This is a genomic window from Novipirellula artificiosorum (genome assembly GCF_007860135.1).
In the GTDB taxonomy this organism is placed as follows: domain Bacteria; phylum Planctomycetota; class Planctomycetia; order Pirellulales; family Pirellulaceae; genus Novipirellula_A; species Novipirellula_A artificiosorum.
Map to the genome: position 1 here is coordinate 209,055 of NZ_SJPV01000002.1, position 57,671 is coordinate 266,725.

The 57,671-nt window shown below is 55.9% G+C and carries 40 protein-coding genes; 9 read left to right on the top strand and 31 right to left on the bottom strand.

Annotated features, from left to right (window positions below):
* Window positions 1-83: 83 nt before the first annotated feature.
* Complete coding sequence (locus tag Poly41_RS06590; RefSeq protein ID WP_146525144.1) at window positions 84-590, bottom strand: hypothetical protein; 507 nt, start codon at window positions 588-590, stop codon at window positions 84-86.
* 663 nt (window positions 591-1,253) lie between these two features.
* On the opposite strand from Poly41_RS06590, the gene Poly41_RS06595 reads away from it, so the two are divergent.
* The 3 genes from Poly41_RS06595 (at window position 1,254) to Poly41_RS06605 (ending at window position 4,516) form a co-directional block, all read left to right on the top strand.
* Window positions 1,254-2,930 (top strand): integron integrase, encoded by a 1,677-nt coding sequence (locus tag Poly41_RS06595; RefSeq protein ID WP_197231120.1) that lies wholly within the window; start codon window positions 1,254-1,256, stop codon window positions 2,928-2,930.
* A 51-nt stretch (window positions 2,931-2,981) separates the two neighbouring features.
* Entirely contained in the window at window positions 2,982-3,971 is a 990-nt protein-coding gene (locus Poly41_RS06600; RefSeq protein ID WP_146525145.1) for an RHS repeat domain-containing protein, read from the top strand.
* Window positions 3,972-4,063: 92 nt separating this feature from the next.
* Window positions 4,064-4,516 carry an SEL1-like repeat protein gene (locus tag Poly41_RS06605; RefSeq protein WP_146525146.1) on the top strand — a complete coding sequence of 151 codons (453 nt, stop codon included), beginning with the start codon at window positions 4,064-4,066 and terminating at the stop codon, window positions 4,514-4,516.
* Window positions 4,517-4,809: 293 nt separating this feature from the next.
* Here Poly41_RS06605 and Poly41_RS06610 read toward each other — a convergent pair whose 3' ends face one another.
* Both Poly41_RS06610 and Poly41_RS06615 read right to left on the bottom strand, forming a co-directional pair.
* The gene (locus Poly41_RS06610; protein WP_146525147.1) at window positions 4,810-4,995 is read right to left on the bottom strand and encodes a hypothetical protein; all 186 of its coding nucleotides are present in this window, start codon (window positions 4,993-4,995) and stop codon (window positions 4,810-4,812) included.
* A 441-nt stretch (window positions 4,996-5,436) separates the two neighbouring features.
* Window positions 5,437-6,702, bottom strand: a complete 1,266-nt coding sequence (locus Poly41_RS06615; RefSeq protein ID WP_146525148.1) for an esterase-like activity of phytase family protein — start codon at window positions 6,700-6,702, stop codon at window positions 5,437-5,439.
* 250 nt (window positions 6,703-6,952) lie between these two features.
* Here Poly41_RS06615 and Poly41_RS06620 point away from each other — a divergent pair, with 250 nt between their 5' ends.
* Window positions 6,953-7,759 (top strand): phosphatidylinositol-specific phospholipase C/glycerophosphodiester phosphodiesterase family protein, encoded by an 807-nt coding sequence (locus Poly41_RS06620; protein ID WP_146525149.1) that lies wholly within the window; start codon window positions 6,953-6,955, stop codon window positions 7,757-7,759.
* A gap of 3 nt (window positions 7,760-7,762) precedes the next feature.
* On the opposite strand, the gene Poly41_RS06625 is transcribed toward Poly41_RS06620, so the two are convergent.
* The 3 genes from Poly41_RS06625 to Poly41_RS06635 are packed head-to-tail and all read right to left on the bottom strand — an operon-like array spanning window position 7,763 to window position 11,064.
* Window positions 7,763-8,452 carry a hypothetical protein gene (locus Poly41_RS06625; RefSeq protein WP_146525150.1) on the bottom strand — a complete coding sequence of 230 codons (690 nt, stop codon included), beginning with the start codon at window positions 8,450-8,452 and terminating at the stop codon, window positions 7,763-7,765.
* Between the two features lie 3 nt (window positions 8,453-8,455).
* Entirely contained in the window at window positions 8,456-9,820 is a 1,365-nt protein-coding gene (locus Poly41_RS06630) for an agmatine deiminase family protein (protein WP_231615468.1), read from the bottom strand.
* 41 nt (window positions 9,821-9,861) lie between these two features.
* Window positions 9,862-11,064 carry a glycosyltransferase family protein gene (locus Poly41_RS06635; RefSeq protein WP_146525151.1) on the bottom strand — a complete coding sequence of 401 codons (1,203 nt, stop codon included), beginning with the start codon at window positions 11,062-11,064 and terminating at the stop codon, window positions 9,862-9,864.
* Between the two features lie 187 nt (window positions 11,065-11,251).
* Here Poly41_RS06635 and Poly41_RS06640 point away from each other — a divergent pair, with 187 nt between their 5' ends.
* A complete protein-coding gene (locus tag Poly41_RS06640; protein ID WP_146525152.1) occupies window positions 11,252-12,781 on the top strand; it encodes an ASKHA domain-containing protein in 1,530 nt (509 codons plus the stop codon).
* Window positions 12,782-12,810: 29 nt separating this feature from the next.
* On the opposite strand, the gene Poly41_RS06645 is transcribed toward Poly41_RS06640, so the two are convergent.
* The 4 genes from Poly41_RS06645 to Poly41_RS06660 all read right to left on the bottom strand — a co-directional run bounded on the left by Poly41_RS06645 (window position 12,811) and on the right by Poly41_RS06660 (window position 20,992).
* Window positions 12,811-14,106 (bottom strand): BBP7 family outer membrane beta-barrel protein, encoded by a 1,296-nt coding sequence (locus Poly41_RS06645; RefSeq protein ID WP_146525153.1) that lies wholly within the window; start codon window positions 14,104-14,106, stop codon window positions 12,811-12,813.
* A gap of 209 nt (window positions 14,107-14,315) precedes the next feature.
* Window positions 14,316-18,449 carry a M56 family metallopeptidase gene (locus Poly41_RS06650; protein ID WP_146525154.1) on the bottom strand — a complete coding sequence of 1,378 codons (4,134 nt, stop codon included), beginning with the start codon at window positions 18,447-18,449 and terminating at the stop codon, window positions 14,316-14,318.
* Entirely contained in the window at window positions 18,446-18,829 is a 384-nt protein-coding gene (locus tag Poly41_RS06655) for a BlaI/MecI/CopY family transcriptional regulator (RefSeq protein WP_146525155.1), read from the bottom strand. Before Poly41_RS06655 ends, Poly41_RS06650 begins: the two co-directional genes overlap by 4 nt.
* 153 nt (window positions 18,830-18,982) lie before the next feature.
* Window positions 18,983-20,992 carry a glycoside hydrolase family 32 protein gene (locus Poly41_RS06660; protein WP_146525156.1) on the bottom strand — a complete coding sequence of 670 codons (2,010 nt, stop codon included), beginning with the start codon at window positions 20,990-20,992 and terminating at the stop codon, window positions 18,983-18,985.
* 468 nt (window positions 20,993-21,460) lie between these two features.
* Here Poly41_RS06660 and Poly41_RS06665 point away from each other — a divergent pair, with 468 nt between their 5' ends.
* A complete protein-coding gene (locus Poly41_RS06665) occupies window positions 21,461-22,864 on the top strand; it encodes an ammonium transporter (protein ID WP_390621410.1) in 1,404 nt (467 codons plus the stop codon).
* A gap of 271 nt (window positions 22,865-23,135) precedes the next feature.
* Window positions 23,136-24,503: a trypsin-like peptidase domain-containing protein gene (locus Poly41_RS06670; RefSeq protein ID WP_231615470.1), complete on the top strand. Its 1,368-nt coding sequence runs from the start codon at window positions 23,136-23,138 to the stop codon at window positions 24,501-24,503.
* 109 nt (window positions 24,504-24,612) lie between these two features.
* Here the strand turns inward: Poly41_RS06670 and Poly41_RS06675 are convergent, their stop codons facing one another.
* From Poly41_RS06675 to Poly41_RS34790, 7 genes are all read right to left on the bottom strand, one after another.
* A complete protein-coding gene (locus Poly41_RS06675; RefSeq protein WP_146525159.1) occupies window positions 24,613-26,406 on the bottom strand; it encodes an AAA family ATPase in 1,794 nt (597 codons plus the stop codon).
* An 86-nt stretch (window positions 26,407-26,492) separates the two neighbouring features.
* Window positions 26,493-28,190: a cation:proton antiporter domain-containing protein gene (locus Poly41_RS06680; RefSeq protein WP_146525160.1), complete on the bottom strand. Its 1,698-nt coding sequence runs from the start codon at window positions 28,188-28,190 to the stop codon at window positions 26,493-26,495.
* Window positions 28,191-28,328: 138 nt separating this feature from the next.
* On the bottom strand, window positions 28,329-28,844 hold the full coding sequence (locus Poly41_RS06685) for a hypothetical protein (protein ID WP_146525161.1): 516 nt from the start codon (window positions 28,842-28,844) through the stop codon (window positions 28,329-28,331).
* On the bottom strand, window positions 28,813-29,052 hold the full coding sequence (locus Poly41_RS06690; protein WP_146525162.1) for a DUF937 domain-containing protein: 240 nt from the start codon (window positions 29,050-29,052) through the stop codon (window positions 28,813-28,815). Before Poly41_RS06690 ends, Poly41_RS06685 begins: the two co-directional genes overlap by 32 nt.
* Window positions 29,053-29,354: 302 nt before the next feature.
* On the bottom strand, window positions 29,355-29,810 hold the full coding sequence (locus tag Poly41_RS06695; protein ID WP_146525163.1) for an NINE protein: 456 nt from the start codon (window positions 29,808-29,810) through the stop codon (window positions 29,355-29,357).
* Between the two features lie 145 nt (window positions 29,811-29,955).
* Window positions 29,956-31,137: an OmpP1/FadL family transporter gene (locus Poly41_RS06700; protein ID WP_231615539.1), complete on the bottom strand. Its 1,182-nt coding sequence runs from the start codon at window positions 31,135-31,137 to the stop codon at window positions 29,956-29,958.
* Window positions 31,025-31,669 (bottom strand): ATP-binding protein, encoded by a 645-nt coding sequence (locus Poly41_RS34790; RefSeq protein ID WP_261344885.1) that lies wholly within the window; start codon window positions 31,667-31,669, stop codon window positions 31,025-31,027. The genes Poly41_RS06700 and Poly41_RS34790 overlap by 113 nt, the downstream gene beginning before the upstream one ends.
* Window positions 31,670-31,692: 23 nt before the next feature.
* On the opposite strand from Poly41_RS34790, the gene Poly41_RS06710 reads away from it, so the two are divergent.
* Entirely contained in the window at window positions 31,693-32,280 is a 588-nt protein-coding gene (locus Poly41_RS06710; protein ID WP_146525165.1) for a hypothetical protein, read from the top strand.
* Between the two features lie 251 nt (window positions 32,281-32,531).
* Here Poly41_RS06710 and Poly41_RS06715 read toward each other — a convergent pair whose 3' ends face one another.
* From Poly41_RS06715 to Poly41_RS06780, 14 genes are all read right to left on the bottom strand, one after another.
* Window positions 32,532-34,073 (bottom strand): YifB family Mg chelatase-like AAA ATPase, encoded by a 1,542-nt coding sequence (locus tag Poly41_RS06715; RefSeq protein WP_146525166.1) that lies wholly within the window; start codon window positions 34,071-34,073, stop codon window positions 32,532-32,534.
* Between the two features lie 299 nt (window positions 34,074-34,372).
* Window positions 34,373-35,398, bottom strand: a complete 1,026-nt coding sequence (locus Poly41_RS06720; protein ID WP_146525167.1) for a J domain-containing protein — start codon at window positions 35,396-35,398, stop codon at window positions 34,373-34,375.
* Between the two features lie 228 nt (window positions 35,399-35,626).
* Window positions 35,627-35,959 carry a thioredoxin domain-containing protein gene (locus Poly41_RS06725; protein ID WP_231615471.1) on the bottom strand — a complete coding sequence of 111 codons (333 nt, stop codon included), beginning with the start codon at window positions 35,957-35,959 and terminating at the stop codon, window positions 35,627-35,629.
* Window positions 35,960-36,596: 637 nt separating this feature from the next.
* Window positions 36,597-37,874, bottom strand: coding sequence for a polysaccharide pyruvyl transferase family protein (locus tag Poly41_RS06730; protein ID WP_146525168.1), 1,278 nt, complete (start codon window positions 37,872-37,874; stop codon window positions 36,597-36,599).
* A gap of 665 nt (window positions 37,875-38,539) precedes the next feature.
* Window positions 38,540-40,270 (bottom strand): sulfatase, encoded by a 1,731-nt coding sequence (locus tag Poly41_RS06735; protein WP_146525169.1) that lies wholly within the window; start codon window positions 40,268-40,270, stop codon window positions 38,540-38,542.
* Between the two features lie 64 nt (window positions 40,271-40,334).
* On the bottom strand, window positions 40,335-42,815 hold the full coding sequence (locus tag Poly41_RS06740) for a glycoside hydrolase family 127 protein (protein WP_197231122.1): 2,481 nt from the start codon (window positions 42,813-42,815) through the stop codon (window positions 40,335-40,337).
* 76 nt (window positions 42,816-42,891) lie between these two features.
* Complete coding sequence (locus Poly41_RS06745) at window positions 42,892-44,094, bottom strand: enolase C-terminal domain-like protein (RefSeq protein WP_146525170.1); 1,203 nt, start codon at window positions 44,092-44,094, stop codon at window positions 42,892-42,894.
* Between the two features lie 17 nt (window positions 44,095-44,111).
* A complete protein-coding gene (locus Poly41_RS06750; protein WP_146525171.1) occupies window positions 44,112-46,379 on the bottom strand; it encodes a sulfatase-like hydrolase/transferase in 2,268 nt (755 codons plus the stop codon).
* A 30-nt stretch (window positions 46,380-46,409) separates the two neighbouring features.
* Complete coding sequence (locus Poly41_RS06755) at window positions 46,410-47,747, bottom strand: DUF1501 domain-containing protein (RefSeq protein WP_146525172.1); 1,338 nt, start codon at window positions 47,745-47,747, stop codon at window positions 46,410-46,412.
* Between the two features lie 87 nt (window positions 47,748-47,834).
* Complete coding sequence (locus Poly41_RS06760) at window positions 47,835-50,909, bottom strand: PSD1 and planctomycete cytochrome C domain-containing protein (RefSeq protein ID WP_146525173.1); 3,075 nt, start codon at window positions 50,907-50,909, stop codon at window positions 47,835-47,837.
* A gap of 103 nt (window positions 50,910-51,012) precedes the next feature.
* The gene (locus Poly41_RS06765) at window positions 51,013-52,365 is read right to left on the bottom strand and encodes a hypothetical protein (protein WP_197231123.1); all 1,353 of its coding nucleotides are present in this window, start codon (window positions 52,363-52,365) and stop codon (window positions 51,013-51,015) included.
* Between the two features lie 217 nt (window positions 52,366-52,582).
* A complete protein-coding gene (locus Poly41_RS06770) occupies window positions 52,583-54,556 on the bottom strand; it encodes a sulfatase-like hydrolase/transferase (protein ID WP_146525175.1) in 1,974 nt (657 codons plus the stop codon).
* A gap of 31 nt (window positions 54,557-54,587) precedes the next feature.
* On the bottom strand, window positions 54,588-55,949 hold the full coding sequence (locus Poly41_RS06775) for a FecR family protein (RefSeq protein WP_146525176.1): 1,362 nt from the start codon (window positions 55,947-55,949) through the stop codon (window positions 54,588-54,590).
* On the bottom strand, window positions 55,946-56,500 hold the full coding sequence (locus Poly41_RS06780) for a sigma-70 family RNA polymerase sigma factor (RefSeq protein WP_197231124.1): 555 nt from the start codon (window positions 56,498-56,500) through the stop codon (window positions 55,946-55,948). The genes Poly41_RS06775 and Poly41_RS06780 overlap by 4 nt, the downstream gene beginning before the upstream one ends.
* A gap of 42 nt (window positions 56,501-56,542) precedes the next feature.
* On the opposite strand from Poly41_RS06780, the gene Poly41_RS33860 reads away from it, so the two are divergent.
* The gene (locus Poly41_RS33860; RefSeq protein WP_197231125.1) at window positions 56,543-56,809 is read left to right on the top strand and encodes a hypothetical protein; all 267 of its coding nucleotides are present in this window, start codon (window positions 56,543-56,545) and stop codon (window positions 56,807-56,809) included.
* Window positions 56,810-57,671: the final 862 nt, after the last annotated feature.

A 57,671-nucleotide genomic window follows, 5' to 3' on the forward strand; every position in this document is an offset into this window, starting at 1 on the left:
AACGGTAAATCACTGCAACTCGATGCACCAGTGTTTTCAAAATGAAACAACAAGCGGAAATATCCATCGCGAAAAGCAATCACTCACCCTTCCGATGCGGGGTCGGTGAGAGGTGTTCCTGGAGATCGCATTCCGTGATTCGGGACATTCATCCGGTGCCTGACCATCCAGTTAAATACCAAGCCCGGCGTTGTTACTATAACGAACATCACAAGTACAGCGAAGAACTCAATTGGAGGCAGCGCGGGTTGGTGGTATATCTCCCAGGCAGCGCCAAGGTAGGTGAGAAACGGCAAAGCAACCGCGAAGTACCGCCAGAATGTGTCAAGCTTGGGCATGCGCCACCGTCGAATTGCTAGCGCGAAAACGCCGTAGGTTGTCAGAACGCTCATCGCAATCCAGAAGACGGTCTCAATAATCGGCTCGCGGCTCCAAATGTCGTCGATGGTTCCGGCGATACAAAACAACCCGAATAGAACACCGTAAATCAAGACGCAAACACGTCCGATCGCTTTCCAAACCCCTGAGCTGTATCGGGAGTCATCAACGGTTGACGGAGGCTGATACGGATTCGATTTCGATTCAGACATGAAGTTGGCCATCAGCACACAGTCGCATCAGTGCGATAACTTGTATATCAGCTGAAGGACCGGTGATATTCCCTGAGGGGAGACCATTCTCACCGGATTCACCTTCGGTGCCGTGGGTGGCACTCACGTATTCTCGCCGGTCGACTGCGTATTCTCGCCGGGGAGGTGAGATCGCCTCTTTCAGTATTCTCACTGGTTCCAACGCTGGTGTCAATTCACATTCGGGTGTGATTGGAATTGCCAACATAAGGGCGTCTGTTTGTGGTAAGGACGATTACATGACACGTCTAAAGAGGGGAGAGGCAAACTGCCGCAGCTGCCGCCGGGGCAACGAGCTGTTCACTCAAGTGTCCAATCACACACTGGCACGCAGCCTTGATGGCGGATTCCGCAAAGCGAGAACATGTCGGAACAAAACACTGGGTTTTAGCCTGCTCTGCGCTGTAGCGATCACGCTTGAACCAAACCGAACTGAACTCGCACCCCCCCTTCAGCAATGCTGGAAGAGATATAGTTGCATATGGGAGAGGGCGGACCTTCGTATCGGAAGTCCGACCGATTGAGGAGGAGTTTCCATCAAATTGACCGTCATCGCCTGTGCGGATTACGCGACTGGCTGGTCCGTTGACGCTCGCAGATGACGTTTCGGTGGCGAGGTGCGTCATGGCTGTGTTTGAGCGATCCTGCCGTGAAGAGCGGGAACTGAAATGGGCAAAGATCTGGTTCTCGCATCTCGCCTCGTTCCATCGGCAATCGGGACAAGGCGATTGGCAATTCACTGTGGATGACGTGATTGCTTTCTCGCGGGCAAAGCTGCGCAGCGGTGCTCCGGCCTGGAAACGACTGATGATGGTAAGGGGCCTGATGGACTACCGACGACTGGTGCAGAAGCGCCCGCTGGATGACTTGATTCCGGTCCGTGAAAAGCTCCAAGAAGTCGTCGTGACGGAACGAGTCAGCGAAGAGGATGCCGAGGATATCGAGGAGGTCGTCAGCAAAATCAACTCGCGGGAACCAGATGTGATCCAACAGTACCGCAGAGCACTGCGTCGTGATGGCAAGAAGTATGCGACCGAACGAGCCTACGTTGGCAAAGTGAAGGCGTTTATGAGTGAACGGGCACTGAAATGCCTGGCTGACTTTGATTGCATCGGCGGGGCGGACGTGGAGGCTCATCTGACCGACTTGGCGGTTGATGGCAACGTGGCTCCTTCGACTCAGAATCAAGCGTTTCACGCTTTGCTGTTTCTCTTTCAACATGTCTTCAAGCGGGATATTGGCCGCATTCAGGCGATCCGCGCCTCGAAAGGAAAACAGATCCCGACCGTGCTGAGCTATGAGGAAGTTGAAAAGGTGCTGGGCAAAATGCAGGGCGTTTCACTGGTGATCGCGAAGCTGTTGTACGGGTGTGGCATGCGGATCAGCGAGGCGTTGGCGTTGCGGGTGAAGGACATTGATTTTGAGAACTCGCTGATCGAGATCCATCAATCGAAAGGGAATAAAAGCCGACTCGTTCCGCTGCCCGATGAGTTGATAGAGCCACTGCGTCGCATGGTGCGATCCCGGCATGTTCTGCACCAGCAAGATTTGGAAGACGGCGTGGCCTCGGTATGGCTACCCTTTGCTTTGGCTAGAAAGTACCCGTCGGCTGCAAGGGAGTTTCGTTGGCAGTTCGTGTTCGCATCGGCCCGCCTCTCGCGAGATCCGCACTCGTTCGCGATGCACCGCCATCACCTTCACCGAGACACCTTCCCGAGCCATTTGCGGCGGGCGGTTGAACGATCTGGAATCTCCAAGCATATCTCGTCACACACTTTTCGACACTCGTTCGCAACCCATCTGTTACGGGCCGGTACTGACATTCGGACGATCCAAGAATTACTGGGGCACAGCGATGTGAAGACTACGATGATCTACACGCATGTGATCAACCGAGAAGACATCCGCGTAGTGAGTCCACTCGATCGATTGGCGAAAGGATCACACCGTGAGTCCGCACTGCCGTCTACGGGGAGCGACGCCGGTGAGCCATCCGTGGGCCTCGCAGGACGGCAAGGCCAGAAGGTAACGAGCTATTGCTCAAAACCGATTGCTTGCCGAAGACTGCGAGTTCATCCGATCGAGGAGCGTAGCCAGAGTGGGCCAGTTCGTTCTAACACTTCGCCGGACCCCGCAACGAGAGTCAAGGCGAGAACCACCACTCCCACCGTACTGCCTGACGCACTCCGCCGATCGATCACGCAGCGGAGCTCATGTGAAAGCCGATCGGCACGGAGGGGCTGGCTACGAAGTTGGCTACCGTCGTTTGGTCGCAGCGCCACGAATCTCCGAAGTGGCTGATCAACGTCGTAGTGACATGCAAACGCGATTCCCGCCTGCTGGAATATCGAGATGGTCGCTTTTGCCCCGTCCCGCCGTCCTTGCCCACCCGAGCCAAAACGCTCGACATGGAGCTACGCCGACAAACCGATCATAAGTGACGGTGGCGGCGGCTTACGTTACTACCACCGAAACCAACAGTACAGCATCATCGCACTGACCGATGGCGGCGGAACAGTGAAGGAACGCTACGCCTACGACGCCTACGGAACACCTACGACGCTCGACGCTAGCCTCTCGCAGCTAGCTACTTCGTCAGAAAACAACCGTTACACGTACACGGGCCGCGAGTACGACGAAGCGTTAGGCCTGTATCACTACCGGGCGCGGATGTACGATCCGGTCGCCGGTAGATTCTGCTCCAGAGATCCGATCGGGTTTGAGGGGAGTCCTTGGAATGTTTACGAGTACGTCGGGTCGAGGCCAATCGTTAATTATGATCCGTTTGGACACGAGATATCAGAGATCTTTTTGCCGTCGCCGAGGGGCGTGGACATAAACCTATTTCCTCAGGACGATCCGCTTCATGCGGTTGCCCGGGACATGCCCTTTGATGGAGGAAAAATAGTCATCGGTGGACACGGTTATCCAAATGGAATCATCAAAGGAAGTGATAACGAACCGATATACTCACCAGAATTGATAGAGCGGGTTAAGAGCTTGTCCAAATTCCGACCTGGCATGCCCATTCTCCTTTTGGTTTGCGATGCGGGGAAGAACAAGAAAATGTGTCAAAACCTTGCAAACGGGACTGGCTCCACGGTCTGGGCCGCGGAGGCCCACTGCGAGTATCACTTCTTCACAATTACATCCATGGGTTTGCTAATCAACGTAGACTTTGACTATACCGAGTTTGTCGATGAAGATAAGAATGTAGTGTGGCCATTCCCCACGCCCCCGAACGGAAACCCAGCAATGCCCCTTAGAGGTCCCGTTCAGGGAAAGCCGTCGAAGGGCATTTCCAACAATAAGTACTCTTCGAATTTTGGCCTTCCGGCATAGATTATCCCTTATCTATGTTTGCACTGCCTAAGCCTAGTTTCAATAAACTGCATCGTGACTGTTGCACCTGTAAAACGGAGAGATAATCAGCAATGCTGACACTACGCAAATCCCAAAGTCAATGTAATGCCTCTCTTGGTTGGGAAACCATTTGTATCGCTTCATCTATTCTGCTTTTCGGTTCCTGTTCGAAGCCGGAGGATCCGATGAAACCAAGCTCTCTATACAATCGGTCAGCGACTGTGGATTCCAAATCGGGGAGGTTTATGTTGAGTGAAGGACAGCTTGCTGCGTTGCGACGCAAAGCAGAGGACGGCGACGCTGACGCAGCATACCGAATAGGGATGTTTATTGCTTGGTTCCCGAAAACAGCAATGAATAACTACGATTTTGACAAGTCAGATGAAACGTATTGGCTTCGAAAAGCGGCAGATCAAGGGCACGTAGATGCATTGCAGTACCTAGCCATATTGACACATGAAGAAGGTACCTGGGAAACGTCTGCCGTTCAAGAAATAAGCAACCCTGACGATCCCACTCCCTAACGCGAGGCAGTTCATTCTGTTCTCGCGTTTTCTTTTTGGTTGCCTAGACGTGGCAACTTGCCTTGGTCAGTGAAGACGACCCAGTGTGACTAGGGCGTCGATGGCTTCGCCTCTCTTGTGCGTTGCTCGGGTCTGTTGCTTCACCTTGAGCCAGAATGGATTTGTCGCCTGTTTGTGTCGAATTGCGAACGGTTTTGGGTTCGTTTTCACTGCCAGTGCGTGCAGCGATTCTGACCGTGCTTTTGCTCGCCGATTGTGCGGGGACATCAGGAAGCAGCGGAGAGTGATTGGCTTCATCCGTCTGCTCGCTTTTCTTCAGGTGGACCACGTGATTGCGATGACTCCTGCTCCGCTTCGACCAACTCGGCGAAACGAATGCGGACCAACTGCATGACGGGGTCATCCAGCTTCATGACGCCACACGCCAAGGATCGGATCAACAGGTTGCGAGTTTTGGCTCGACGCTGTGCGGTGACCACTCGGCGAAGGACGTCCTGTCAAAAAACTCCGATGAACCACCGAGACGGTGAATTGCGATAGAACTGTCGCGAAAAGGTTCTCTGTCTCAGAGGAGGTAGAGCGACCGGTTGACAGAATTGGCAGCGTTTCACAACGCAGAGCTGCAACGAGCGCAGATCGGTTAAACTGGACTGCATGTCAGTCACCCTCCAGCACCGAAACCTTCCTCGCGCCCACACGCACGCGGGAACCAAAAAGGACGCAAGGCGCGACGATCAAAGATCGCCAGCGTCTTGCTGTCGTTCGGCATGGCGGCGTTGCCGCAAAACGCCGCCTCAATCGCAAACAAGAAGACGAAACCGCCACAGACCTTTCGATCGATCCCAACAGTACAGCACCATCGCCCTAACCGATGGCGGCGGCACGGTGAAAGAACGCTACGCTTACGATGCCTAGCCGAATCAGTGGCGGATCGCTTCGGTATCAATCGCGAAGCAGTAAATCTCGCTTTTGTGCGCCGGTTCAAAATCGTTATCACAGCACACCCAGAGCGTGCGGCGGCCATCCGGCAACGTTTTCCCCCAGCAGATTCCCTCGGGTTTCTCTGCGGCCAAGTCGCCACCCAGACCAAATTGGGGGTCCAACAGGTCCAGCCAAAGACGTTTGGAAACGGGGAGCACCCGTTCGGGGACTGCCTCCGATGGCATCGATTCGATTCCCGCTACATCAGTGGCCAACGCCGTATCGACAAGATAAATCCGCTTCGATTTCGCTTCCGAACCAGAACGTCCATCGCGTTCGAGCACCAGGTAACGATCCTCGTCGATCGCTAAGACTTCGCTCACGCAATTTGCAAGGTCATCAAGACGGTAGTCATATTCACGCTCCACAAAACCTGACTTGCCCACCGCATCCAGAACAATGCAGCGGCAATTTAGCCCCAAGCATTTACCATCTCGGATCATCGCGTCTTGAACCAGCGGGCTTTGCAAGATGGCCATAAAGCGTTTTTGACTTGGACTCACCGCAACCCCCTCGAGCCCACGGTTGGGGTACACCCCTGTTTGATAGATTCCACCGATCGGCGACTTCAATCGAAACCGCTCGGGGATTTCCAACTCGGATTTAATCTGACCTGCCACATCGGCGATCACCAAGTGTGGTCCATACTCGTCACAGATCAGGATCGAACCGTCTGACAATCGCCGGACTCCCTCGGGATCCATCGCGGTCCAGATGTGGGTGCCATTGGCGGTATGCAAATCAGCATCGTGAGCAATCAAAGAGCCGACAACCGGAGCACCCGAGAAGGTGGACAGCATCCGTGTCGCAATCAACTGAAAATGAATCGTTTTGCTTGCGGGATCAACGACTAAATCTGCTTCATGAAAGCGGCAGGGATAGGTCACCTCACCATCGCCCACACCGCGGTCGGCGAGAAGCAGAAACCGATCCCCGACACCGGTATAGTCCATCGCGGACAAACCGCCGAAGCGATCCGATTCACTACCGTCTTCCAAGGTTTGCGTCAGGCCGCTTTTGTCATGCATCGTCCCGTCAAGCCGGACCACGCCAATCAACTCAATGCCCCCCTTGGGATGGCTAGACCGACGGGTCGTCGCCACGTGGGATGCAGCAGGAGCCTCGGCACCCAGATCCGCGGGCGTCAACGCGGCTACGATACCAGGAACCACGAACAACAACACCAGCGACTGTTTGAACTTCATCTTAACTTCCACTCGCAAAGAGTTTTCCACTGCTACTCGAACCAACGCCGTGAGCGTACGGATCGATGATCACCGGCAAACGTAGAACGCGTTAAGATTGGATGAAGAAACTCGGGCCGGTTTTACAGTTGGAACCTATGATTTATTGTGTTTCGAAAGCCGCCCCATGCAGTGATGGCACCGTTCCCACCCAGGTGTTGGCGAAACGAACCATCGCCTTCCTTCTTTTTCGCTTTGAAAGTGACCTTTGATGAATCAATCTCCCCGATTATTGCTCTTGTTTCCGCTGGTATTCGCCCTGTCGGCGATCGCTCCCTCGGCAGAGCCGCTTCGATGTGGACATTCGCATAACGACTACACTCGCAACCGGCCACTGCAAGACGCGCTCGACCATGGATTTTGCAGCGTCGAAGCGGACGTCTTCTCCGTTGATGGTGAGTTGATGGTCGCTCACGCAAAGAACGAGATTCAGGCAGGCAAAACCCTTCGCTCGCTCTATCTCGATCCGCTTCGCGATCGAATCACTCAAAACGACGGCCGCGTGTACCGCAGCGGTCCTGAACTCACCTTGTTTGTGGATGTCAAAGACGACGCAGAAGCAACGTATCAATTGCTGCGAAAGACACTGAAAGATTACCGTTCCCTGTTGACCCGTACGGTCGACGGTGACCAACGAGTCCGCGGAGCTTTGACGGTGATCGTCAGTGGAAATCGGGCCGAATCGCTAATCTTCTCCGATCCGGAGCGGCTGATGGGGATGGATGGCCGAATTGCGGATCTGGACCGTGACGTGTCGAGTGACGTCCTGCCAATGATCAGCGACCGATGGGGATCGCATTTCAAGTGGCAGGGTGAAGGTGAGATGCCCGAAGACGAACGACAACAATTGCGGGACTGGGTTGCCAAAGCTCATCAGCAACAACGTCGCATTCGATTCTGGGCCACACCGGAAAAGGAAAACGTCTGGAAGGAACTGCTTGATGCCAAGGTGGATTTGATCAACACGGATCACCTGACCCAGTTGCAACGTTTTATCCAGCAACAACCGATCGATTGATCGCTACCAGGTTGCCAGTGCGAGACTTGTTGCCATCGTCGCCGCGACCCGTTCAACGTATTGACCGTAACCTTGGCGAACAACTTCTGAAGGCTGTTCGCGTTGCACCACTTCGATGGCTCCGACCACGCGGTTGTCACGAAGAAGGGGCACTCCAATCCACAGAACCTCGGCGAGGTCCGTGCGACGATCTTGGAGCACGGAGGAACCGGATTGAATCACGCCCACTGCAAGCTCGGAACTTGCGGTTTCGTTGCACTCGGCGATTCGAACGGGTTCGGCGGATAAATTCGCCTTCCAGACCGTCGCACCGCGAGCAGCCATGGTATGGACTAACCCGTTGACCACAAACGCAGCCAAATCCTCGGCGCTGTGATCCGCCGTCTTCGCTCGCAGTTGTAGCTCTGCATTGAACATGCTGATCTTCGTCGCCACCGTCTCATGCAGCTCGACGGGTTCTTCGCGGAGCTCTCCTTCCTCGTTGCCATCCCCGCCATGAAGCGTCCTGTCATGGAGCGTCTTGTCATGGAGCGTCTTGTCATGGAGCGTGCCGTCAACGCGAACCCAAACGTGGCACCCACAGGCAGGGCAAACGGTGTCGCCAGGCGGAAACGGGCAATCGATCACGCTCTGCGTCCCACAGACCTTACATCGAAATCGTTCGCCGTCGGGATGATTAGTAGACGCGTTCATCAGTCATCGTGGTGTGGAAGGAGTGAGTAGCCCTGCACGGGGATCGGAGGGCGATTTCATGGACTCGTAAAATTTGGCGGCCGTTTCAAAACGGATGACTTTATCAGGAATCGGCGCAAAAGAAGGCAGGTTCAAGGAAAGGCAGTGCAGCCCCCCTTGCAGTTCTTTCAGACTGGTCATGTCGACCGTTTCGACACGATGGTTCGGCAACAAGGATTGATAAGCTCGTTTGGCTCGATCGATCAGGAAGGGCGGATCGGATTGAAACACCGGCATCAAAACCAAATCGTTGGCGAGGATCACGTTGGTATAAGCACTCCATGATGTCCCGTTTCTTGGCGGAATATCGAGACGATGCACGTTGAGCGGTTTGCCTTCGACGCGGACACGCGCAAGCCGGGCGGCATTACGGTCCAAGATCGCGGCATTGATCGGGTCGCTGCGTGGATCGAGTCGTGCAACAACGAGCTGATCGAACGCCAAGAACGTTGTGAACATGTCAACGTGCTTGGTTGCTTCCTGTTGCAGCGGCTCCAAAACGACCAACTCCGTCAAGTTGCAGGCCTTGGTGAACTCCTCGATCACCATCTTGCGACGCTCGATTTCAGGATCGAGTCCAGGCCACGGAGAGGGAAACTGAATCGCGTTGTCCTCGAAGATACGCTCGGTGGTCAAAGCCAACCGCCCGCCATTGCTAAGCAAGTTGCCGCCCTGAATGGTCCAACGCACGGTCACCAACTCGCAGCCGCTTCGCTCGGCCCAGATAACCGGTAACGCATCATCCTTGGGCCGTGATCCTTCGTAGAAAAAATCGATCGACTGGGTGCCTGTTTCCGTTTCCGCCAGCATCGGACCAAAGTCACGCAACCAAATGGTGTCCAGTTCGATCTCGCAAAAAAAGACATGCTCGTTCGGTAATCCACTTGGCTGCAACCAACCCACCACCCTGGCCAATTGATCTGGGTTGTTGCACAGGATCAATACATTGGTGTGACCGGCGGCTTTTTCAACGATCTGCTGTAGCACATAGGCATGATGAGGCTGCCAATCGCTGATACTGAGCAGCAACGCTCGTTGCGGCTCAAATTCGCCCGGCAACCGAGGGTAGCGACGATGCGCATTGGCTTTGCCCGCTTCGATTGCAAGCTGTTCGACGGCCGAAACCAAGGATCGAGGTTGAGAGGATCTGGCGACCGGATACGCCGCGTACCCTTGACACAGTGCCGATTGACACAAGCCAAGGGTGACTCCGGTCAACCAACAAACGATGCAAACGGCCTTGACCATAACAGACGACGCATACAACAGGGATAAAAACGCCCCGACATTGCTGCGGTGGCTGACCCGATCATTGTAGTTCGTGTTCACCCACCGGCTATCGGGCAAACCGCAACAACGCAAAAAAGAGGTCAATTCTGAGTGGCTTCTCGCAAACGTTCCGCGAAATCAGGAAGTGCAGCTCGAACACGCGTCCAATTCGGAATGGCAGCGGCACCGTTCGGATCGGCGCGGAAATCATCACCGGCCGCCGTCACACATTCGGCGAACGCTTCAATTGCCGCTTCTTCACTATGCCGATCATAAAACAAGTCGTTGACAAAAGCATCGGCGGCATATTGTCGAATACAATCTTGAGCAATTCGCATGTAAGAGGACCGCAGCGTCGTGAACGTCGCCCCTCCCAGCACCACGCCCTGGCTGGCCAAGGTTCGATAAATGGTTGTCATGATATCGGTCGCCATCTTGATCAAACCCGCAGTCTTGTTGTCCAGTGACATCGTTTGGTGCTTGTGTTCATAAAGCCTACATAGGTCGGCTTGGCAAACCCGTTTGTGCGAGGTATTACGAAACACTTCGGCCAACGTGCCGACTTCCAGCCCCCAATCGCTGGGGATTCGATTGGTGCGTGCCAAGTTTCGCGTGAGTGAAAATTCACCCGCCAACGGATAGCGAAAGTTGGCAAGAAAACGGATGAATTTGCTATCGGTAAACGTCTGCAGTAGAGCCCGGATCAACGGTGCTACGAGTAAACGCACAACCCGGCCGTGCATTCGGTCGGTGACTCTCGCGTAGTAGGCTTTGCAGAACTCGAAATCGAGCGCCGGATGTGCCATCGGCAAACACAATCTTGCTAACAGAAAACGATCGTAATCGACGATGTCGCAGTCATGCAGTACGAACGTTTCGATTTGAGGGTCAGCCAACAAGTAGCCAAAGGCCGTCCAAACACTGCGTCCTTTCCCCGGTGTATCGACAGGGATCCCCGCGTCGATCAATTCCGAATACAACGCTTGGATCTTATCGCCATCCGTCCAAATCACTCTCGCACGATCACCGAGCGGCGCGATTTTCCGGCAAGTCTCCTCGTAGTCGGCCAATTCCGGAGCAACGCCAAGCGATACAGCAATCGTATCGATGTAGTCCGCCCCTGAGAGTTCCTGAACAATTCGTTCAAACGGTTCGGCTCGCATGTCCGATGCCGTGACCGGCAACACCAAACCGATCTTGTTTTGCTGAGTCGATGCACGCAGCGTATCCTCCAGCCGGGAAAGCTGACCGGTACGCAGGTCATGGATCGTGGTGATCAAATCATGTTGATAAAAATCGGCCATACTTCAAATCTCTCGGGGAACGAGGATGCCATCAATCCAAGGGTGACATCACCATAACGCACGGCAAGAAAACGGTATAGTACGCAGTGTCGTGCGGCCTCACTCCAAGCGAGCTACCGCTCGGGGCCCCCTATCGCCGCTCGTTCAACCCGAATGGCCTGATCATCGGCCGAGAAAGGAACCACTCGTGACTCGCGACGTACAAATCACCCTGCAGCCAGCCAACCAAGTCTTGGTTGCCGTCGCAGGCAGCTCGCTACAAGACTTGCTTTTCGAGCAGGGCATGGAGTTTCCTTGTGGTGGCAATGGCACCTGTGGCAAGTGTCGCGTCCGCGTGATCCGAGGCGAGCTTGACACCTCGACGGAAGACGTCGCTCAATTGGGCCAACAAGCGGTTGCCGAAGGATGGCGGTTGGCGTGCTGCGCCAACGTTTCAAAGGATGTATCCATCCAACTGGCTCAGTTTGATGCTTCCGTCTTGATGGATGACACTGCTGTCGCCGTTTCCCCCCGCCCTGGTTGGGGCATCGCAATCGACTTGGGAACAACCACCATCGCCGCTCAATTGGTCGACCTGTCGACGGGGAATGTGTTGGCATTTCACTCGGGTCTGAACCCACAAACCCGCCACGGCGCCGACATCATGAGCCGTGTGCAATACGCGGTCAACGGCAACGGCAACGGCGGTGATCGACTGAAAGCAATGATTCACGACGCCCTTGGCAACATGGTTGAGCAACTTTGCCGAGATGCCACCGCCAACCTCGAAAGCACTCAACCGTTGCTCGAGATCATCATCGTTGGGAATACGGTGATGCATCATCTGTTTTGCGGTCATGACTTGTCGCCACTGGCCGCGTGTCCGTTCGATTCACCACGTCTTGCTGAGCAACGATTAACCTCAGCGGAGCTGGGATGGAACCTGTCGAACTCTGCTGTTGTCCGATTTCTGCCTTGCTTGGGCGGGTTCATCGGCAGCGACTTGTTGGCCGGAGTGATCGCATCGGGCATGGACCAATCGGATCGATTGCAGGTGCTTGTCGATCTGGGGACCAACGGAGAGATGATCGTATCCGATGGACATCGCATGCTAGGTGCCGCTACCGCAGCGGGGCCAGCCTTCGAAGGCGCCAAGATACAAATGGGCATGCGTGCCGCAGCAGGTGCGATCGACCGGGTGCGCGACGTTGGAACGCGATATGAATGCCATGTGATCGGAAACGTGCCCGCCAAGGGGATCTGCGGAAGCGGTTTGATCGACGCGATTGCCAGTGCTCGACGAATCGGCGATGTGGACCCCAGCGGGCGATGGGTTCGCGGAGGGGTACGTCTGAACTTAGAAGATCCTGTATCCCTGCATCAATGCGACATCCGAGAACTACAATTGGCCAAGGGAGCGATTGCGGCAGGTGTCGAAATCCTGCTGGGAAAGCTGGGCCACACGGTGGATGACGTCGCTGACTATTTCCTGTGCGGTGCGTTTGGGAACTATTTGGATATCCACAACGCGGTACAGCTCGGGCTGTTGACGTGCGACGAAACGAAGGTCAGCGCGATGGGCAACACGGCGCTACGCGGAGCCAAAACGATTTTGCTATCGGATGGTGGGACCGACAACCGGATCGCAAGGATCTGCTCTCGCGTGGAACGGTTTGGATTGAGCGAAGACGTTCATTTTATGGACGTCTATGTCAGCCACATGCATTTCCCTTCATGAGCCGATGATCCCCTCAATGGAAGGGGGCACTAAAACCGCAGCTCGCCACCAAGGCTTAGCCCTTGTGCCCAATAATCGGTTTCGACAAAAGAAAATGCAGGGTGCTGCGAACCGCTGATGGGCAAATTCGGCTCGGGAATCAGGTTGGGGTTCACGCGGGTATCGATCTGGTCACCCGCTCGAACGACGTTGGGAAAGTAGATGAGCGAATAACCGATCGTGCCGTGCAAACAACGTGTGAACCGAAATCCGAGAGTCAACCCAATTTCAGGGACCATCGAAAAATCCGTGCGTTCGTAGGTCCCGATATTGCTGGTTTGCGCGAGCAAGCCACCGGAATAGGTGTCTGTGACGCCAAGTTCCGTGATCGCAGTCGAACCGCTGATGCTCACCTTTTGCTTGTTGTTGCCAACACCGACGCGCAACATCGACTCGAGCCATGCCCGATTGAAGTTCGCCTGATAGACGACTCCAAGCTGCAACCCATTGAATTGATTCTGTGTTTCAAATGCTTCCGAAAGCGCAATCGTTCCCGGTGCACTGGGAACTTGAGACTCGAGATTTTCCGTGACACCCAGTCGATCATCAAGTTCTAAGTAGCGGTAACCGATGATCCAATCGACTCGGTCTTGCGCCCCATCCGGAGGACAGATCGTTGGATAGATTGGCAACATGGATGCACGCGCATTGATCAGGAACGATTTGAGATCGGAATCGGATCCGACGGCAACCGAACCGTTCACTAAACCGGGAAAAGAAACCAATTGAGCGGTTTGTCGATCGTTGGTCGTATCGAAAAAAGGTCGAGCAAGGATCGGAGCCCCGCTGCCGCTGGCGGAATAACTATCATTGTCTCCATTGAGCATAAAGTACTCGGCCTCGATGCCCCAGGTCCCCTGCGCGGTCAACCAGAGTCCAGCCCGTGTTCGAAACCCATTGGCGATATCGTTGTTGATTTCGTTTCCACCGAACAGGACGGAAGTTCCAGACATCCCCAGGATGCCGGCTTGATTTTGTGGTGTTCCCGCGGGGCTGGTCGTGACCAACGGTGGCGTTTCCATTCCGTCAGCCCGCCAAGCCAGGTACTCCGCACGCCAATACAATCGGTCCGACACCGTCGGAAGGGAAAACGACGGCATCTGCGGCAGCCAGTTAGCCTGGGAATTGTAACTCGACATGGCATAGGGATCGCTAATGGGCGGCCCCCCCGCAGCCATGTTTGGATAGCCAGGCGGGTACGGACTTTGAGCCCTGATGGTGCCGGTGGCAGCAATCGCGAGCACCGTACTCACGAAAATCGCGATCATGGACAACCGAGCGGACACAGAAGCAAACTCCCTTTTCAGATACTTTTGCCAGTTTTTCTCAAGAACGCTGGCAGCTGTTGCCGACACTCGGAAATTCGCCGCCTTGATGTCAAGAGGTTTTCACCGGGCAAGGGAGCGAAAAAACCCGGTGAGACGATCGACCAGGACGCCAACGGAGAATGCGGTTGATTGGCCACGTCGAAGGGACCAGCGAGACCTTTACAAGGCTACTTTTCTTCCATCTCCTCCTTCACCGCTGCCAAAATCTCGACCTGCCTCGATTCGCCATCGCCTAACACGACCGTCGTCGGCTCGGCGGTATAGTGCGCCGAACGTAGGCTGACGACAAAGGGTTCGCCGGGCGTGATTTGCTTGAACGTGGTGTTGAATGGCTCGCCCGCGGGATTGGATTGGAAATAGCGAGGCGCCATGAAGTGGGCCTGTGGATCCCGATTTGCTCTTTCCGCATCCTCAATTCTTGTTTGCGTTTCGGGGCCGTAGTGACCGTTGACTTGAATCGCTTCGGTCGGTGCCTTGCCGTCGGCCGTGCGAACCTTCACCGTCAACGTGGCCGCCGGTCGTACCGTCACCCGGATGGCTGGGAAGTCGTCTTCTGCTTTCCCTAACACGATCGCCTCGGCAGCCGTCGGCGGATGATCGAGGTTCATTTGATACAAGGCTGCGTCTCCCATCGAACAGCGAAACGCCAAGTCACGGATGTACCGACCTTTGGGGAACACAAACTCGAATTTCCCAGGCGATCCTTCAATCGGCTCCGCCATCACGGCATTTCCGAAATCACCTAGGGAACCGATCGACAAACGGGCGTGACTCATCGGCATCGCGTCACCGTCGACCACTTCCACCGGGATCTTGACCAGCGGCGCTGCCTGAATCACCGCCTTGGGATCAGATGAACTCGTCGAGTCCTTCAATTCATAGCGAATCGACGGAATCGGATAGGGTAGCTTCGTTGTGAGCGAATCACCGCTTCGATTGTCATGGTAACGTTTGACGGGAATCAAACCATACTCGCCCGCTGGCAACGGAGTGAACCGGAACACACCTGCCGCGTTCGAAGTGGCAAACATCAACGGTACGCGTGTCCCGGTAACCGCTCGAACCACGATTCCTTCGATCGGCTGGCCCTCCGCATCGATGACCTTTCCAACAAGCGACAATCCTGGTTTCAATCGAATCGTCGGTTGTTGCCCAAACGTCTTGGTTGTCGCTTTTGAGTTCGCTTCATACTCGGTTGGGAACCAATGAATCCGCTGAGGCCAAGTGTTGCGAGTGAAAAGCTGATAGTTTCCATCGTTGTCGGTTCGCGTCCAGAAGCCATGCGCGTAGCCACCGTTCCCATCACCGAATCCTTCGCGATTTCGAGCAAACATCACCGGCACGTCTTTCGCGGGTGATCCATCCGGATGGATCATTTTCCCAAACACCTTCACGCCTGGTTCCAGCTTCGCATGTCGGTGATCAATTTGTTTACCAACGGGATCATCCGGCATACGCAGCGGCCAGAAAGAATCACGACGGGGCAAGTATTCAGGGTGCGAGTATTCGATACCGACCAACGCCATGGCAGCGTCGACGATTGACTTGGGGACGCTGACCTTGTAGTGGCCGTCTTGATCGGAAACGAATGCTTTCTTCCACAGCGTCTGCTCACCGTCAGCGTTTACATGGTGCGTTCGGAACTCCCAAGAAATCTTCACCCCTGCGATTCTCTCGCCCGTCTCTTTGTCCTCGGTGGTGCAATCCCAATGATATTGATCCGAGACGTCCGCTTCGGAAACAGCTGGCTTGAGTTCAAAGTCCAGCTCGACGTCACCCTCGTCCGGTTGAAGTAATCGCGAAACCGCTGGTTCAAATGCCTTTGCTTCGATTCGCACGGAGTATTCCGGATAAGGATAGTCGAAACGACTCTGAAAACGCCCCTCTCTCCCACGTCTGCTGCTCTCATGGTCCCACATCATCGGACCACCGGTATCGAGCTTGTAGCCGTCAATCACCTCGAACTCTTTAATCGGTTGCTTCGTGTCCGCATGAACGACACTGCCGGTGACGATCAACGGCTCAGCAAACTGCAAGACATACGGTTCGTCGCGAGCGGTCAGTTTGGTATTGCGTTTGTCCATGTACCCACGAGCGAGCAAATCGAATTCAATTTCATCTTCCGGTGCGTTCTCCCAAACGAAGACTCCGTCGGCGTCGGTTTCGCCATGAATTTCAGCATCGGCTAGCGAACGGTGGCTTCGCCATGTATCGGCGAAAACATGAACGCCCGCAAGCGGTTCGCCGTCGGGTCCAACCGTACGAAGACGCAGCGTTTTCCCCGGCTTGAGTGTGATCGCGATCGGCTCCATTGCCTCCCTGACCTGAACGACTTCTAGCTCGGGTGCAAACTGTTTTGCAACGACCGTCAAAATCATCCCAGCGAATCCGGAGGGTTTACATTGCTCGAACGCAAACTCCCCGGCCGCGTTCGTCTCCGTTTTCGGATAGTCGGATCCGAGCCGATCACTACCCTGAAATACCACCGCTCCTTCAACCGGATCGCCATCGGAGTCGACGATTTTCCCCGCTACGGTGACTCCCTTTTTCATCACCATCCGATGAGTGCCGTCCCGCAGTGACTCGATCGATACCTGCCCCGCGGTTTCGCTGAACATTGAATCGCTGATGAAATCGGGATGGGTCAGTTTCAATGAAACTTCCGAGAACTGCTTCGGCATCACGTCACAAACCCAGCGGCCTTCGGCATCGGTTTGCACCGGATAGTCGTAGACGTAGGGTTGCGGGCGAATACGCTCTTTCATGCCCGTGGAATCTAATACCGATACGGTCGCTCCTTCGATCGGATTTCCCGCTTCGTCATGGACTTGACCACGAATCACCGTTCCCTTTGGCAGCGTAAAATGGAATTCGTCGCCAAGTTCGGTGTCCAAGTCGGCATGGTGCCAGGCGGCTAGATGAGGAACCCGGCGGGGTGCGGTGGCGTCGAGACGCAGATGTCTTGCGTCGTGGGGAAACGACACTTCGTATCGCCCATCGCCTCGTTGCTGGGGCTCGATCTTTTCGGCATCGTACCAAGCACGCAGCGCTGCTCCATCGATCGGTTTGCCATCCTCATCGCCAACGCGAACGACGAGCAAACGCTCCGACTCTTGTCCCACATTGACTGCCGTCGCTGTTTCCGACGGCGGATCGGCATGGACGAAACGGATCGCTCCGAGCAACAGAAACGCACAGGAAGCGCCCCCCAGCTTCAACGCGATGGTGCGGCGACGCAGGGGCAATTGGCGAAACGTTCGCTTGACTCGATCGAGGCGACGGCGGACATCACTGATGCGAGCCATGGCCAATCCAACCGGGCGAGGATGGCGAGCGACGCTGAGCGCAACCTTCGCCAACGTCCGCGAATAGAGGTCGGTGTCACCCAGTCGCCGAGCGGATTCGGCGTCGGCGGCGTCTTCACAGGCGGTCAGGTGTGCCGAACCGATGCGCCAACAAAGCGGATGCGGCCAAAGCAGACCGCTGACGACGTTGACAAGCCAAGCCCAGGACAAATCATGACCGTAGAGATGCGATAGCTCGTGAGTCAAAATGGCCGTCATTTCGTCGCGGTCTGCGGATGCAGCAATCGACTTGGGCATCAGTAAAATCGGTCCCGTCGTGGTCCAGCCAAGACAGGGCGAACCCACCCGATCCACCTCTGCAACGCGACACGTTCGAATCCCCATTTCGTCGCAAAGTCGCCACGTTTCCTGCCTGATCCAATCAGGCACTGCTCGGGAATCCGCAACCATTTTCTGCAGCCGTCGCAGCGACGTCACCCAACGCAACAAAAACGCCGCGACCCCCATAAGCCAAATCAGCCACAGCCCGTTCGGAATGCTCGCGATCGAGAAAACCCGTTCTGCTGCGGTTGCCTCCGTGCTGCTCGCGGATACAGGGCTCCGCACCGGAGAAGGCTCTGCGGAGACCGCTTCTGGCATTCGCATCGGCGATTGCCAAAGCGGGCTCGGATAGGTGTTGCTGATCGGTCCGAGGGTAAACGAAGCGTGCGGATTGTGCTCAAGCGAAACCGACGCGGTGGTAACGATCTTTTCCGGCGCTGCGACGGTCAAGGAAAGCGACGTGAAACGCAGTGCGTCCAGACCGGAAACGACCAAGACGCCAACGACCGCGGCTCGCCACAACAGCACTCGCCAGCGAGGATTCTTGTCGCGCAGCAGCAAGTGCAGGATCCAGGCGAGTAGCAAAACCACGGTCATTTTGCAAAGAACCGTGAACCACCAGGGGGCGTCGACAACCGCATGCGTCAGTTCCGTGAAGCTCGTACGCGTGATCATGATTCACTCCGTTTCTCTTTGAGGGGAGAACTGTCTTTTGCTAACCGCTCCAATTCAGCGATGTCATCGTCCGACAGTTTTTCGGATTGGACGAGATTGAACAGCAGAGTTCGCGTCGAACCTTCACAGAATTGGTCCGCCAGTTCACGGAGCATGCTGCGGAACGCGCGATTGCGATGCGTTCTCGCTTTGTAGAAGAACGCCTTGCCGACTTGCCGCCGCGAGACGTGCCCTTTGTCGACAAGGATGACAAGAACCGACCGCAAGGCCGGGTTCTTGATCTCGCGAGGGAACACCGCCTGGATTTCGGCCGGCTTCAATTCGCCATGCTCCCAAAGAATCTGCATGACTTCGAGTTCGCCAGCAGTGAACTGCGACATACTTGGCTCCTGTGTGACAAGGCAGCTGATGTGCAGATTCTCCTACACATTCAGCCTGCGGTCAACCCGCAATGTGCAGAAGAATCTGCATTTCTGGAAAAGAATGCCCCTGAAGCGGCATCACGGGGCAGTACTCGTGACAGGGTGCCGAGATTACGGATTCGCGTTTGGCCCCATGGATGCGTCAAGCTGGAAAACCTGCCCGTCAACCACGGTCGCCCTGCCTCCCTCTGCAAACAGCTCAATTCGATCGCTGCTCGCACTCGGAAAAATGAGGTCGGTGAGGACGGTTTCCCCCTCACCTCCAAACACCTCAACGCTGCACCGATCGACGAGCAGTCGGAGCCGCACTTGCCCGTTCGGGTCGAGCCCGAGTGGCCCAGCGTGCTTGCCCGAAAAATCCTGGTGAAACTTCACATTGCCCGATTGGGTCCGATCCACGCTCAGCGACTCGGTAGCCATGTCGTAGCCAATCTCGGTTTGTTCGTGATCCCCCTTCAGCACTCGGACACCGAACCTACGAGCCGTGCCAGGATCGATCACGAGCATCAGATCCAGTTGCTGGCCGCGCGCGCTGAGAGTGGTATCCCCATCCTCGATTTCCATGTTCGAGATCAGCATCGGTTCCTTCCGCAGTGACTCAATCGACGCGACGGGGCGTTGGCACAGACGCAACTGGTCGCCGATGCGCCGAAGGCTCAACTCTCGCGGAACCGACATCGCACTTCGCCACGGGTAGGTTGGGTTCAGTGCCGTCGACCAATTGTTCATCCATCCGACCCAGACCCGACGTCCATCGTCGCGAGGCAAATTGGAATAAGTCACCGGAGCGTAGAAATCTCGACCATAGTCAACCCATTTCGAGTCGGTCGAGTCCGCTCGAAACGTCTGGCCATCAAACATGCCCGTAAAGTACTCGCCACCGGAACCTCCCGCGACGGCACCGTTTCCCATATCGGCCTCCAACACCCAACGTGTATGCCCAGGTTCATTTTCGATCGGCAGCTCGAACAAATCAGGACATTCCCAGTTGGATTTGGAACGAACGCCTGCGGGACCAAACTCACTGAGCAGGGACCAGTTCTTCAAATCGGGGGAAGCGTAGAACTGCAATCGTTTTTCACGTGCCAGCGAGACCACCATGCACCACTTTTGCGAGGGCGGGTGCCAAAACACCTTAGGATCACGGAAGTCCTTCTTGCCCAGATCGATGACGGGATTCTCTCCATACTTGGTCCATGTTCGTCCACGATCATTGCTGTATGCGATGTCTTGCGTCTCACGTTCATCGCTGTGCCCGGTGTAAATGGCGATCATCGGTGGTTCGTCGCCTGTTCCAAAACCGCTGGTGTTGTTGTGATCGATGATGCAGCTACCCGAATAAACCATCACTCCGTTTTCTTCGTACATTGCAATGGGCAGGTGTTCCCAATGGAACATGTCTTTGCTAACCGCGTGTCCCCAACTCATGTGTCCCCAGACGTTGCCGAGCGGATTGTGCTGGTAAAACAAGTGGTACTCACCGCCAAAGTAGGTCAAACCATTCGGATCGTTCATCCAATTTAGTTCCGGAGTAAAATGGAAACCGGGACGGAACGGTTCTTGGAAATAGTCTGCTGAACTCCGGTATTCCTCGATGCGCCAAACTCCGGTGCCCGCGCGAGGGGATTCACTTTGCAGGATATGATCGACACAGATATGCCCCCACTCACCGCTGGCGTTATCAAAAATTCGAATTTGCGCGGATTGGCCTTTTAGCCCGGCAACGTCCCAGCTGTGCCATCGCAAGGTTTCAGAGTTGTCGCCCGTGGCGGTCCGGATCGCTCGACCGTCGACGAGCAACTCTACCGCCGCCTGATTTTCTCGCTGCCCGTTTGCCTGCTTGCCGCCTCCAACGAGCATCACGATATAGCGCTGAGCGATTTGAAATTCAGCTGACGTCAGTGATCCGACGTCTTCGTCCGAGGTGGCAAACGAGTTCGCCACGCCGCCACCTCGGTACCCAAGGAAACCGAGAGATTCGCCGCGAGCGGGCCTCGTACCAAAGGCGCTGCCTTCAATCGCCCACCCAGAATAGGAGTCACCTTCGAAGTCAGCGATGATGACGTCTTGGGCGACCACAGGAACAGCAGCCAGCAACACGAGCAGCAAAACTAGGATCATCGTTCAGGCCTTTTCTAAGGGCGGCGTGGGCATCTTTTGCGTGCTTCCGCTTGGAGTTCGCTGTATCGGCGGAAAACAAGAATTCTCGGGATCACGGGTCGAGAGCAGGGTGATGGCAAGCCGAGAGGCGTTAAACCGGCGATTGTACCGTCCTCGCTCAGCTACCGCGAGCTTCCGAGCGGCCACGTCCAGCGGGTTTGAGGGCTTCTAAACCAACCACAATCTGTCTATCCTCTTAGGCCGTAGCGGGTGTCACGGCGGCACCTAGATAGTGGAATTACGAACACACTCCGTGCAGGGTGCCCCCAGTTTTTGGGGGCCTGAAGGCGGCTCGGCACGAGTGCGATCACGGCAAAAATGGCTCGGCTGGCGAACGGGGTTTGCCCCGAGCGAACGTTCCCTGAGGAGAGAATCGTGAGTGGTAGAATCTACGTTTGGTTGCTGGCGGCGCTGCTGTCTTGCGTCGTCATTCCCGTCCCCGTTGGCTGGACGCAAGACGCCACGGTTGGAAACCTGGCTGCCTCCGAGCCGGTCGTTGCCGATACGGTCGAAGCGCCGCTGGACATTGAAGCGGCAATCGCCAACGCGGCGTTGGCCGGGCACAACGCCTGGATGCTAACCAGCTGTGCCCTGGTGTTGTTCATGACCGCTCCAGGATTGGCGATGTTCTATGGTGGGCTGGTTCGCCGCAAGAACGTTTTGAGCGTCATGATGCAGTGCATCTTCTTGATGGGGATGATGACGGTGTTGTGGGCTCTGGTCGGTTACTCCCTTGCATTCGGCGGCTCCGGTCGCTGGCTTGGAAACATGGACCACTTGTTCATGAACGGTGTTCAACGCTACTGGGATGACGCGGCCGGTATGCCGGTGACGCCGATCTTTTCTGCAGACATTCCGATTCCGATGCTCACGCATATGCTGTTCCAAGGCATGTTCTTTATCATCACACCTGCCCTGATCTGTGGTGCCTTTGCCGAGCGAATGAAGTTTAGCGCGATGGTGATCTTCTCGATGCTGTGGGGCCTGTTGATCTATTGCCCCCTTTGCCATTGGGTTTGGGATGGCGGAATCCTCGCCTATGGTGAAACCGGAATCGCAGGCGGTGCATTGGATTTCGCCGGTGGGACGGTCGTCCATATCAGCAGCGGTATCTCGGCATTGGTCGCTGCCATTCTGATCGGTCCCCGGATGGGATACCCGCGTGAGCCGATTCAACCCCACAATCTGACTTACACCGCACTCGGTGCAGCAATGCTCTGGGTCGGATGGTTCGGATTCAATGCCGGCAGCGAATTGCTGTCCGACGAACTAACCAGCAGCGCATTTGCCGTGACGCACTTCTCCGCGGCCGCCGGCGCGCTCGCTTGGGCGTTAACCGAATGGGTCGTGCTTGGGAAACCAACCGTACTGGGCGCCAGCAGCGGCGCGGTAGCCGGTTTGGTCTGTATCACACCCGCCGCGGGTTTCGTCCAACCGATGCCAGCGCTGTTGATGGGAGCCCTTGCCGGAGTCGTTTGCTACATGGCATGTAGCAAGTTGAAGCATGCTCTGCGATACGACGATGCACTCGATGCGTTCGGCGTGCACGGCGTCGGCGGGACCCTCGGCGCGTTGCTGACCGGGATCTTTGCGACCCGCGCCTGTTGGGATATTGCGGAGGGGCAGCCGCTTGGGCTCATCGAGTCGGGGAGCCCCAGCCTGCTGATCGGACAGGTGGTCGCCATTTTGATCACCTATGCATTCGCCGGAATCGGTAGTCTGATTCTGCTCAAAGCGATTGATGGCGTGATCGGGCTTCGCGTACACGCTGAGCACGAACAACGCGGCTTGGACATCATCGATCATGGCGAAGAGGGCTACACGTTCGCCTAAGATGAAGCCGTAGCATATTGCCAGCAATGGTTTTTTGAAAGAAACCCTCCATCCCGCGAGTTCGTCTCGCGGGATTTTTTTTGCAAAAACGTGGCGTGAAACAGGAAAAAAACTAAAGTAACGGAGCTTTCTGTTCCATTGCCCTTGCCAAACTCGGCCGGATTCAAGCACCATCGCCGACGCAACGCGACCCCTAAGGAAACGAGCATGGATGCACGAATCCTAGCCGCGTCGCAGAACACTACCCCAAACGTCCATGGAGGGACGCCTGGTGAATCGAAATTGTATCGCAGCTGCGACCGCTTTGGTGATTGGCATCTCGTTGGCGTGGCAAGCCTCCATCGTGCAGGCTTCACCATCCAATGCCATCTTGCGCAATGCCATCTTGATTGACTTCTCGTCATCGACGTGTCCCCCCTGTCGGGCGATGCAACCGGTGCTGGCACAGCTGGAACAATCCGGTGTTCCGGTTCGGCATGTCGATGTTCAATCCGAACTCGACCTCGCACGTCGATACGGGATCCGTCAAACACCAACCTTCGTGGTGGTGGTCGACGGAAAAGAAGCCACTCGGTTGGTTGGCATTCAATCCCTGGCCCAACTGCAATCGGCGCTTACGGTTTCCCCCGCTGGCCTCCCAATCGACACGGGGTCTCAGTCGAGACCACTCGCTCACAATCCCACCCCGCAAACACGACTGGCGCCAATGGGGGCGGCGGCTTTCAGTTCAAGTTTGACCGCGTCAGCGGCAACCGCCGAGGCGATGCCCAGCGTCAGTGTTGCCGATGCAGTTGAACGAGCCCAAGCCGCGACGGTTCGCTTGCGAGTCTACGACGGGAAAGGCTACGGAGCGGGTACAGGAACCATCGTCGATACGCACGGCGACGAAGCACTTGTGCTGACCTGCGGACACCTGTTCCGCGAAACGAAGGGTCAAGGAAAAATTGAAGTCGACTTGTTCGTCGGTGGCGAGGTACGTACCGTGATCGGCCAGGTGATTGATTATGATGCGGAAGACCGAGACATCGCATTGGTCGCGATCCGCCCCGGCTTTGCCATTCAGCCTGTGCGAGTGATCGGAGCGAACGAGAAGGTCCAAAATGGTCAAACCGCCTTCAGTTTTGGGTGTGACCGCGGTGACGATCCTTCACGGCGAGACACACGCATTACGGGAATCGACAAATACGATCAACACCTCGGTGTTTCGAACCTTGAAATCCAAGGCGCCCCGATCGATGGTCGTAGCGGCGGCGGGCTGTTCGACGCATCCGGCTGTTTGATCGGTGTTTGCAACGCTGCCGATTACAAAGGCGATGTTGGGATCTACGCCGGCCCTGGTACGATCCACTGGCAATTTGACCGCGCGAATCTGTCGAAACTCTATCAGGAGCCGAGTGGCATGTTGGCTGCTCAGAACGCGGCACCACCGCAGCGGATCGCGAGTTTGCCGAACCACGCAGTCGCTCCCGCAAGCCTACCTGCATCCGCAATGCAGCCATCGGCCCTTACGGTCAACCCGAACCAGGAAGTGATCATCATCATTCGCAATCGCGACAACCCCTCTGGCCCCTCCAAGGTGATGACGGTTGCCGAGCCAACAACCGAATTCATGCAAATGGTGGAAGGCTACGCACGCTAGCCCGGGTTATTCGTTGGAGTGGTAGGCTTTAGCCGATTGCGTGCTGGACCCTTGCTGAATCGGCTAAAGCCTACGACTCCAACGTGCCCTGCTGGGGAGTTCATCTCCCCTACTTCACCACCACATCCTTGGCGCCATCCGCTTCGTCGGATTTTCCATTTTCCGGTTTAGGGAGTTCCAAGACCGGTTCTCCCCAATCCGCTGCGAACTTCTCGTTACAGCTTTCGCACTTGATCGTGGTCCCCAGCATGGCATCGTCGATCACCACCGATTGCTGGCAGTGGCTGCAGTGGACGCGGACGTTTCCCTTCTCACCGGCCATCGCCGTAAGATGTTCTTGTGTGATGTCGGCCACTTCGATGTCAACCGGTTGAAGGGTCGTCAAAAGATCGCGGCTCACCTCCGTCATGACCGCCAATCGATTCGCCAAACGCCGAACACTGCGTTCAAAGCTATTTCTTGCCGTCCGTCCGTTGCCGAAGTGGCGATCGCGATTGATGTAAAGGTAGGTGAAACCGCGCAGCAACCGACGTCGTGATTCGGTAGGAATCGAGTACTTGGATTTCTTTGCGATCAATTCAAAAATCCGGCACAACGCTTCAGGTGGATAATCATCAAAGTGCATCGTCGTTCCGACCCGCGAACTGAGACCCGGATTGCTGCGAATCATTTTTCGCATTTCGACGGGGTAGCCCGCCAAAATGACGATCAGCCGATCGCGTTGATCTTCCATCCGCTTGAGCAGCGTTTGCACCGCTTCGCGGCCATACTGATCTTGCCCGTTTTCGTCGATCAACGTGTAGGCTTCGTCGATAAACAACACACCATCGAGAGCTTCATCGATCTTGGCATTGGTCTTGGGGCCGGTTTGCCCGGCGTATTCCGCGACCAATCCGCTACGGTCGGTTTCCACCAAATGGCCTTTGTCCAAAATGCCGAGCGCCCCATAAATGTCTGCGATGATCCGAGCCACGGTGGTCTTTCCCGTCCCCGGATTTCCCACAAACGCCATGTGTAAACTTGGCCGAGTCGTCGGCAAGCCTTCTTTTTCGCGTCTCGCTTCCATCTTTAGAAAATTGGTCAAGGTCTGGATCTGGTCCTTGATCGCGTGCAGCCCGATCAACTGATCAAGCTTCTGCCGTGCTTCGGCCAGTCGCTGTTCGGGCGTGCGATCGTCAACCGGTTCCAGATCCGGCGACGTTGCCTTGGCATCGGTCCGCGGCGCCGGCGCTGCACCCGGACCAGGCGTCGGAGTGGGCTTCTCGGCTGCCGCGACTCCCGCTCCTTCGCGAAGCCGCTTGGCCTCCGCTCGCAGCCAAACGAGTGCATCGCGAGCGTTATCGGTGTCCGCTTGGCTGTTGTGCTCCACAACCGGCACGCTGCCGAGCTCCTTCATCTGTTCTCGCATCGAGTCCAAGTTCGAATTGTCGGCGACACTCATGTCCCCATCGACCGACGCGAGCAGATTCGCCATCCTCATCACCAACGTCTCCAGTTCACCCCAACGGTCTCGAATCGCAGCAATTTCTACGAACGGGCGAACCAAATCGGACCACTGGAATTCTTTGGATGCGGTGACCAACCAATCGACTGCTTCGTGCAGTTGGTTGCCCATCACCGATTTGCCCCACAAGTGCTCGAGCAAGACACGCCCCAGTTGGCGTTGCTCCATCGATCGACTGCTGGCGTCCGGAACGACGGCGGAAAAAACCTTCATCAACAGCCCTTGATGCAAATCATCCATTTGACTTGCGATCGAATGGGCGTCGGGTTCCTCGCCAAGCCAACCGTAGCTGCCCCGGATCAACTTGCCACTTTCGATGTACAGCGACTTTGTTTCATTCAGCGTTTCGCGATACAAGCGAATCGATTCGATAATTTGAGCATCGGTAAGTCGTGACATCGCGAGAAGACCAAAGCGAGGAGAGAAGGAAACAGTTCTGCCACCATCTTAGCGAATGCCATTTCGCTCGGCGACAACGGAAAACTCTATTTGCTTTTTCGACGGCGTGTGATCAGCGTGTGCATCACGTCACTGCGCCGCACCACCCCTTGTAGCTCATGAGGCTCTTCACGCGTGACGACGGGAATACAGTCATCCGTTTCAGCTTCGAACAGTTCAAAGGCACGCGCTGCGGGATCATCCGGATAGAGAATCGCATCGGTCTCGCTGACCAAGTCCTCGGCTCGGACCAACTGCGTGACGCTGTCGTCAAACATCACATTGCTTAGCAGCGGATAGCGTATCACGCCAACGACTCGCATCCGGTCATCGACAACGGGGTAGGTGTTGTCATGGCTATGTTCAATGTGCGAGATCACGGCATCAAAGTCGGCCGATTGATGTATCCCTTTTGTCTTGCGCAGCAAATCGCTCACTTTGACCTTGCCTCCGACTTGGTCCACCGCGCCTTTCGGGTCACTGTGCCGGCCAAGTCCGGTTCGAAAACGATACCCCAATTCGCGAACCTGTTCCAACGGCGTACGGCTGGTGTGATGAATCGCTTGGGCAAGCGGAACTTCGCCCGTTCGGAGCAGCGATTGCCGTATAAAGAGCGGGCCAATGATTTCAAACAAGACCACCGACCCAAGGATGATGTCCTGGATCGGTTTACCGAGCTCCGGATCGCGAGCCACCGCAATGGACGATAGCGCGATCGCAGCCCCAGCTTGGGCAAACAAACAACTTCCGAGCCAATGCCGAACTTCGAGCGGTTGACGCGTTGCCCGAGCCGCCGCGTAGACACCCAACCATTTCCCGAGCATCCGACACACGATGTAGATCACGCCAACCATACCCGCAGCTGCGAAAGCACCGACGTCAAGCTGAGTTCCATGGACGGCAAAGAAAACCACCGCCAACAGGCCTGATAAGTGATCGAGTTCGTCAACGATTTTGCCCTTCATGTCGGAGGTGTTCGCCACCGTCACCCCCATCACCAAAAAGGTCACCATGTAGGGAATGTCCAAGGATTCACAAATGCCAAGCAAGAAGGTCGTGGTGGCGACCAGCAAGACCAGCCAACGGGTCATTCGCAGCAGCCCGCACCCGTAGCTGACAACCAAACCGCCCGCCAATCCCAACAACACCGAACCGGCAATGTCCAGCAACAGCACCCCCATTTGTTCTGTCAACGGGATTTCGAGTTTCCCTTGAATCAAGTGGATCGCCAGGAAAGCAAACTCAAACAACACGATACATGCGAAGTTATTCATCGCGACCAAGAAACCGGTGCTCTCGGTGACCGGCCCTTCGGAGCGAAATTCCTTGAGCACCAAAATCGTTGTCGCGGGAGCAGTTGCAACAGCGAGGCACCCGAGTAACAAGGAGGTGCCACCAGAACATCCAAATAATCGCAACCCAATGGTCACCAACCCACACGTGCACAAGATCTCGGTCGCGGATACCGCCAAGCAGTGGGCTGCAATCCGACGAACCTTCTTGAAGGTGAACTCACAGCCGAGGTTGAACAGGACGATGGCCATCGCAAATTCAAGCACCGGCTCGAATCGTTCCACATGTCCTTCGGGAATCAGGTCCATCACACTTGGGCCAACCAGCAAGCCAACCAACAAAAAGGCGGTCACCTTGGGAAGATGGAGTAAGTCGGCAAAGACGCCGGCGGCAAGGCACGCACCGAGCAGCAGCCCAAGCGTGCTGGCGATATGAAAATGGAAATCACCCATGATGCCGCTTGAGAGCCCTCTCCAGATGCATTCGGAAAACAGAGCTTTCCGAATGCTCGTTCAAAACAATTTGACGCCCGTCAATCATAGACCGACTCGGCAGAAAATTGCACGTACTTCCGCACGTTCTAAGAGATGTTATGCCGAAAAAACAGCAAACCTTTCCAACAGGCTGTCAACGATCGGCTTCAAAATCTCGCCAACACCAGGAATGGCCAACACCGAATCGATCTTTTCCTTGATTCCTGGCAGTATTTTGCTAATCGTGGCTCCAATCGTCGACTTCATCGCCTCAGGTGCCTTCTCGTACATCGCTGCCGAGGCACCAAGACTTTCGTTGATGGTTGTCAGTTCGGGGAGCTGAGCTTTGGCAGATTCAATATCGACAATGTTCCCGAAAACATCGTTCAGCTTCTCCATACTCCCCGTCAAATTCGTGCCGAGATCGGCCATTCCCGCCGGCACTTCAGGCACGCCGCTGTCGATCTCGATACCACCCAATGGATCCACGACATCCCGATCCGCCTTGTCGGGGCCATCCTTTAGCAGTGAATAACCGAGCCATCCTAGCAATCCCAGGATCACCAGGGGCAACAACACCTTAACCAAACCGCCACCACCGCTATCGGGTGATGTTGTCGAGCAAGCTGCCATCGTAGTCACCTTGATCGAGTGTCTCGTTGATCTTCGCTGCGCCACCAGGTTGTGAGACCTGCTTCATCAGTCCACCGAGAACGGTGGGAAAAATGGCATCCAATCCTTGGGTCGTTGCCTGGGGACTTTCGCCCAAATGGCTACCCAGTTTGCCTGCCAGTTGTCCGGTAACTTGGCTCTTCAGCATTTGCATGAGATCGATCGCCATAACTATTCCCCCGCAGGTGATTGAAAACCGGCCGCGGAATCGTTCGCACAATACGGAACGAACACGCCTTGGTTTTCGAAGAGAAAAGAGCCAAGCACAACGCAAGGCCGACGCACTCAGTATAGAGGCCGGCAAATGACTGCGTCGAGCAGCAAAAAGATCCTGGAGAACTGGATTCCAACCTTCATCCAAAATGAAACCTGGATCCAAATGCCAAATCCCGCTGCTTGCTGGCCCAAATCGTCATCGCCTTGGCCCGGTTGTGACAATTTGCACTACGTCGATAGGCTAATCCGGCGCGATCAAGTCTGTCGGTTGATTTCTTCGACTTGCTCGTTCAACGTGCAGGTATCGTAGACGTAGCCAATCCCAAACAGCCCACCGGTCAACAAATAGACCACTCCCGTAATGATCTTGCCCATGTACAGGCGGTGGACTCCAAATAAGCCCAAGAACGTCAGCAACAGCCAAGCGACGGTAAAGTCGACCCGCCCATTTCGGTAACGCCGATTCGCTTCTTCTGCCATCGCAGGGATGAAGAACAAATCAACAATCCAACCGACCAAGAATAGCCCTCCGGTGAAGAACCAAAGGACACCAGTGAGTGGCTTGCCGAAGTAGAAGCGGTGCGCCCCGATGAAACCGAGAATCCAGAACAGGTAGCCGACGAGCACCGGGTGAGAAACATCGACAGCGTCATACGAGGGGACCGCTCGGTCAGAGCGAGACGGATTGGCTGTCGGAGCTGTATTTTCCATGGTTCTTCAACGGACAGGGGCATGTGACACGTTCGCTCCGGAAGCGAACGCTCAACCCGTCTATTCGCCTAACCGATCCGATTCTTTGCAAATGACGGTGCCAAATTGTACCGCAAGTTCTGATCCGGAATCAAAGAAAAGGGTGCTACTGCTGAATCGTGAGCCCAAAACTTACAATATGGGCATCGAGCGTATTGTCGAAGGTCGAACCGGGAATCGCGCCGATCCCGGGAAAGACGATCTGGCCAGATCGTGTGTTCTCGAAGAAATATGAGTAGGCCACGTTTGCCGCGAGATTGTCGGTGAATCGCAACGACGCCCCCGTGCTGAGGATGTGCTGGAACGTCAAGGGTGATGCAACGTTGTAAAACGCTTCACTGTTTCTGACCGGGTTTTGGTTGTACGAGTATCCTCCCCGAATCGTTAACTGCTCACTCACAGCTCTTTGGATCCCCAGCGATGTTGACATCACGCTGCTGAAGTCCAATCCGCCTAATTTCCCCGTCGCATCGAATACCGCTCGGTCGCCGAATCCATCGGTGTTCTTATAGTCAAAGTAACGAACATCCAACGCAAAAAGCCAATTCTCGAGTCCGTCGTACGCCGTACCCAACGAAAGGATCATAGGCAGGTCGACGTCGACGCTCAGCTCTCGCGGATTCCCCAGCTGGTCTTCCGAATGGAACTGAAAGGTTTCCATCCAAGTCGGACTCTTCAGCGAGGCACCAAATCGCCAGGCAGGACTGTGGATGTAGTAGGCACCCAATTGGAACCCACCACCCCAATGGTAGCGCGTCCCGCTCGCCGACGAGTAGCTGCCGTCCGCATTTGCCGAACCGAAGACAAACGGGTCGAGACTGATCCGCCCCGCCGTCAGGGTCGGGCCAGCGGCAACGGACAGGTTGTCCCGCAAGGCGACCGATAGGACCGGAGCGATTTGCAGGAACGACGCGTTCGAGTCCACGCGCCCGAGACCGGTTGGTGCCAATGCAGGGTTGGTGGGATCCACGGGCAGGTTCGTTCCGAATCCGGCAACCGCGTTGATCCCCAATCCGAGGGTCACCTTTGGATTCTCGGTTTTATGCACCCATCCGATATTGGGGAGCGGAAAGGCACCGGCATCGGCATCGGTTGACCCGGCAAAACCACCCACCGAGGAGGCGACGGTTTGGTTGGGGAAAAGCACCCCCATGCCCAACGCCGTTTCCGACCGTTCAAGCCCGCTTATGGTCGCCGGATTCCAGTAAATCGCGCCAATGGAGTCGATCGGAGCGGCGACGGCTGCCCCACCCATGCTGCGATTGACAGGCCCACTGGACGAAAAGATGGTGCCTTGAGCAAGCAGGGCTTGAGCGCTGAATATGGCACCGAAAAAGGCCACCGCAAACATCAAGCGATTTGGTTTCTGCATTTGTCCCTACCCCGACTCTCCTACGAACGGACGTTCCCTCACCCCTTCTTTCGGCAGAATGTGCACATCCCCTACAGTCATCCTGTGCCGCAAAGTGGTAAGCGGTCATAAAAACAAGGCTCGTTGCCTTGTCGTGAGAGCCCGAAAGGCATCGTTCCAGCTGGCGGACAACGCATCGCAAGGGGCGGCACTGAACTTTCGACCATCTCGACTTAGGCGTCCCCCACGCAAAAACGCACCACAAAGTCCGCACGGTGCGCCGACCGGACTTCTCGATCTGGGTCGGTAAACAGTTGCAACTGCGACGTGGGTCGCTACGGTAGCCACAGGGACAAGGATTTGCAGCTGCGATCAGCATAAAGTCGGTAGGGAACGTCGTGCTGCGTAGCGCACGTTTAGGAAATGATGCTGTCTTGACGTTGCCAATCGTTTTTTCATAACTAAGCATCGGTCTGTTTACTGGAGATCAGGATGGGGAATCGATCTATCATCGGCATCGCATTCGTTGCCACCGTCAGTTCCGGATGCATGATTGTGGGTCTCGATGACAAGTTCACTCTTGCTGAGCGTTTTTCAAAAGAATCGCCCATTGAATCTTGCGTTCTCGTAGCCGAACCGATAATTGAACATGACGTTTCCCGACTCTATTTTCCATTTGTGCGAATAGACAACCGACGTCTGCCGCATGATTTGGTCGTCAACCTTTACAAACAGACTGGTCTCCAAGTGGGGCCCGACTTCGAAACCGTCGTTTTTGAGTCGATTAAAATGGTGTATCCTGACGGGCGTCGCAAGGTTCTACTCGCCGCGGATCAACCGCATTCGCAGCGTACTTTCCCAGTCGCCGAAGCGAAACAATTGTTGACTGAGGAAACGCAAGTCAGGTTCGCTGGCGCGGTGGATCAGGCAGATTCGTTCGTGTTGACGTGTCTTGGAACAGCGGTTTCGCAATCGGGTCCCGGCATTCCATTTGAAACGCGATTGCGTTACCGGTATGACGGCAAAAATTGGGACTGGATGACGCTTTCCCAAGAGTTCGGCAGTTGCGGCGGCATCTGACCCCCCTTCCCCAAAAAGCAACCCGCTTCGAAACGACGAACTCTCCAACATCATGCACGGCAAACCAGTTCGTGTCCGCCAATTCGCCTCACACTCGGGTGTTCTTTTTCTTGTTCCTGGTCCTTGCTTGTTCCTGATTCAAAATCCTCAATCCAATTACCCCGTTCGTCCCGATCAGGTGATAGAGACAATTGCAAGCGAACGTGTCACCTAAACACTCGAGGCAAAAACGGACGTGCATCAGCTTAGCATCAGGTCCAAAAATCCCGATCCAAACTACGATAGCCAATCGCTTCGGCGAGGTGGACTTCCTCAATCAGTTCATCGCCAGCCACATCGGCGATCGTTCGGGCAACACGCAAAATTTTGTCATGGGCTCTGGCGGACAACCCCATCTCTTCAACACTGTGACGCAGCATGTGCTGGCAAGGCTTGTTCAAAGCACAATGCGTTCGCACCTGGCGACTACTCATTTGCGCATTGTACCGCACCGTGCCGTTGCCGAAGCGGGCCAACTGAGCCTCGCGAGCCTTGATCACATCCGCTCGCATCTGCTCGCTCGTTGTTCCGCCACCGCAGCTTGAAGACAATTCGTCGAACGGAACGGCTGGGACTTCGATGTGGATGTCGATACGGTCCATCAGGGGCCCAGAAATTCGCCCCATGTACTTCTCGATCTGAGTCGGTAAACAATTACAACTGCGACGCGGGTCGCTACGGTAACCACAGGGGCAAGGATTTGCAGCTGCGATCAGCATGAAGTCGGAAGGGAACGTAGTGCTGCGTAAGGCACGCGAAATCGTGACCACGCCATCCTCAAGCGGCTGACGCATGACTTCCAATGTCTTGCGGTTGAACTCAGGCAACTCATCCAGAAATAGGATTCCATTGTGGGCCTTGCTGATTTCCCCCGGCGACGGCGGGCTGCCACCACCCACAAGGCCCGCATCGCTGATCGTATGGTGTGGGCTACGAAAGGGCCGGCAAGCCAGCAGCGGTTGACCGCTCGGCAGTTGCCCCAGCACACTGTAAATCCGCGTGGTCGCAATCGACTCCGATGCGGTCAACGACGGCAATACCGTTGGCATCCGCTTGGCCAGCATCGTCTTTCCGCTGCCGGGCGGACCCACCATGATTAAATTGTGATTGCCAGCGGCAGCCAGTGACATCGCTCGTTTGGCCGATTCTTGACCGCGCACGTCACCAAAATCGATCTCGTAGACACTAAACTGCTCGAATAGTTTCTCCACACAGCTTGGCACCGGATCGAGCTCAATCTCACCAGAAAAAAAAGCGACGGCTTGAGCAAGGCTTTGCACCGGAATCACTTCGATGCCCTCCACCACCGCCGCTTCGCTGGCGTTTTCATAGGGCACGACAATTCCGCGAAGGTCCGCATTCTTCGCCGCTTCGATCGCGATCGATAGCACGCCTTTGATCGGTCGCGTCAATCCCTCGAGCGCCAATTCACCGACGACGGCATACTTTTCGAGAAGATCGATCGCCAACTGTCCACTTCCAGCCAGCACTCCAAGTGCAACAGGCAAGTCGAACGAGGCAGCTTGTTTGGGGAGATCACCGGGGGCCAAATTGATCACAATCCGGTCATGCGGTCGGATGAAACCACTGTTGACGATCGCCCGTTCCACGCGATGCGTACTCTCTTTGACCGCCGCATCCGGCAATCCCACCAGAATCGTCTTGGGCATGGCCGCAGGCGAAATATCAACCTCCACATCGACTGGCATCGCCTCGATTCCCAGCAGCGTGAATGTTTTCAGTCGTGCCAACATCTCGACAGTCCCTCGATAGGGTAGCGTTTGTCTGTGTCGATTGTGACAGTCTACGCGAACAGAAACAAGCAGGTGATCCAATCGCCAAGGCTTCGATTGCAGCTCCCCTCTGTGCCAATAGGTGAGCCAACATTGAAGTATTAATCTAGGCTCGAGGACAAGTTCCGCGTTCCGTCATTTGCTTCAACTTCAGTTATCGAACTGTCGCAACCGAACGTCAGGACCAGGCGATAGGCAATCACGGGAAATCTCGACCGGCATGTGAACTCAATTCAGATAACACACGCAATCAATCACTGCTACTTTTCTGGCACATCATCAGATTTCTTCTCGAAATTTACTCCAAGCTCTACCGCCAACATTGGGGGGGTCCACGGCCCGTTCTGATCTTTCACTTTGACGGCTTCTTCAGCAAACCCAATCCGCTTCATACCCTTTTCGTTTTTCTCAGCAATCCTGAATTCGTCCGGTGCAAGATACTCAACAGTCTCTACCCGTGAGGGTAGGGTACCGCCGACTCCCTTTTCGATTACGGTGAAGAGTTTGAACTTTTTTTCTAAGTCATCCCACGACAGTTGTTCTTCGACCTCCCCGTGCCAGCCGAACATCGTCGTGTAGTGCTTCCAAAAGGTGTACCTCAACACGATTGATTTGCCATCCTCAGCCGCAGTAACAATAAGTGGGCTCTCAAGTTGATAGTGCCAATAGGGACCATCGGCTGCTGAACGCGGGCCGGTAATCACCCAGGTTCCGATTAGCCAAGAAAGGGCTCTGAGTTCCTGTTGGAGCGGCGGAGGTGTGAAGTCAGCGTTCTGAACTGCAATGGAAAGTTTCAACCTATTCTCTGGACTGTAAAGTGACCTTCTAAAGTCCTCGGACTTTGATCTCCCGATTCTCAGAGTCGAAGGATAGATGTATCCAATCCAAACGCCATCCTCTCTGCGCATCAACTTCGTTTCGAGCTTTCTTTTGGTTTGGAATTGATCATGCTCAACACTCAAAACCACATTGCCATCTTCCCAGCGAAGACGTTCCGTTACGTGGACGGTATGTTCCTTGATGTGGCTCGAGTGCGGCGAACCGTAGGTGTAGGAGTATGAGTATGTAGTAACAAGTTCACGCCCGTTCTCACTTGGCTCGACGACGACTGCCGAAAAGGCCCTGGCTTCAAAATCGTGCCCAAACACCTCAAGTTTGTCTGGGGTCCAATGGCCAATCATCCATTCAAACGGCTCCAACTTCTCATTAACCGCTTGTTTTGCCGACTGTGCTGCTACTGGACCCGCCACAAGGCAGAAGGCTAGGCTCGCAATCACTGCCCTCATGCTAAAGACTCCGATTTCTGGGATAACAATTTGGGTTGAATGCTCTTTAACCTAACAGATAGAGTTAAGAATGAGCAAGAAATTGATCTCCAATTGGCCCCAGCCAACGCCGTCACCGATCAGCCGGCGGCGACAAGAGTTGGCCCGTTTGAAAACGCCCCACTTCGCCGCTCGCGTGCATTGGAGGGTCATGCGTTACCTCAGTCGCGCGGGGGCGTCACCCAACATTCAGTTCATCCCCGTAAGGACTCTCGCTGATCCAAGTCCAAGCAATCCCAGACTGGTGACGATCAGACCCATCCCGATGATACCACCACCGAATATCACAAAGCGAAGGCCGAGCATCACGACGGGCGACTCCTTCGTCAGTTCCTTCAGCGAGACCTTCTCTCCTTTCAGATCCATCAGCTCGAATTCCGGGGCAACTTCACCGACCTTCGGTGGATGAGGTGGCTCTTTACCTGGCGTTGCTTGACGCCGCCGCTGTGCCTGAGCGGTTGACGAAAAGGCAACGGTTACCAAAACCAGGAGTAGCCCGAAGGTGGCGCAGCGGTTTTTCATGGATCGTCTTCACGTTAAGGGAGGGTTTCACTCTTTGGAGTGAATGTCCAAAGCGGAGGAATGTACGCCTATCTGTTTCAGACAAGAGTCGGACACCTGTTGAACCCGCGGTCGAAACGGAAGTTTCGTTGAAAAATGGTGAGGCAAATGAAATCGACGATGCGTTTTGAGAGATCGTTGAAAGTTGAGAGCAGCAGCTTTGGTGACTTGACCACCACCCTCGAATTAGAGATGGTTGGCGCCTGATTATCATACGCACCGAAAATGCGACCGAGCCGATGAAGCCGGCGCGTGGCTAGGAAACGAAAAGGCTTCCGGTATCGGCCACCGGGTGGCGCAAGCGAAGTGGCTGAAACTCGCTTCGGTGTCACGCACCTCCTGCAGTTCGGGGATCACCCAAAATGCTGAGGATGGTCCAACCGCTGGCTCGAAGAATAGATGGCAACTGCAGTCGGTCGTTTTGTCCGACGCGCGTAAGCCCAACAGCAAGAGTCAAGTGCTTACCTTGAATAGACGATCCGGAGAGCCTGTTTGGATTTATGACTTTCCTTCCCCACTGGTTCATCCAGAACCTGGCCATCCTTCTTGCCCGTGCTCCCACACTGACGACAACCGGAATCCCAAAGAGATCCCTTGCTCACCCACCGATGGCCTCTTTCAGCACCTCAACCATGCGTTGCTGAAACCTCTCCACTCTCCCATGGGCTTTGGCCGCCTTGTCTCTGGCCGCCTCTGGATGCTTGGCCAGTTCTAACACGGCAGGCACATAGTTCTCACGATCTTCAGGCTGATCGATGTCAAACAGCCAATCCTCAAGCCCGATGTCGCGCCACATCGTCCCCTTCACGCCCTGTTCCGGGAAACGGCCGACGATGGCCGGAATTCCGTTCCCGATACACATGATGGGAGAGTGTTGCTCGAGCCCGAACACGCCGGCAGACCGAAGGTAGGTACTGAGCGCTTCGTCGGTGAGCCAGAAGGAATCCTTCCACACCACCTCTTTCCTTATGTCTTCGGGAAGCTTGTCGATGATCATCTCTTTCCCGAGCGACACCTGCGAGATATCTTCCGGGCAGACCAATACTTTCATGTCCGTCTCTCGAACCACGCGGATGATCGCCTCGCGCAAAAGCGCATGATCCTGTTCTTTCATCTCCTCGTTGCGATTCTGGTTCATCGGTTCAACAGGAGCCTCCGGTTCAAAGGGAGTTTCGACCTCCCAATATTCTTTGCCCAGAGGAAGGGGGTATCGACGGTACCTGGGAATACAACACAGGAACTTGCCATGCTCCAAGCCGTGAGCCGTGAGGAAGCGGTTTGCCGCCGAATCATTGCGCACATCGGTACTGAAGGTGGCATCCGGTCCAAACTCCATGATGGGACACTCCAATCCGTTGTCCCGAGCTCTTTGGAGGGAGACGGTTTCACGGAAAAAGAGGAATTCGGCCTGGTTCAGAAGGTCTCTCTGCTCCACGGCTGTCTTGTTACCGAGACCAATGCCAAAGACCCCATAGGGTTTGCCCGTTTCCTCGTGCCACTTCTGAAGGTCTTCCTTCTTTAGAAGAACCGGTCCCGAACCATGCAAATAGAAATCGCACTCCTGATAGGCTCTCTGTATTTCCTGCTCTTTTTCGATGATCTGCAGATTGGGAAACCTCCGTTGGATCATCTCCTTCACCCCATCTTTCACATTTTTTGGCCACAGAACAATCTCCACCTCCGGCAGATAGGTGCTGATCAGATTGATCGTGCCAAGGGTATGCGCGATGTCGCCGATGTTGATGGAATGCCATGATCCTCGTAGAAGAATCCGAGGCCGTTTCTGAAGTTTGAAGGCTATAGCCGTACTCGGAAGAGCAGCACTCGAGACACCCAGCAAGGTCGTCTGAATAAACGTACGTCTACGTAAGGACATATAGTTGATTTCCTCAAGTGAGATAAGCTCGAAGTCTCGGTCGCGCGTGCAAGGGAATAGAGTTTCCGTTGAGAGGGTTGAGAGGATTGAGCAAGCGACTTGCCAGTTCACTGATTGTAGTATCCGGCGCGTCGCGTTCAATCTCGCGGCCAAAGGTCGCGTGCGAATGCTGCAAAAAGAACGTTCAAAAACAGGTGTTAACCTACATCGACGGACGGCAGCGAGAAGCAACAGCAGTTCGCTGCGGGAGGTGGCCCGCTCTGGTCACCAAATCTATCAGTTGGCGAGGAGCCGGTGTGGCACGCTTCGCAGGATGCGGAATGCACAGCAGAACGACCTTCGTCCAGTTGCCCTATGGCAACTGGATAGGTTTGAACCATTCGCAAGCCGTTGAGCGGAAAGAAGTTCCGAAACTGACTTACTGAGAAAGTCGGGGTGACAGGACGTCAATTGAACTTTTTTTCCGCGGCGTGCGGCTTATGAGTGTCGACATAGGCATTCTCCCGCAGGCACTTACGTCAATCTTGGCTTGAAGTAATTCTCCTTCTGGTACGGCTTGTCAGCAATAGTGACCGGGGTCGATGGTCGATTCGGAAGTCGATGCTGGGCATTCCGGACGCGTATTGATGCGGCGCGAATTCATCGGCAGCAAAACTTCTCCGGTATCACTCGTCCACCTTCGCGGCTTTCTTTTTAGGCGGTTTTTCTGTTTTAGGGACGATGACATTTCCCTTTTTGTCGATCCCGATTTCTTCAACTACCTCGTTCTTCCTCGTTTCACGCCAGGATGGATTCGTCATCTGATCTTCGCAGATGGCCGTCTTTGTGGCGTGCTGGCGCCGCGCCGCCTGCAATTCTGCTTCCAGCTTTGCGAGTTGCTCTTCCAGATCCGGCGGGTTCCTTTGCTTGAGCGAATCGACGTCACGCTGATGTCGTTCCTCTTTTCTCTGGAGCTCCGCATCTAGCCACTCGAAATACGCAGCGTAGACTTCCGACACCTGGCCGCCGTCGACTTCATCAACGTACCGCTTGAGAATTCGATCCATCTCTTTGACTTTCTCCGGCAGTTGCTGGGCGAGGTCCTGCTGCTCGGCATAGTCCGTCGCCACGTTGAATAGTTTGACATCTCCGGAATTTAGATGACGCATCAGTTTGTAATTACCAATCCGAATCACGCTGATCGGCGGGTGGTAGTGGCAAGGGTAGTGGAAGACCAAACCGGGAGCGTTCCGAGGAACAACGCCGTCATCGCCGCGCTCGAACACGTCTCGCAGGCTTCCGCCGTCAACGCCGGCGGGCAGCGGCGCGGAACTGCCGGACAGATCGTGCAGCGTGGGCAGCAGATCCCATTGCACGACGGGGACGTCGCATTGCGAACCAGGTTTGATTCCGGGGCCGGAGACGATGAACGGAACACGCAGGCCGCCTTCGTATGTCGAACGCTTGCCCTCTTGCAGTGGGCCCTGGAATCGATTGCCTGCTTCGTCACGACGGCCGTGACCGCCTCCGTTGTCGGACGTGAAGATGACGTACGTGTTGTCGATTCCTTTTGATTTCTTGAGCGCGTCGAGGATGGCCCCGAGACTCGCGTCGGTCTCTTCGATCATCGCAGCATATCGCCACTCCGGAAAGTGCTTTTTGTATTCCTTGTCATCCGGGCCAACATCCGGATTTCCCGCTGCAACCCACCGTCGTCGGCAGCTCTCGATCGCCGCCGGGCTGGCTTGATGGGGAATGTGCACGGCGTAGTGCGAAACCATCAGGAAGAACGGTCGCTTGCCGGCGTGTTCTCGCACGAACTCAACGGAGCGCCGCGTCAGGTCGACGATTCGTTTTGGATTGTCGTCCGGAATCGGCACTTTCTTGTTGACGTCGATGTACGAGCCATGACCATTCCCATTAGGTCCCCTGTCAAATTCGTCCGTGACGTCGTAGCCGGCGTGGTCCATCCGGCGGACTGACATTCCCTTGCCAAAATGAGCCGTCACGTAGTTTTTGTCGGCGGCTTTAACCACGGCAGCCATCGAGACTTCGTCGTCCCAACCGCGGGGTCGTTGTTTCTTGGAGAGCACATCGAATACGTTTCGGTACTGCAATCTGGCTGATGTCATGCCGAACTGAATGCTGATACGTGATCCCGTGCATGTTGGGGTTGGTGCGTAACCGCTCGTGAACCGCATTCCCTGTTTGGCGAGTCGCTCAAGTGCCGGGGTCTGATAGAAATCGCTGGCCGAAAGCGGTTCATCATCCATCATGCGAACCGAAGTGTCCGCCCACCCAAGGTCGTCTACATAAAAGATGACGAAATTAGGCGGCGACTCGGCGGCGCCCACGCTGGGAACGAGACACAAACACAACAGCACGGCGATGGTGCAGTGCATGAAACAACGTAGCATGATCACACTCTTCCTTTGATTAACTGTGATTGACGGATGGTGATGATGTGAGACGGCCTCATTCTCATTCTTTCTCGAACTCTGCGATCATTTCGAGGATTCCAACGCAGGTATCTTCTTTTGGGGTCATCCGCACACGGATTGCGTCGCACCGGATGGGTGCGGCGGGGTGAACGATGTTGAACTGATTCGCCCGTGTGTCGTACCGGTCGGTGGTGTACAGCTCGAACGGAGTCCACTCTCCATTTTGCTCAACTTCCAGCGACCACTCGGCCGGAAACTTCACGTCAAACTGGTCCTGCATCCAATAGACGCCGACGCTTCTCAGGCTCTTCGTCGCGTGGAAACGAGCTTCGACCCACTGCGGTTCGTTCTTCTGTGGGCGGCTTGTCCAGCGAGGCACATCCTTACCGCTGGAGAATCGCGGCTCCTTGCCGTCACCGATCGCAGTGACCGTGTCGTCGGCGAACGTGTGCGACGCCGTCACTTTCGAGAAGATGCTTTCCTTGGGCAACAAATGGGGATCGAACACGGCCAGTTTGGGATCACGCGGGAACCAGACGGTCATCGAACTGACGCCGCGGTTGTTCCACGCATAGTACGGCGTAAGTACGAGTGGCGAGTTCTCGATAGACTTGTCTGCCGTAATCGCTTGCGCGTCGATCTTCACTTGCAGAAACGAACCGGCGTCGATCGTCTTTGTCGAGACTTCTGCGTCTGCGACCTCCGGATGTTTTGCGAAGAAGAAACGCTGCGTCGCGCCGCCGTTGTCCACTCCTTCGGCGCAGAGCACGAACGGACCGCGCGTCAGCGCAATGCGATTCTGATTGGCCTTCACTGCCGGATGGCATTCGGTGATGTGAACGGGCATCGGCAGTTTCAACTGCACTCGATCACCCGCCTGCCACTGACGATCAATCGCGACAAAACCCTTTTCGAGTTGTAGCGAAGCGTCCTCGCCGTTGACCGTCAGACGCACGGGTTCGTTGTTTGTGTCCACGTAGCGGTACAGGGCACCCGGGACAAATTGCTCGCGAACCCAGGTCGGTATTCGGAGCAGCACGCGAAACCGTTTTTGCTTCGCGGGATTCACAACCAGACTGATTTCGCCGTCATTGGGATAAGCGGTCTGCTGCTGCAGCTTGACCTTCACATCGTCGAGCGTGATTTCCGTGCGGCTCTCGGCATAAAAGGTAATGTAGACATCGCGGTCGTCGTGCGCGTACGTCATGCCGGGAACCTGCGGCAGCAGTCGAGCCATGTTGGATGGACAACAGGCCGTTCCAAACCACGGGGCTCGTCCAGCAGTCCCATGATTGAACGGATGCTTGCCGTCGGCTTCCAGCGGATTGACGTAGAAGAAGCGATTGCCTTCGAGATTGACCGCTGCGAGCACATTGTTCAGCAGTGCCACTTCGGCCACATCAAGGTATCGCGCGTCCTTATGCAACAGGAACATACGATAGTTAAACAGCACGTTGCCCACGGCCGCGCACGTTTCGTTGAAAGCATCGGCGTTCGGGAGTTCATATTGCGGCCCGAACCCTTCAATACCATGCACGGCACCGAGTCCACCGGTAATGTGCATGCGCGTGTTGGTGATATCTCCCCAGATGTGATCGAGGGCCTGACCGTATCCGGGCTCGCCCGTCAGCGTGCCAACATCGGCCATCGCCGAATAAAGGTAAGTCGCGCGAACGGCGTGTCCGACGGCTTCTGTCTGCTGTGTGACCGGGGCATGCTGCTGTGCGTAAGTCGGCGACATCACGCCTTCCCCATCCGGCACGTAAGTCAAGCCGCGGATTTCAAGAAACCTCCGGGCCATATCCAGATAGAGTTGCTCGCCGGTGACTCGATACAGCTTGACCAGCGCGAGTTCCAGTTCCTGGTGCCCGGGAGCCTGGCGAATCGGCTTGCCATCGTTGTATCTCGGATCGCCGAGAAAGAAGACCTCGTTGATGTGGTGAGCGCTCCTCTCGGCAACATCGAGCAGCTTCGTCTTTCCAGTCGCCTGGTAATACGCGATTGCCGCCTCATACAGATGCCCGACGTTATAAAGTTCGTGGCTATGGACCACGAACGTATAGGGCGCGTCGCCCATCATGTTCTTCGCCGTGCCGACACCTGTCGTGTGGGAGGGATACAGGTAGCCGTTTGCCTCCTGCGCACCGGCAATGATGTCAGCGAGTTCGTCGAGCTTCGCTTCCAACTCCGGATCACGTCGCAACTGCAGCAGATAGGCGGCTCCCTCCATGACCTTGTAAAGGTCCGAATCAATGAACCGGTGAGCCCGATGATCTTCGACCTTTTTCCCAGCCAGAAAGTCGCGCGCGGCCTTCAAGTGTTCGGCACCGGGTTGCGTGCGTTCAAAAGCAAATGGCACCAGCGTCTTCCGCTGCGTTTCCAGCCGCGGCCGCCAGAAGTCGCTGGTCATCTCAACTTCGTTGAAGGGCACCGGCTTGAGCGGGTAGTCGGCAGTCGCCGTGCCAACGAGTAAGGCAAGAGTAATCGAAGGCAAGAGTTGAATGATGTATGACCAATGCACAGGGACTCTCCTTGTTAAAAATCAGATCCGGAACACGCGGCGTGAATGAAAATCTTCTTGCCGCTCGAAAGAGTGCTTACTGCAAAGTTGGCAGCGAGAGGCCGAAGCCGGGTTGGTTGGAAGGGTGGAATTGAGCGTTGATGATTCTGTTTTCACCGAAGTCGACATCGCCGCCTTGCGTCGTGACGCCTTCGATCGTGGGAGCGTTTCCATAGCCGCCGACGAAGTGGGCGGTGTAGACGGCTTTCAGCGCGGTGCCCCAAGTGTGTGGTGATACGCCGATGCCTTGCCTGGTGAGTTGCGGCATTTGCCTGCGCCACTTGGTGAAACCGTGGCCGCAGATGTCTTCCAGGCGGACGTTGAGCGTGTGGTCCTTCTGAAGCTCTTCAAGGACCGGGAAATCGGGTTGGGCTTCGCCGTCGGCGCGAAGGGTTTCCTTGCGGCCGTTGGCGACGAGGTAATCCTTCAGACGAGTCCAGTCGGCGACGGTTTCGTGGAACGGTTCCTCGATCCAGAAGAGCGGGACGTCGGCGATGCCCTTGAGGAAGCCGATCATGGTGTCGACGGTGAAGCCGTTGTTGCCGTCGACCAGGATTTCGACGTCCGGAAAAGCCTTGTGGATGGCGTTGACGACGTCGATGTCGCGCTCGAGGCCCGCCTTGGCAGGCATCCACTTGTTGCCGCGTCCGATTTTGACTTTGAACTGGCGGTACCCATAGTCGTAATCCCAGCGGCAGTTCTCTAGAACTTTGTCGATGCCAGCGGGTTTGTCTGCCGGGTCCAGGTCATCGAAGTAGATCATGCCGGAATAGACTTTGGTGAGATGCGGTTTCTCTGCGCCCATCATGGCCCAGACAGGTTGATTCAGAATCACGCCCGCGAGGTCATGCAGCGGAATGTCGATCGCATGATGTTTCTCTGAACGGATGCCAGTCGCCGGGTCGATCAATTCGGCAACGGTTCTTCCTTTGACGAGTTCCAGGAGCTGCGCAGAGCTGCCGGTTTTCCCCTGAGTTTGGCCCCAACCGGTCGCGCCTTTGTCGGTGTGCAGGACACCGACTCGCAACTTCGTGGGCCCATTCCCGTGGATGCCGCCACGAGAATTGCGGCCGACCTGGCGCGGCCAGGGAACGCTGACGGTCCGGAACTCGACGCTTTCAACGCGGTGTGCGGAGAGCGGCGAATCGGCGGCGTGCGCGAACCCAGGCAGCGCAGTCGCAGCCGCGGCGACGGCCGTGTGGCTCAGGAATGTGCGGCGGTTCATGATGCGTTGGATCATGGGCGGCTTACCTTACGTCATTGTTGGAACAGGAGCGTCGGTCCGACGGGCATTCGATATTTCGAGTAGGAGTCATGCACGTCTTCGAAGGCCGGGAGACCACCGCGATCGTCAATATCTTCGTTTCGAACGAGGATACTGCGACGGACGACGACATCCGGATGCACCAGCGGTGAAAGACCGTCGAAGCTGACCGGGTCGTGAAAACGATCTCCGTCGGCAACCTTGGTCGACATCAGAAGAATATACGTAGATTCGTGTCTCAAGCGAACAGGCTCTTGAAGGGGGATGCAGCGGAACGAGCCTTGCAACTCGCCGGTGTCTCCCGACGATACCTGGCATCGGACAATCTCAATCGGTCCGTCTGATTCGACGCGGAGAAGGCTCAGGGTGTGCTTCGCGGCCATCTGGCGTTTCTTATTCTTGGCCGGCGGTGTCGAAGGCTGGTCGCGCTGGTGCTCCGTCGGAACGGACCTGGCGGGTCGGACAGAAGTGTCTTTGTCATAGTCATCGAACATTCCGAGATGAGTGACCAGCTTATCACCGCCGCCCGTTCGAAGCTGGAATTCAAACCCGATTTCTCCGGTCACGTCGTTTCGCAGGTTATGCCAGCCCGGGTGAATGATCAGATGTGGACCAGAGGGTAGATTCAAATCTCCGGCGTAACCGCGATTATGGATTTCAAGAAGTTCATCTGCCAGATGGTGTGCGATGTCACTGGGAGGTCCGTCGAGCGTGTCGGCGTCTTCATAGAGGTCATGCTTCAAGTCGTAGACCACGGTTGGAAGGGAATCGCCTCGCGACCCATCGGCTGACCAGGGAGCCCAGGGCATGGCCAGGCCACCGTTGACGATGAGCTTATGCGTCCCCTTCCGGATGGCCAACGCGTCACTGAGATACGGTGGTCCCAGATGGCAGAAGAAAACGCGTGGGCGAGTGTCCAGTGCGTCGGGAGCGTCCTTCCAGTAGGCAAAGACGTCGTGACTGTCCTGGGCTTCGTCGGGAGCAAGCGAGTGTCCAACGATACGGGCGAGCGTCGCATACAGATCGGTCAGCGTCACAATCGATCTGTTGAGTATTCCACCTTCGAGAACTGCCGGCCAGGAAACGAGGAAGGGAACTCGGATGCCGCCTTCCCAGAGTTTCGCCTTCTTGCCGCGCAGACCTCCGCTTTCCTGATTTCTGCCGAGGTTGTCACCTATGTTCGGCCCGTTGTCGCTGGTGAAGATGACGAGTGTGTTTTCAATCAGCTTGTGGCCGGGCCAGCGAGGATCGTTGGTCGTCATGAGCTTCTCTAGAAGCTTGCCAAGGACAACGTCGTTTTCCAGGACCATGTCCTCCCGATCGGCTGCCTTCGCTGCGTCGCTGTATTGACTTTGACCTCTAATCGGCGTGCCCGCGATTTCATCTGGAACGGCATAATCTCCATCGGGATTCCGTTGAAAGTGATTCGCGTTTGGCACGTAGTACAGAAAGAACGGTTCGTCAGGCCTTTTTGACTGCCGATCAATGAACGACTCGGCTTCACGCAGGTAAAGCGGACCGAGCTGTTTGAGATCCCATTCCGGTGAGGCCAGGATGCGGCCCTCGCGTTCCTTCATACCGATCAGCTTCATCCGTTTGCGATCCGTGAAGGCGAAGCGGTCGTTGCGGATCAGGACACGCGGCTCGGTATCGAGCGGGTCTTCGGTGTTTCCCGGCACCCCGAAGTATTCGTCGAAACCGTGATGAGTCGGGCCGTCGAGCAGTGGCTTTGTAAAGTCCACATCGTGAAAGTAGAAATCGTCGGCCGGTTTTCCTGCGCCGTCGTCGAATGACATGCCAACGTGATACTTGCCGATTCCGGCTGTTCGGTAACCGTTTGCCTGAAGCATTTCAGGCAGTGTCGTCAACGCCTGCTGGATCATGGGTGTATTCGGGCCGTGAGGCAGCCAGCCCTGATACTTCAGGTACGACCGATGAGCAAATCGGCCGGTCAACAGCGAATACCGAGTTGCACTGCACATCGAGGCGGGCGCATAACCGTCAGTGAATAGGATGCCAGATTGTGCAAAACGTTCGAGATTTGGAGTTCGCAATGTCCTTTCATTCGGAGGCGCACTCGGGCTAAGACGGACTCCCAGGTAGGCGCTCGTGTCTCCAATTCCCATATCGTCCGCCATCATGATGATGATGTTCGGTTTGGAAGGTCGTGAGGGCGATGGCTGAGCGCGAGTCTCTGCGACGCTCGATACGAGAATTGCAAGCAGGATTAGCGGAAGTGCGTGTTGAGCATTAAAGGACATGGTTGGTCCGTCGTGAGGCAGGCTGCGGCTCTAGCCGATGATGTCCTTTGCAACTTTGCAGGTTGTGTCGAGGCCGACTCCGTTGTAGTTGAGCTGACGGTAGTCCAGACCGCACATCCACAGGATGGTTGCGTGAAGGTCGCGCACATGGATCGGATTCTCGACGGCCGTGAATCCCTGCTCGTCCGTGGAACCATAAGCAAAACCGGGGCGCACGCCTCCGCCAGCCATCCACCAGGTGAAGGCGCTGCCGTTGTGGTTCATGTGACCAGGTCCGCCTCGACCCATTTCGCCGCCCCACACGACCAGCGTCTGGTCCAGCAGACCGCGTTCTTTGAGATCGGTAATCAGCCCGGCCAGCGGTTGATCGCACGCTGTTGCGAGATTCGGAATTAGTCCGCGGACCTGCGTTGGAGTATGCGTGTCCCAACTGCCACTGCCGCCTTCCAGGTTCGGTACCTCCATGCTGGGCACAAGAACGAACCGCACGCCCCGTTCGACCAGTCTTCGCGCGAGAAGCAACTTCGTACCCGTACTTCTTGTCGGCTGAGGATCCAGGCCGTACCGTTTCCGAATCGACGGATTCGAAATTTCTTTCGACAGATCGAATGCTTCCGGAGCAGCCGTCTGCATGCGTTGCGCGGCGAGAAACGATTCGGTGCGTGCATCGATATCAGGCACGTGTGGATGACGTTTGCTGAATACAGAGTTCAGTTCGCCGAGTTCGGTCAGCCACCGAGACTGCTCCGCTGGCGACATTCTACTGTCGAGGTTCGCGATCGGGCGTTCCAGGTCGCGGACGACCTGTGCCTGAAGCGACGGTGGCAGGCCACCGGCTCCAACGGACCTTGCTCCACCGAGCACTTCGCCGTCCGACAGCGCCCAGTTGTCGCCTTCCGCCCGACCAGTCAACAGCACGTGACCGGGCAGGCTGCGGTTGCCGCTGCCCAGACCGTGCAGCATCCATGCTCCCAGACTTGCACCCAGCTTGCTGGCACTGGTGAAAATGTGGATGCCGCCCTCATTGTGCGTGGCCAGTGCACCGTACCCGCTGCGGATCAGGCAAAGGTCATCGGCCACGTTCTGAAGTGCCGGAAAAACATCCGATATCTCCAGCCCGGACTGACCGGACTTCGAAAACGAGAACGGATGCAGAGCGGGATCTTTCACGCTGCGAGGCTTATCAAACGTGTGCGCCTGCGATGGTCCCCCTTTGCAATAGTAGAAGATGATGCTCTTCACCTTGCCGGCATGATGAAGCGGCACCGATGTCGCGGGAACGATGTCGTCCTCGGTCCACAGCGAGCCTGTGGCAACGATACCCGAAGCGGCGGAAACGTGACTTAGAAACTGGCGGCGTGTGAACATGGCGAGATTCGGATGTTGCGTTGGGCAGGTTTTTAACCTGCTGATGTTCTGTGTGTTGGCAGGTTAAAAACCTGCCCCACATTCATGTTATTCGATGTAAAGGAATTCATTTCCACACAACAGCAGCGTGATAAATTCGCTGATATGTTGCGTAGACGTTGAAGTGGCATCCTGTTGGCGGCGTCGGGTGACGAAGGCTTTCGCAAAAGTTCGCTCCTCGTCGGTAGGCGGACGGTGAAGGATGGCTGCGTAGATCGTGTCCAGGACGTCGTCTAATTCCGTGTGCTTATCGAAACCCTGACGCGTGGCAACTTCTGCAGCGATTTTCCTTGTGGTCCCTGAATTGTTCATCAGGAATAACGCCTGTGTCGCGGAGATCGAGGCGCTGCGACGATCAACAAGATCGTAAACAGTCGGGCGGTCGAAGTGTTGAGCATAGTCCGCGGCATTCAGCTTGCTGGTCGGTGCGAAAGACTGGCCCGTCAGCAGCCCTGCCATTGTGTTCAGAATCGGTTCGTATTCCAGACGCCTCACTGAGTGCCTCGCAAAGATTCGATTCTCCGGGTCTTTCTCGTACTCTTCATCCGACACCACGGAGGAACGACGATAGGCATCGCTGAGAACGATTTCACGAATCAGCTGCTTCAACGACCAACCCTCAGCGACAAATCGTGTCGCCAGTCCATCGATCAGTTCGGGCAATTCAGGACGCTCACCAAGTCGGCCGAGTTCCTTTGGTGTTCGACATAGACCTTCACCAAACAGATTCTGCCAAACTCGATTCACCGCCGTGCGCGCGACGAGCGCTGACTGTGTGGAGTCGGGGGCAGTCAGCCAGTTGGCGAGTTGCAGGCGTCCGCTGTCAGGTGGGTCATTCGGTTGTTGATGGTTGTGGCTGGCAGGTTGTAAACCTGCCCCACTCGCGAAGAATTCCGGGGCGCCGCGCGGGATGAGTTCGTCGGGGTAGAGCACGTCGCCACGCAACAGCAATCGCGCGTCGCCGACGTAATGCGGATGCAGCCAGACTCGATCGGGATTATTGCTATTGAACTTCAGTCCGTCGGCTTCGTCCAGCGGCTCCAGATCCTCAGCCCGTCGCAGTCCACCGTCGGCCCGCACGTAGCGATGTGTCTCCTTCGGCGCTGTCCACGGTTGCGCGATGTTGGCGACCAGCAGTGCTGCGATTTCCGCAATCCGTTCATCGGCCTGAACAAGTTCTGCCACTTCGGGATCGGTCTTCGCATACCCGCCATATCGCGATCGCTCAGTCCACTGATCACGCTCGGTATTCCAATACTCCAACTGACGATCCAGTTCGACAACGAGTTCGTCTTGTTTCAGGTCGCGGGCTCGTTCGATCAGGCCGATCTGGCTTTTGTGGCCGCCAATGAAGTAGTTCAACTGTTTGAAGGTTCGAAGATCGAAAACCGGTGGCCGATGATTCAGTAGTTTCTCTTCAAGTTCGAGCAGTGTGGTGCGAATGTCGGCAGCCAGTTTGGTGGAACCCGCGTCCCGCGCGGCAGCCAGTTCTGCGCTGACGACAGCGATTTCGATTTCGCGCAGTCTTTTGTCGACCGGAGCCAGAATCTCGGGACGCGACTGTTGCCATTTTTTGACGCGACCACCGCCGCCCACGTTCAGCTTGATACCAGCCTGCCGAATGAACCCGTTCAATCGAGCATTCTCGCTGACCAATGAGCGATATTCCGTAACGGCCTCATCGGCCTCGGCGCGAGATGCTGCAGCAACCGGCACGGGCGCGTACCAACTGCTTTGAAAGAATCCCAGCAGCGCGTAGTAGTCGCGCTGCGAAATCGGATCGAACTTGTGATCGTGACACCGCGCGCATTCGAGACTGATGCCCAGCAGCGATCGGCCGAGAAACTCGACGCTCTCGTCCAGCTTGTCCATCAACACAAAAGTGTCGGTGCCGATTTCTTCAAACGTCCGCTGCCCGTTCAAGGGCACAACGGCCGCCAGAGCCTGATCAATTGAGTAATCGCCACCATCAAGAGCCGGCATCTTGTCACCAGCCAGATGAACGCGAGCGAACCAATCCCAAGGGCGATCTTCGTTGAAACATTCGGCGACCCATTCCGAGTAGCGTTCCGAGTCGAAGCCGGGGCCGCGATTGCTTTGACCGTTCGCGCCGTTGCGTGTGTAGTCTTGCCAGTGTCGCCCCCAACGCAAGCCGTATTGCGGCGACTCAAGCAGCCGAGCGACGACTTTGTCGTACGCACCCGGCGACGAGTCCTGCACAAACGCAGCAATCTCTTCCGGAGTCGGCGGATAACCGATCAAGTCGTAAGTCACGCGTCGCAGCAATCGGTACTTGTCCGCGGGCTGTGACGGATTGAGTCCGAGCCGTTCGTGATGCAGCTTCAGTGTCGCGTCGATGTTCCAGTCCGTTGGCAGGTCTTTCGGCAGCGGACGAAATGCCCAGTGCTTGCGATCGGAATCACTGATCGTGAACTGCTTCTCGCGAGCCAGCACCTTTCGGTCGGCAGGCCACGGCAGCCCTTTTGCGACCCACGTTTCGAACGCCGCGACTTGAGCATCACTCAATTTGTCGCCGCCGCGAGGCATCTGCAGTTCGCCCTCTTGGCGAACCGCTTTGATGAGCAGACTCTCATCCGGCTTTCCCACGGTGGCCGCCGACCCACGCGCACCTCCGCCGAGAATCCCCTGACGAGACGTGAGCCGCAGTCCGTGCTCGGGTTCGTCACCGGCATGACACTTGAAACATCGCTCTGCGAGCACCGGCCGAATCTCCCGCTCAAAAAACGCAACGTCGTCGGCTGGAAAGACGGGCGTGTCATCCTTTGCGCCTTCGGTGATCCATCGTCGCAGCAATTCAATTTCTTCCGCTGGCAACGGATCACCGTTCTCCGGCATCGCAGGTTCTTTCGCGCCGGTCAGCACCTGAACCAGCGGGCTTTTGTCAGGTTCACCTGGCACGATCGCCGCCCCAAGTTCGTCACCTCCTCGATGCATCGTGGCAAGGCGTGTTAAATCCAGGCCTCCACTCTGTTCTTCGTCGTGATGGCATTTGTTGCACCGCCTTTCCAGCAGCGGCAACACGTCACGATCGAAGCTGACCGGCTCCGCTGCGTGTGCAGTGGCGGCAAGCAATAGCATCGCGCTGCAAGTGATGAGTTTCATGGTCAAAGCTTGCTCGTGGGGCAGGTTTGCAACCTGCCTAGTTCACTGGAGTTCAGATTTACTTGCTTGAGCTCAAACAAAGCAGGTTACAAACCTGCTCCACCTATTTGGCTGCAGTGTATGCTTTTGCTTCGGCTTCGAGTTTCGCGAGATTCGGATCGGCTTCGTGCTCGTAGTCCTTGACCGCTTTGCCAGCGTCGGCGACAGCTTTATTGCGAGCCTGAAACTCCGGATCGCTGTTCAGCGATTTGCGTTTTGCATTCCGCTTTTCGACGGCGGCATCCACGCTTTCGAAGGCTTCGGGGAAGCGGGCTTCGAGGGCGGCCTGAAGTCGGGCCGTTTCGGCGACGAGCGTGGCAAGTTGCTTGTCACCGGCGGCTGCGAGCTTGGCGCGGACCAAACCCAGTTCCGACGGGAACCGGTTTCTGTTGACTCCGTCCTCTTTGAGACGGGCAAGTTCGGGCGTTGTGGAGAGGACGTAATCGTCCTCCGCGCGACTCGCTTTGTGAACCTGAGTTTCCATGATCTTGAATTCGGGGTCGGCCTCCTTGATGTGTTGCTTCTTCTTGGCGATGAGTTTGCCAAGTTGCTTGTGGGAGATGAAGGCTTCCGCGTAGTCCGCGTGAAGAGCGGCTTCGAGCTTTTCGTGTTTGGCCACGAGATCCCGGTAAGCCTGGTCCTCCAGCGTGAGACGGGATTTGAGGTTCATGTACGCGAGTTTGTAGCGATCGGCCGGGTCACGATCGACGGGATCGCGGTTGGCCTGGGCCATCGCGAGCTTTTTGCGAGTCTCGTTCCAGTCTTCGCGCTGGCCGCCGGCCTTCCAGACACGGACGTTGTCGATCGAGGCACCGGGGAGATCGAACTGGAAGGCAAAGTACTGGCGAGTGCGGTCAATGATGGGATGTTTGCCAAGGACGAATTCGTTGTCGCTCAGGTGCGCAACGATTTCGTCGCCCCAGTATTCGACCGTCATGGTCTGCCACTGGTCGGGGTGAGGTTTGCGGACGCATTCGCCAAGTTGAGCGGGCACAAGCCCCGCGTCGCGATCGACGGGTGTGTTGACCTGGAAGTGTTCGGGGTGAATCTGAGTGACGCTGTTGTAGCCACCGCCACTGCCTGTCACGAGTCGCAGGTCGGTCGTTTGACCAGCGAGTTTGAAGTCGAACTGGATGATCGTGTTGTGGAAGGAAGGGTCTTTGAGAAAGACTCGTTTGGTTTCCGTTGGATCGACATTCGTACGCAACAGCGCGCCGTCACGCAGCGCGAACTCGGCCTTGAAGAACCAGCGGTCGCTGACCGTCGCGGGGTCGAAGTCGTCCGAGAAAATGAGTTCGCCTGGAGTACACATCAGGGAGATGGGTGGTGCAGGCGGTTCGGCAGTTGCTGGCGTCGAAATCACAAACATACAGAGCAGAGACAGGATGAGCCGGGAGGTCATAGTGTAGGTTTTCATATTGGATTCAGGCTTTCGCATGTTTGAGTTTGTCGTCGGCTTAGTACTCGCCCCACGAGTATGAATGTAATACTCGAAACTCACACAAGGGCGCCAAGACGCAAAGGGACACGAGCGATCTTTGCGTCTTGGCGCCTTTGCGTGAGATCAATGAATCTGTCGAAACCGAATCCGTTTCATGGGACTTGTTCTACGGGTGATAATTCACGCAGCTATGTCACGTTCCGTTTGGATACTTGAACGTGAGAGTTTTAATGATGCCGGAGAAGTGATTCGGAGTTTTGTAGTCCCCAACGGGCTGAACTAGATCAGCACCAATCTGGATGGAGTCGCCGGGTTCGTGCTGGATGATTCCTGCTTTCGCCTTCCCGACAAGTTTGCCGTTCACTTTGAGAAACATCTCGCCATTGGCATTCCAGTTGGCTTCGAAGTCGGTGGAGCCTGTAATCGGCACAGAAGAACGAACCACAGAGCGTTTACTGTTGGTACACGCGACAAAGCACAAATGGCTTTCATCAAGGTAGACGCTATAGCCATCCTGATGACCACCATGAGCCAGGATGACTCCGGATGAGGAACTGGATTGGAAGATGCCTTTGATCTGGAGCGAGCGGCCTCCAGCCACTTTCGGAGCACGGAACGCCGGGAGGTCGAGCCACGATTTCCCGTTCAACTCAAGCGAAGCCGTGTCACCTTTGACGCCGTGGTTCACAAAACGCAGGAGCTGGTTACTGGCGAGGATCGCGATCGTCGGAACCGGGGCAGTGAGTCGAGCGTTTTTGTCGAACGCGAATCCGAGATCGTTGGCCCAGGCGACGACTTGAGCGGCCATCGCGGCGGCACGCTGTGAGTCTTTAGTAAGGAGATTGCTTGTCTCACCTTCATCGGCTTCGAGATCGTAAAGCTGAGCTTCGCTGCCGTCGGGATTGACGAGGAACTTCCAGCGACCGTCGCGCATCGCGAAGGTGGGGCTCTGGTGTTCCGGTTTGCCTCCCTTGAGGATCGCGTGAGGGTGCCCGTATTGCCAGAAGACGGGTTTTGAACGACGCGATGGTTGACCAAGCAGAACGTCACCACGGTTCACACCATCAAGGTCATCCTCGACCGGAACTCCGGCGAATCGACACAGGGTTGGAGAAACATCAATCGCGCTCATCACGCTGGTGGTGTCTTCGATGCCGGCTGGAATTCTGCCAGTCCAGCGAGCGATGAACGGCATGCGGATGCCGCCTTCGAAGAGTGACCATTTGCGGCCACGGTACGGACCGGTGAAGCCAGCCGGAGGGCCTGTCGCATACTTTTTCGGCCAGTCGGTGGGACCGTTGTCACTGGTGAAAAGGATCAGAGTTTTCTTTCCGAGATTCAGCTCATCAATTGTCGAGACGACTCGACCAATGTGCTTATCCATCTCTTCGAGGACTGCGAAAAAGTCGCGCACGTAAGGATCGTCGGACACGGATTTGAATTTGTCGGCGCTGCCGGGAAGCGGCACGTGCGCATCGTGAACGTCGTTCGGAAACAGTCTCACGTAGAAGGGGCCGTTCTGGTGGCGCTGGATGAAATCGATCGTGCGATCGGTCTGGACCTGCATCCTCTCCCAGCGCTCGCAAGGGATGATCTTTCCGTGGCCCAAGGCACGCCCTCGTTCGATGGCGTTTGGGTTATTTTCGATAATGCGGTCGCCAAGTCCTTCGAATGAAACCAGGGATTCGTCGAACCCATACGCCTGAGGCAACGGAGCATCGTCGACGTCGCGACCGCCTCCCATATGCCACTTGCCAAAATGAGCGGTCGCGTAACCAGCGGCTTTCAGCTTCTTTGCGGTCGTCGGTGCCGACGCATCGAGGTAATCAGCCATACCTCGATTTGCATTGCCAGCCCGAGTGTTCAGGAACGAATGGATCTTCCAGCGTCCCTGATATTGACCGGTGGTAAGCGCTACTCGTGATGCGGAACAGATCGGCGAGTTGACGTAGAAGTTTGTCAACTTGATGCCTTCCGCAGCGAGCTGATCGATGTGAGGCGTCTTGATGAGCGGATTGCCAAAGCAACTGGGATCCGCGAATCCCATGTCATCAATGAAGATGACGACGATGTTGGGCTTCTCGACCTTCGATTCTTCCGCAAAAGCCGATTCAAGACCTGCCGAAAAAGCGACAAGAGCGAAGATGGCCAGGGCGTGTAATTTCATTGTGACCGGAGTCCTATTTTTTGTCTGGGCTTTACTCGGATTCAACAAGCACGCGCAATTGATCAAGCTTCTGCGGCGCCACGTTCAAATCGAGAATCAACGTGCGCTGGTCGGCGGCAAGAATCACACTGTCGAATCCCGGACGCTCATCTCCTGCCGGTCGGGGCTCGACCGCCCGTGGGGTCGGGTAGTTCACGTCCGGATTTCCGAAGATGGCCTCTGATTCTCTCAGCAATCGTGTCTCGGTAATCACACCAACAATGGGTTGGGCGAATGTAATCTGACCGCGAATGCTTCGCTTCTGGTTGGGGAATTGTTCGGAGGGGATCGCGTCGAACTGCAACAGGTAACTCGTGACTCGCCGCCCGACCGGGAGCGTGCGTTTTTCCCGATACCGCGACCTCGCGTATTCTCCGGGATCTTCCAGGTCCACGCGGATCACTTCTTTCAGAACGACACCGCTGCGCTCCGGGAACACCACGATGTGCTCGTTGTCTTTATAGTTGCCAGAATGAAAGTCGGGCCCCGGGGAAACAAAACGAATGGAACCTGTTGTCTGCAAAACACCGGAATTGACGGGCCATGCGCCTTCAAAAGGCGCGACCTCGTAGTCCGTCGAATCAACTGTTGGCGATTGCTTCGACGCACGGACCGCCTGCCCTTCGCGGACGAGTGCCGGCTGGCTTGCCGTCGCGCCTTTTCTAGTTACCGAGACTTCGCCGTCAAACACGCACACATTGGTTGTTCCATCGTCTCCCACCGAAACTCCAAAAGCCGTTCCAAGATCGACAATATGCGCCGTGTCCGTAGCCACCGCAAAGCCAACCGCAGATTCCGGGATTGTCGCCGTGACAACTCCACGCAGCAGAACGACCCGCATTTCATCGACGACTTCGATCTTTGCTGGACCTTCAACCGCGATCGTCGCTCCACTGGCAAAGTCCAGCCGAACAACGCCACGCTGGAGAGTCAGGTGGCCAGCCTCGATACTTTCACCCGGCTCAAGGGCAATCCCCGTTTCGCGGTACGCGCCCACGGATTGTGTCACAACAGCGATCCGGTCGGAATCGCCTGAATTCAGAACCGACCTCTCCGGCCACAGGAAGAAGACTCCGGTAGAGAGCATCACAATCGCCGCGGCCAGTGCCACAACTTCAATCCGCAGCCGTCGAATGACGCCGTCCTTGACACTCACGCTGGACTCGGCCGGTTGAATCGTGCCCGCAGGAAGCGCCGAGGGAAGAGCCGTCTCGAGGGAGCGATACTCGACCAGGAGCTGGCGTATTTGACTGCTCTCACGTAGCCGGCCTTCCAGTTCAAGGAAGTCCGCGTCGGTCAGGCTCCCCGAGCAGTAGTCGTTCACAAGCTCAAGATCACGTTGCTCGGCGCTCATATCAGACCCTCCGCAGCGGTGACGCCAAGCTTCGCCTGAACGCAATTGGCAAGCCGGTTCCGAATGCGGGCCAGCGCCTTGTACAGGCCGGTCGGAGATCTTCCGATCTGTTCCGCAACGTCTTTGATTGCAGCCCCGTCCTCATAGACGGCCTTCACAAGCTGCAACTGTGCCGGTTCAAGATTCGCCACACACTCTCGGAGCAGCCGCAGCCGCTGATCCTGAGTGACGGTGACACTTTCCGCCGTGTTGACCAGCAAATCAAAAACGTCTTCGCTGAACCGCAGTCGATCCGTCGCTTGCCGTCGTCGATACTTCAGAACTTCATAGCGGGCAATCATGAACGCCCAATCAAGGAATCCGGCCTCAGCACTCTGGTCAAACTGCGCAAACTTCCGCCAGAGGACAATGCTCGATTCCTGCATCACCTCATCCACGCCTTCCCAAGCCGGCAGCAGAGAGGCCACGAATGCGCGCAGATTCCCCTCATATCGGGTAAACAGCCTGAGGAAAGCCTCGTGTTCGAAGGGAGTTTCGTGGTTTTCGTCCATATCAGAAGGATACTCCAAGATGTTCAAAAATTGCCCGGTTGAATGCAATCGGATCGTGCAGAACATGGCCTTCGTCCGCTTTCTCCCGCGAGCGGAGGCGAGGCAGGCACGGCCATCAGCGGTGTGAACAAGCAGCGACTGGTAATGGCGAGCCAGTTTCAGCGGATCGCCCGGTGCGGTCCAATGGTCGCTCCAGCGACCAGTATCTTGTCGAAAGTGGTGACTGGATTTGAACTCTGCAACGTCCTGCCGCCAATCGAGTTTCAGCAATGGGCTGCGTGCAGCGACCAAAATCGCGAAGCCCTTTGAACTCGTAGAACGAAGGTCGAAAACGATCGTAAACCGTTGTGGGTTAAAACAAACAGCTCACCACAAATCAATGTGGCGAGCTGTTTTGGATTTCAAAGTCGAGGCAACGGGATTTGAACCTGCTTTGATCACCGGGAAACCAGCTACTCACAATAGGTCGTCTCCTTCACCGTTCGGCGCGGAGGTGCAGTTCACCGAATCCAGGAACGGCGATTTCTTCGTGAAGTCGGTTGCATCGGCCGAACGGAGTTCGGTCGGGGTGAAACTCGCGTCGGTGTCTTCACAATCCGGGCACCGACACGCCGAAATGGCCCTCACCGAAAGTGCTCCGGCTTCATCGACCTGGCGGCTTCCCGAGTCTGGATACCGTGAAAGCATCGGTGTAACTGCAGCTCCGCCAATTGGATGTCGACGACGCGCTTCTGGCAGCACCGACGATCTCTCTTGCAGTCTAAAGTGGCTCGGAGCGAACGAGGAGTTAGGAGTTAAATCGGTAGACTGTCAGCCACAATACGACCAATGCAGTCAAGAGCATCACGTTTCGAATGGAAGTCTGTCGTTTTGACACTGCTATTCGGCCTCTTTCGACTTTGATCGGGAGCAAAGGTACTTCGCGGTCTCGATTTGGAGGTTGAGACCGACGAGTGAAGGTGGGAGATGCCAGCAACCCATGCCCGTCACCGCAGTTGCTTTCTCACCCGATGGCAAGCGACTTGCCGCAGGCAACGATCTTGGCGAATTGCGAATCATCCAGATTGACTAGTCACGTGTTCCACTGTGCCAGATCCGGAGTACTCCATCAAAGAGCAGTCGATGCGAAGCTTTTCACGCCGTCGGCTCCGTTTTCCGGCAATCCAAGGCG

Excerpts from the sequence above, each read along its gene's own strand:
- Poly41_RS06690 (WP_146525162.1), bottom strand. The coding sequence starts at position 29,052 with ATGGCGATCGATCTCATGCAAATGCTGAAGAGCCAAGTTACCGGACAA.
- Poly41_RS33860 (WP_197231125.1), top strand. The coding sequence starts at position 56,543 with ATGCAATCGGATCGTGCAGAACATGGCCTTCGTCCGCTTTCTCCCGCG.
- Poly41_RS06765 (WP_197231123.1), bottom strand. The coding sequence starts at position 52,365 with ATGAAAACCTACACTATGACCTCCCGGCTCATCCTGTCTCTGCTCTGT.
- Poly41_RS06710 (WP_146525165.1), top strand. The coding sequence starts at position 31,693 with ATGGGGAATCGATCTATCATCGGCATCGCATTCGTTGCCACCGTCAGT.
- Poly41_RS06760 (WP_146525173.1), bottom strand. The coding sequence starts at position 50,909 with ATGAAACTCATCACTTGCAGCGCGATGCTATTGCTTGCCGCCACTGCA.
- Poly41_RS06775 (WP_146525176.1), bottom strand. The coding sequence starts at position 55,949 with ATGAGCGCCGAGCAACGTGATCTTGAGCTTGTGAACGACTACTGCTCG.
- Poly41_RS06625 (WP_146525150.1), bottom strand. The coding sequence starts at position 8,452 with ATGAACGCGTCTACTAATCATCCCGACGGCGAACGATTTCGATGTAAG.
- Poly41_RS06735 (WP_146525169.1), bottom strand. The coding sequence starts at position 40,270 with ATGCTACGTTGTTTCATGCACTGCACCATCGCCGTGCTGTTGTGTTTG.
- Poly41_RS06780 (WP_197231124.1), bottom strand. The coding sequence starts at position 56,500 with ATGGACGAAAACCACGAAACTCCCTTCGAACACGAGGCTTTCCTCAGG.
- Poly41_RS06755 (WP_146525172.1), bottom strand. The coding sequence starts at position 47,747 with ATGTTCACACGCCGCCAGTTTCTAAGTCACGTTTCCGCCGCTTCGGGT.
- Poly41_RS06615 (WP_146525148.1), bottom strand. The coding sequence starts at position 6,702 with ATGAAGTTCAAACAGTCGCTGGTGTTGTTGTTCGTGGTTCCTGGTATC.
- Poly41_RS06745 (WP_146525170.1), bottom strand. The coding sequence starts at position 44,094 with ATGATCCAACGCATCATGAACCGCCGCACATTCCTGAGCCACACGGCC.
- Poly41_RS06590 (WP_146525144.1), bottom strand. The coding sequence starts at position 590 with ATGTCTGAATCGAAATCGAATCCGTATCAGCCTCCGTCAACCGTTGAT.
- Poly41_RS34790 (WP_261344885.1), bottom strand. The coding sequence starts at position 31,669 with ATGCTTAGTTATGAAAAAACGATTGGCAACGTCAAGACAGCATCATTT.
- Poly41_RS06715 (WP_146525166.1), bottom strand. The coding sequence starts at position 34,073 with ATGTTGGCACGACTGAAAACATTCACGCTGCTGGGAATCGAGGCGATG.
- Poly41_RS06655 (WP_146525155.1), bottom strand. The coding sequence starts at position 18,829 with ATGTCGCAGTTCACTGCTGGCGAACTCGAAGTCATGCAGATTCTTTGG.
- Poly41_RS06605 (WP_146525146.1), top strand. The coding sequence starts at position 4,064 with ATGCTGACACTACGCAAATCCCAAAGTCAATGTAATGCCTCTCTTGGT.
- Poly41_RS06660 (WP_146525156.1), bottom strand. The coding sequence starts at position 20,992 with ATGATCCTAGTTTTGCTGCTCGTGTTGCTGGCTGCTGTTCCTGTGGTC.
- Poly41_RS06600 (WP_146525145.1), top strand. The coding sequence starts at position 2,982 with ATGGTCGCTTTTGCCCCGTCCCGCCGTCCTTGCCCACCCGAGCCAAAA.
- Poly41_RS06675 (WP_146525159.1), bottom strand. The coding sequence starts at position 26,406 with ATGTCACGACTTACCGATGCTCAAATTATCGAATCGATTCGCTTGTAT.
- Poly41_RS06595 (WP_197231120.1), top strand. The coding sequence starts at position 1,254 with ATGGCTGTGTTTGAGCGATCCTGCCGTGAAGAGCGGGAACTGAAATGG.
- Poly41_RS06770 (WP_146525175.1), bottom strand. The coding sequence starts at position 54,556 with ATGAAATTACACGCCCTGGCCATCTTCGCTCTTGTCGCTTTTTCGGCA.
- Poly41_RS06750 (WP_146525171.1), bottom strand. The coding sequence starts at position 46,379 with ATGTCCTTTAATGCTCAACACGCACTTCCGCTAATCCTGCTTGCAATT.
- Poly41_RS06695 (WP_146525163.1), bottom strand. The coding sequence starts at position 29,810 with ATGGAAAATACAGCTCCGACAGCCAATCCGTCTCGCTCTGACCGAGCG.
- Poly41_RS06725 (WP_231615471.1), bottom strand. The coding sequence starts at position 35,959 with ATGAAAAACCGCTGCGCCACCTTCGGGCTACTCCTGGTTTTGGTAACC.
- Poly41_RS06720 (WP_146525167.1), bottom strand. The coding sequence starts at position 35,398 with ATGAGGGCAGTGATTGCGAGCCTAGCCTTCTGCCTTGTGGCGGGTCCA.
- Poly41_RS06635 (WP_146525151.1), bottom strand. The coding sequence starts at position 11,064 with ATGGCCGATTTTTATCAACATGATTTGATCACCACGATCCATGACCTG.
- Poly41_RS06620 (WP_146525149.1), top strand. The coding sequence starts at position 6,953 with ATGAATCAATCTCCCCGATTATTGCTCTTGTTTCCGCTGGTATTCGCC.
- Poly41_RS06680 (WP_146525160.1), bottom strand. The coding sequence starts at position 28,190 with ATGGGTGATTTCCATTTTCATATCGCCAGCACGCTTGGGCTGCTGCTC.
- Poly41_RS06730 (WP_146525168.1), bottom strand. The coding sequence starts at position 37,874 with ATGTCCTTACGTAGACGTACGTTTATTCAGACGACCTTGCTGGGTGTC.
- Poly41_RS06685 (WP_146525161.1), bottom strand. The coding sequence starts at position 28,844 with ATGGCAGCTTGCTCGACAACATCACCCGATAGCGGTGGTGGCGGTTTG.
- Poly41_RS06650 (WP_146525154.1), bottom strand. The coding sequence starts at position 18,449 with ATGATCACGCGTACGAGCTTCACGGAACTGACGCATGCGGTTGTCGAC.